63 protein-coding genes, 3 pseudogenes, 1 riboswitch and 1 other annotated feature (2 of these 68 running past the window's edge) are annotated in these 56,458 nt (G+C 37.7%); of the genes and pseudogenes, 46 read left to right on the top strand and 20 right to left on the bottom strand.

Annotated elements, in window-relative coordinates; translation table 11 throughout:
• The 7 genes and pseudogenes from SAZ04_RS03575 to SAZ04_RS03605 all read left to right on the top strand — a co-directional run.
• Positions 1-1,697, top strand: the 3' portion of a protein-coding gene (locus tag SAZ04_RS03575; protein ID WP_332691128.1) for a PAS domain S-box protein. 112 nt of this gene lie to the left of the window's left edge; 1,697 of the gene's 1,809 nt are visible here — the last part of the coding sequence; its start codon lies off the left edge, out of view; the stop codon is at positions 1,695-1,697.
• Positions 1,698-2,073: 376 nt separating this feature from the next.
• A complete protein-coding gene (locus SAZ04_RS03580) occupies positions 2,074-2,223 on the top strand; it encodes a hypothetical protein (RefSeq protein ID WP_332691130.1) in 150 nt (49 codons plus the stop codon).
• Positions 2,224-2,318: 95 nt separating this feature from the next.
• Positions 2,319-2,570 (top strand): annotated as a pseudogene (locus SAZ04_RS03585) (peptide ABC transporter ATP-binding protein); the annotation flags it as partial.
• A gap of 193 nt (positions 2,571-2,763) precedes the next feature.
• On the top strand, positions 2,764-3,732 hold the full coding sequence (locus tag SAZ04_RS03590) for an aromatic acid exporter family protein (RefSeq protein ID WP_332691133.1): 969 nt from the start codon (positions 2,764-2,766) through the stop codon (positions 3,730-3,732).
• 119 nt (positions 3,733-3,851) lie between these two features.
• Positions 3,852-4,361, top strand: a complete 510-nt coding sequence (locus tag SAZ04_RS03595) for a L,D-transpeptidase (protein ID WP_332691400.1) — start codon at positions 3,852-3,854, stop codon at positions 4,359-4,361.
• A gap of 176 nt (positions 4,362-4,537) precedes the next feature.
• On the top strand, positions 4,538-4,753 hold the full coding sequence (locus tag SAZ04_RS03600) for a hypothetical protein (RefSeq protein WP_332691136.1): 216 nt from the start codon (positions 4,538-4,540) through the stop codon (positions 4,751-4,753).
• Between the two features lie 107 nt (positions 4,754-4,860).
• Positions 4,861-5,070 (top strand): hypothetical protein, encoded by a 210-nt coding sequence (locus SAZ04_RS03605; RefSeq protein WP_332691139.1) that lies wholly within the window; start codon positions 4,861-4,863, stop codon positions 5,068-5,070.
• Positions 5,071-5,416: 346 nt separating this feature from the next.
• On the opposite strand, the gene prli42 is transcribed toward SAZ04_RS03605, so the two are convergent.
• Complete coding sequence (gene prli42, locus SAZ04_RS03610) at positions 5,417-5,506, bottom strand: stressosome-associated protein Prli42 (RefSeq protein WP_152608134.1); 90 nt, start codon at positions 5,504-5,506, stop codon at positions 5,417-5,419.
• 147 nt (positions 5,507-5,653) lie between these two features.
• Here prli42 and mce point away from each other — a divergent pair, with 147 nt between their 5' ends.
• Both mce and SAZ04_RS03620 read left to right on the top strand, forming a co-directional pair.
• On the top strand, positions 5,654-6,067 hold the full coding sequence (mce, locus tag SAZ04_RS03615; RefSeq protein WP_332691144.1) for a methylmalonyl-CoA epimerase: 414 nt from the start codon (positions 5,654-5,656) through the stop codon (positions 6,065-6,067).
• 146 nt (positions 6,068-6,213) lie between these two features.
• Positions 6,214-7,335 (top strand): M20/M25/M40 family metallo-hydrolase, encoded by a 1,122-nt coding sequence (locus SAZ04_RS03620; protein ID WP_332691147.1) that lies wholly within the window; start codon positions 6,214-6,216, stop codon positions 7,333-7,335.
• Between the two features lie 236 nt (positions 7,336-7,571).
• Here the strand turns inward: SAZ04_RS03620 and SAZ04_RS03625 are convergent, their stop codons facing one another.
• Positions 7,572-7,772 carry a hypothetical protein gene (locus tag SAZ04_RS03625; protein ID WP_332691150.1) on the bottom strand — a complete coding sequence of 67 codons (201 nt, stop codon included), beginning with the start codon at positions 7,770-7,772 and terminating at the stop codon, positions 7,572-7,574.
• Between the two features lie 142 nt (positions 7,773-7,914).
• Here SAZ04_RS03625 and SAZ04_RS03630 point away from each other — a divergent pair, with 142 nt between their 5' ends.
• The 11 genes from SAZ04_RS03630 (at position 7,915) to SAZ04_RS03680 (ending at position 16,924) form a co-directional block, all read left to right on the top strand.
• Positions 7,915-9,096, top strand: a complete 1,182-nt coding sequence (locus SAZ04_RS03630) for a DNA polymerase IV (RefSeq protein WP_332691153.1) — start codon at positions 7,915-7,917, stop codon at positions 9,094-9,096.
• Positions 9,097-9,218: 122 nt separating this feature from the next.
• Positions 9,219-9,368 carry a hypothetical protein gene (locus SAZ04_RS03635; RefSeq protein WP_332691156.1) on the top strand — a complete coding sequence of 50 codons (150 nt, stop codon included), beginning with the start codon at positions 9,219-9,221 and terminating at the stop codon, positions 9,366-9,368.
• 422 nt (positions 9,369-9,790) lie between these two features.
• The gene (locus SAZ04_RS03640; RefSeq protein WP_332691159.1) at positions 9,791-10,036 is read left to right on the top strand and encodes a hypothetical protein; all 246 of its coding nucleotides are present in this window, start codon (positions 9,791-9,793) and stop codon (positions 10,034-10,036) included.
• A gap of 95 nt (positions 10,037-10,131) precedes the next feature.
• Complete coding sequence (locus SAZ04_RS03645; protein ID WP_332691161.1) at positions 10,132-10,902, top strand: DUF4097 family beta strand repeat-containing protein; 771 nt, start codon at positions 10,132-10,134, stop codon at positions 10,900-10,902.
• 230 nt (positions 10,903-11,132) lie between these two features.
• Positions 11,133-11,276, top strand: coding sequence for a YezD family protein (locus tag SAZ04_RS03650; RefSeq protein ID WP_332691164.1), 144 nt, complete (start codon positions 11,133-11,135; stop codon positions 11,274-11,276).
• A 95-nt stretch (positions 11,277-11,371) separates the two neighbouring features.
• A complete protein-coding gene (locus tag SAZ04_RS03655) occupies positions 11,372-12,100 on the top strand; it encodes a phosphoadenylyl-sulfate reductase (protein ID WP_332691166.1) in 729 nt (242 codons plus the stop codon).
• Between the two features lie 49 nt (positions 12,101-12,149).
• Positions 12,150-13,286, top strand: coding sequence for a sulfate adenylyltransferase (gene sat / locus SAZ04_RS03660; RefSeq protein ID WP_332691169.1), 1,137 nt, complete (start codon positions 12,150-12,152; stop codon positions 13,284-13,286).
• Positions 13,287-13,304: 18 nt separating this feature from the next.
• Entirely contained in the window at positions 13,305-14,381 is a 1,077-nt protein-coding gene (cysP, locus tag SAZ04_RS03665) for a sulfate permease (protein ID WP_332691172.1), read from the top strand.
• An 83-nt stretch (positions 14,382-14,464) separates the two neighbouring features.
• Positions 14,465-15,061, top strand: a complete 597-nt coding sequence (gene cysC, locus SAZ04_RS03670; RefSeq protein WP_332691175.1) for an adenylyl-sulfate kinase — start codon at positions 14,465-14,467, stop codon at positions 15,059-15,061.
• Between the two features lie 43 nt (positions 15,062-15,104).
• Entirely contained in the window at positions 15,105-16,727 is a 1,623-nt protein-coding gene (locus tag SAZ04_RS03675; RefSeq protein WP_332691178.1) for a nitrite/sulfite reductase, read from the top strand.
• A complete protein-coding gene (locus SAZ04_RS03680) occupies positions 16,727-16,924 on the top strand; it encodes a DUF3906 family protein (RefSeq protein WP_332691403.1) in 198 nt (65 codons plus the stop codon). Before SAZ04_RS03675 ends, SAZ04_RS03680 begins: the two co-directional genes overlap by 1 nt.
• A gap of 110 nt (positions 16,925-17,034) precedes the next feature.
• Here the strand turns inward: SAZ04_RS03680 and SAZ04_RS03685 are convergent, their stop codons facing one another.
• From SAZ04_RS03685 to SAZ04_RS03700, 4 genes are all read right to left on the bottom strand, one after another.
• Positions 17,035-18,885, bottom strand: coding sequence for a S8 family peptidase (locus tag SAZ04_RS03685; protein WP_332691180.1), 1,851 nt, complete (start codon positions 18,883-18,885; stop codon positions 17,035-17,037).
• A gap of 9 nt (positions 18,886-18,894) precedes the next feature.
• Complete coding sequence (locus SAZ04_RS03690) at positions 18,895-19,455, bottom strand: GNAT family N-acetyltransferase (protein ID WP_332691183.1); 561 nt, start codon at positions 19,453-19,455, stop codon at positions 18,895-18,897.
• 1 nt (position 19,456) lies between these two features.
• On the bottom strand, positions 19,457-20,275 hold the full coding sequence (locus tag SAZ04_RS03695; protein ID WP_332691186.1) for a divergent polysaccharide deacetylase family protein: 819 nt from the start codon (positions 20,273-20,275) through the stop codon (positions 19,457-19,459).
• Between the two features lie 417 nt (positions 20,276-20,692).
• Positions 20,693-20,998, bottom strand: a complete 306-nt coding sequence (locus SAZ04_RS03700) for a MerR family transcriptional regulator (RefSeq protein WP_035661684.1) — start codon at positions 20,996-20,998, stop codon at positions 20,693-20,695.
• A 293-nt stretch (positions 20,999-21,291) separates the two neighbouring features.
• Between SAZ04_RS03700 and cobA the strand changes: the two genes are divergently transcribed.
• The 3 genes from cobA to SAZ04_RS03715 are packed head-to-tail and all read left to right on the top strand — an operon-like array spanning position 21,292 to position 24,226.
• Complete coding sequence (cobA, locus tag SAZ04_RS03705) at positions 21,292-22,755, top strand: uroporphyrinogen-III C-methyltransferase (RefSeq protein WP_332691198.1); 1,464 nt, start codon at positions 21,292-21,294, stop codon at positions 22,753-22,755.
• A gap of 8 nt (positions 22,756-22,763) precedes the next feature.
• Positions 22,764-23,600, top strand: a complete 837-nt coding sequence (locus SAZ04_RS03710) for a sirohydrochlorin chelatase (RefSeq protein ID WP_332691201.1) — start codon at positions 22,764-22,766, stop codon at positions 23,598-23,600.
• A complete protein-coding gene (locus tag SAZ04_RS03715; RefSeq protein ID WP_332691204.1) occupies positions 23,597-24,226 on the top strand; it encodes a precorrin-2 dehydrogenase/sirohydrochlorin ferrochelatase family protein in 630 nt (209 codons plus the stop codon). Before SAZ04_RS03710 ends, SAZ04_RS03715 begins: the two co-directional genes overlap by 4 nt.
• Before the next feature lie 69 nt (positions 24,227-24,295).
• Here SAZ04_RS03715 and folE2 read toward each other — a convergent pair whose 3' ends face one another.
• Positions 24,296-25,180: a GTP cyclohydrolase FolE2 gene (gene folE2 / locus SAZ04_RS03720; protein ID WP_332691207.1), complete on the bottom strand. Its 885-nt coding sequence runs from the start codon at positions 25,178-25,180 to the stop codon at positions 24,296-24,298.
• A gap of 213 nt (positions 25,181-25,393) precedes the next feature.
• Here folE2 and SAZ04_RS03725 point away from each other — a divergent pair, with 213 nt between their 5' ends.
• The 3 genes from SAZ04_RS03725 (at position 25,394) to SAZ04_RS03735 (ending at position 27,988) form a co-directional block, all read left to right on the top strand.
• Positions 25,394-25,678 carry a hypothetical protein gene (locus tag SAZ04_RS03725; protein WP_332691210.1) on the top strand — a complete coding sequence of 95 codons (285 nt, stop codon included), beginning with the start codon at positions 25,394-25,396 and terminating at the stop codon, positions 25,676-25,678.
• 24 nt (positions 25,679-25,702) lie between these two features.
• Complete coding sequence (locus tag SAZ04_RS03730; protein WP_332691213.1) at positions 25,703-26,362, top strand: hypothetical protein; 660 nt, start codon at positions 25,703-25,705, stop codon at positions 26,360-26,362.
• Between the two features lie 255 nt (positions 26,363-26,617).
• On the top strand, positions 26,618-27,988 hold the full coding sequence (locus SAZ04_RS03735) for an aspartate kinase (RefSeq protein ID WP_332691216.1): 1,371 nt from the start codon (positions 26,618-26,620) through the stop codon (positions 27,986-27,988).
• Between the two features lie 187 nt (positions 27,989-28,175).
• On the opposite strand, the gene SAZ04_RS03740 is transcribed toward SAZ04_RS03735, so the two are convergent.
• The 4 genes from SAZ04_RS03740 to proB all read right to left on the bottom strand — a co-directional run bounded on the left by SAZ04_RS03740 (position 28,176) and on the right by proB (position 32,396).
• Positions 28,176-28,997, bottom strand: a complete 822-nt coding sequence (locus SAZ04_RS03740; protein ID WP_332691219.1) for an ion transporter — start codon at positions 28,995-28,997, stop codon at positions 28,176-28,178.
• A gap of 186 nt (positions 28,998-29,183) precedes the next feature.
• Positions 29,184-30,017 (bottom strand): pyrroline-5-carboxylate reductase, encoded by an 834-nt coding sequence (gene proC / locus SAZ04_RS03745; RefSeq protein WP_332691222.1) that lies wholly within the window; start codon positions 30,015-30,017, stop codon positions 29,184-29,186.
• A gap of 10 nt (positions 30,018-30,027) precedes the next feature.
• The gene (locus SAZ04_RS03750) at positions 30,028-31,275 is read right to left on the bottom strand and encodes a glutamate-5-semialdehyde dehydrogenase (RefSeq protein WP_332691225.1); all 1,248 of its coding nucleotides are present in this window, start codon (positions 31,273-31,275) and stop codon (positions 30,028-30,030) included.
• Entirely contained in the window at positions 31,272-32,396 is a 1,125-nt protein-coding gene (gene proB / locus SAZ04_RS03755) for a glutamate 5-kinase (RefSeq protein ID WP_332691228.1), read from the bottom strand. Before proB ends, SAZ04_RS03750 begins: the two co-directional genes overlap by 4 nt.
• Positions 32,397-32,455: 59 nt before the next feature.
• Positions 32,456-32,680: a binding site (T-box leader), on the bottom strand.
• Between the two features lie 148 nt (positions 32,681-32,828).
• On the opposite strand from proB, the gene SAZ04_RS03760 reads away from it, so the two are divergent.
• Together SAZ04_RS03760 and SAZ04_RS03765 are read left to right on the top strand one after the other, a co-directional pair.
• A complete protein-coding gene (locus SAZ04_RS03760; RefSeq protein ID WP_332691233.1) occupies positions 32,829-33,611 on the top strand; it encodes an SDR family NAD(P)-dependent oxidoreductase in 783 nt (260 codons plus the stop codon).
• Between the two features lie 11 nt (positions 33,612-33,622).
• On the top strand, positions 33,623-33,811 hold the full coding sequence (locus SAZ04_RS03765) for a hypothetical protein (protein ID WP_332691238.1): 189 nt from the start codon (positions 33,623-33,625) through the stop codon (positions 33,809-33,811).
• Here SAZ04_RS03765 and SAZ04_RS03770 read toward each other — a convergent pair.
• Both SAZ04_RS03770 and SAZ04_RS03775 read right to left on the bottom strand, forming a co-directional pair.
• Positions 33,796-34,002, bottom strand: a complete 207-nt coding sequence (locus SAZ04_RS03770; protein ID WP_332691241.1) for a YqzH family protein — start codon at positions 34,000-34,002, stop codon at positions 33,796-33,798. The two genes, SAZ04_RS03765 and SAZ04_RS03770, sit on opposite strands and share 16 nt — an antisense overlap.
• 192 nt (positions 34,003-34,194) lie before the next feature.
• Positions 34,195-34,917, bottom strand: a complete 723-nt coding sequence (locus SAZ04_RS03775; RefSeq protein ID WP_332691244.1) for a polyphosphate kinase 2 family protein — start codon at positions 34,915-34,917, stop codon at positions 34,195-34,197.
• Positions 34,918-35,339: 422 nt separating this feature from the next.
• Between SAZ04_RS03775 and asnB the strand changes: the two genes are divergently transcribed.
• Together asnB and SAZ04_RS03785 are read left to right on the top strand one after the other, a co-directional pair.
• The gene (asnB, locus tag SAZ04_RS03780; protein ID WP_332691247.1) at positions 35,340-37,187 is read left to right on the top strand and encodes an asparagine synthase (glutamine-hydrolyzing); all 1,848 of its coding nucleotides are present in this window, start codon (positions 35,340-35,342) and stop codon (positions 37,185-37,187) included.
• 670 nt (positions 37,188-37,857) lie between these two features.
• On the top strand, positions 37,858-37,974 hold the full coding sequence (locus SAZ04_RS03785) for a DUF4023 domain-containing protein (protein WP_332691252.1): 117 nt from the start codon (positions 37,858-37,860) through the stop codon (positions 37,972-37,974).
• 274 nt (positions 37,975-38,248) lie between these two features.
• On the opposite strand, the pseudogene SAZ04_RS03790 reads toward SAZ04_RS03785, so the two are convergent.
• From SAZ04_RS03790 to SAZ04_RS03795, 3 genes and pseudogenes are all read right to left on the bottom strand, one after another.
• Positions 38,249-38,482 (bottom strand): annotated as a pseudogene (locus SAZ04_RS03790) (type I phosphoribosyltransferase); the annotation flags it as partial.
• Positions 38,476-38,576, bottom strand: a riboswitch (purine riboswitch). Its footprint overlaps the pseudogene before it by 7 nt.
• A gap of 416 nt (positions 38,577-38,992) precedes the next feature.
• Positions 38,993-39,148, bottom strand: coding sequence for a sporulation histidine kinase inhibitor Sda (gene sda / locus SAZ04_RS23330; RefSeq protein WP_431308951.1), 156 nt, complete (start codon positions 39,146-39,148; stop codon positions 38,993-38,995).
• A 341-nt stretch (positions 39,149-39,489) separates the two neighbouring features.
• Positions 39,490-39,585 carry a YjcZ family sporulation protein gene (locus SAZ04_RS03795; protein WP_332691255.1) on the bottom strand — a complete coding sequence of 32 codons (96 nt, stop codon included), beginning with the start codon at positions 39,583-39,585 and terminating at the stop codon, positions 39,490-39,492.
• A gap of 324 nt (positions 39,586-39,909) precedes the next feature.
• Between SAZ04_RS03795 and SAZ04_RS03800 the strand changes: the two genes are divergently transcribed.
• Positions 39,910-40,422 carry a PTS sugar transporter subunit IIA gene (locus SAZ04_RS03800; RefSeq protein WP_332691258.1) on the top strand — a complete coding sequence of 171 codons (513 nt, stop codon included), beginning with the start codon at positions 39,910-39,912 and terminating at the stop codon, positions 40,420-40,422.
• 176 nt (positions 40,423-40,598) lie between these two features.
• On the opposite strand, the gene SAZ04_RS03805 is transcribed toward SAZ04_RS03800, so the two are convergent.
• Positions 40,599-41,558, bottom strand: coding sequence for a TIGR03943 family putative permease subunit (locus SAZ04_RS03805; RefSeq protein WP_332691261.1), 960 nt, complete (start codon positions 41,556-41,558; stop codon positions 40,599-40,601).
• A 43-nt stretch (positions 41,559-41,601) separates the two neighbouring features.
• Complete coding sequence (locus SAZ04_RS03810; protein ID WP_332691264.1) at positions 41,602-42,639, bottom strand: permease; 1,038 nt, start codon at positions 42,637-42,639, stop codon at positions 41,602-41,604.
• Positions 42,640-42,841: 202 nt separating this feature from the next.
• Here SAZ04_RS03810 and SAZ04_RS03815 point away from each other — a divergent pair, with 202 nt between their 5' ends.
• The 4 genes from SAZ04_RS03815 to SAZ04_RS03830 all read left to right on the top strand — a co-directional run bounded on the left by SAZ04_RS03815 (position 42,842) and on the right by SAZ04_RS03830 (position 46,355).
• Complete coding sequence (locus SAZ04_RS03815; protein ID WP_332691267.1) at positions 42,842-43,399, top strand: DUF2179 domain-containing protein; 558 nt, start codon at positions 42,842-42,844, stop codon at positions 43,397-43,399.
• Between the two features lie 179 nt (positions 43,400-43,578).
• Positions 43,579-44,535, top strand: a complete 957-nt coding sequence (locus SAZ04_RS03820; RefSeq protein ID WP_332691270.1) for a CobW family GTP-binding protein — start codon at positions 43,579-43,581, stop codon at positions 44,533-44,535.
• Positions 44,536-44,590: 55 nt separating this feature from the next.
• Entirely contained in the window at positions 44,591-45,229 is a 639-nt protein-coding gene (locus SAZ04_RS03825) for an SDR family oxidoreductase (RefSeq protein WP_332691273.1), read from the top strand.
• 190 nt (positions 45,230-45,419) lie between these two features.
• Entirely contained in the window at positions 45,420-46,355 is a 936-nt protein-coding gene (locus SAZ04_RS03830; protein WP_332691278.1) for an AEC family transporter, read from the top strand.
• 46 nt (positions 46,356-46,401) lie between these two features.
• Here SAZ04_RS03830 and SAZ04_RS03835 read toward each other — a convergent pair whose 3' ends face one another.
• Entirely contained in the window at positions 46,402-47,235 is an 834-nt protein-coding gene (locus tag SAZ04_RS03835; protein ID WP_332691281.1) for an undecaprenyl-diphosphate phosphatase, read from the bottom strand.
• Between the two features lie 191 nt (positions 47,236-47,426).
• Between SAZ04_RS03835 and SAZ04_RS03840 the strand changes: the two genes are divergently transcribed.
• Entirely contained in the window at positions 47,427-47,945 is a 519-nt protein-coding gene (locus SAZ04_RS03840; protein ID WP_332691284.1) for a TlpA disulfide reductase family protein, read from the top strand.
• A gap of 157 nt (positions 47,946-48,102) precedes the next feature.
• Positions 48,103-49,191, top strand: a complete 1,089-nt coding sequence (locus SAZ04_RS03845; protein WP_332691287.1) for a DUF3866 family protein — start codon at positions 48,103-48,105, stop codon at positions 49,189-49,191.
• Positions 49,192-49,193: 2 nt separating this feature from the next.
• On the opposite strand, the pseudogene mciZ reads toward SAZ04_RS03845, so the two are convergent.
• Positions 49,194-49,310 (bottom strand): annotated as a pseudogene (mciZ, locus tag SAZ04_RS23335) (Z-ring formation inhibitor MciZ); the annotation flags it as partial.
• Between the two features lie 122 nt (positions 49,311-49,432).
• Here mciZ and SAZ04_RS03855 point away from each other — a divergent pair.
• From SAZ04_RS03855 to SAZ04_RS03895, 9 genes are all read left to right on the top strand, one after another.
• On the top strand, positions 49,433-49,978 hold the full coding sequence (locus SAZ04_RS03855; protein WP_332691293.1) for an NUDIX hydrolase: 546 nt from the start codon (positions 49,433-49,435) through the stop codon (positions 49,976-49,978).
• Entirely contained in the window at positions 49,975-51,153 is a 1,179-nt protein-coding gene (locus SAZ04_RS03860) for an endonuclease Q family protein (protein ID WP_332691296.1), read from the top strand. Before SAZ04_RS03855 ends, SAZ04_RS03860 begins: the two co-directional genes overlap by 4 nt.
• Before the next feature lie 185 nt (positions 51,154-51,338).
• Positions 51,339-51,977, top strand: coding sequence for a stage II sporulation protein M (spoIIM, locus tag SAZ04_RS03865; protein WP_431308952.1), 639 nt, complete (start codon positions 51,339-51,341; stop codon positions 51,975-51,977).
• A gap of 184 nt (positions 51,978-52,161) precedes the next feature.
• Positions 52,162-52,620, top strand: a complete 459-nt coding sequence (gene fur / locus SAZ04_RS03870; RefSeq protein ID WP_332691302.1) for a ferric iron uptake transcriptional regulator — start codon at positions 52,162-52,164, stop codon at positions 52,618-52,620.
• A gap of 194 nt (positions 52,621-52,814) precedes the next feature.
• Positions 52,815-53,048 carry a YqzK family protein gene (locus SAZ04_RS03875; RefSeq protein ID WP_332691305.1) on the top strand — a complete coding sequence of 78 codons (234 nt, stop codon included), beginning with the start codon at positions 52,815-52,817 and terminating at the stop codon, positions 53,046-53,048.
• An 18-nt stretch (positions 53,049-53,066) separates the two neighbouring features.
• The gene (gene xerD / locus SAZ04_RS03880) at positions 53,067-53,957 is read left to right on the top strand and encodes a site-specific tyrosine recombinase XerD (RefSeq protein WP_332691308.1); all 891 of its coding nucleotides are present in this window, start codon (positions 53,067-53,069) and stop codon (positions 53,955-53,957) included.
• A 105-nt stretch (positions 53,958-54,062) separates the two neighbouring features.
• Positions 54,063-55,247, top strand: coding sequence for a phosphopentomutase (gene deoB / locus SAZ04_RS03885; RefSeq protein WP_332691311.1), 1,185 nt, complete (start codon positions 54,063-54,065; stop codon positions 55,245-55,247).
• 14 nt (positions 55,248-55,261) lie between these two features.
• Positions 55,262-56,080, top strand: a complete 819-nt coding sequence (locus SAZ04_RS03890; protein ID WP_332691314.1) for a purine-nucleoside phosphorylase — start codon at positions 55,262-55,264, stop codon at positions 56,078-56,080.
• Positions 56,081-56,167: 87 nt separating this feature from the next.
• Positions 56,168-56,458: the beginning of a pyrimidine-nucleoside phosphorylase gene (locus SAZ04_RS03895; RefSeq protein ID WP_332691317.1), read on the top strand. It continues 1,011 nt past the right edge of the window; the window shows 291 of its 1,302 coding nt (coding positions 1-291); its start codon is at positions 56,168-56,170; the stop codon falls past the right edge of the window.

Genomic DNA, 56,458 nt, shown 5'->3' on the forward strand with positions numbered 1-56,458 from the left:
GATATAGCAAAGAAGAAGTTCTTTTGTTATCGATTGAATCGTTCTTCATTAATGAAGAGCGTGGGGAGCCTATAGAAAAACAATTATTTAAAAGTGAAATGAACAAAGAGCAGATTGAAAAAATGATCTTACATGGAAAGGGGTATCTTCAGTCAACACTCCTTACTATAACGGATGTTTCAAGAAATGAGGATATTTTTTTCCATGTGCAACTTGATCGATTGATGACTTGTGGGATTGAGGGTGATTTTTCTCTTTTAAAAGCAAGCATTCACAATAGAGATGAAGTTCGACTACCGAAGAAAATATTAGATGGTATGAAGGATGCAATCATAGCTATTCGATTAGACGGTCAATTTCTCTATGTAAATGAAGAAGCAGAGAGAATGTTAAGTAAAAAGTGGGACGATTTACAAAATGACGATTTTTGGACCTATCTTAAGCAAGATCAAAGTAAAAAATTGATAAAGAAATTTTATCAGCTATTAGTGGGCGAGGACTCAACTCAACTAGAATATTATCATTCATCCAGCAATCAATGGTTTGATGTTAGAGCATATCGTTCGGATGATCAGGTGACAATGTATTTTATTAATATTACCGTTCGGAAACAAATGGAAAAAGACTTAAGAGAGAAAGAAGAGAATTATCGGAGCTTAGTTGAAAATACACCAGAAACGATAACGGTTCACGATGGTCATAAGCTTATTTATGTGAATCCGGCAGGAGAAACATTAGTTGGAGCTATAAATTATCGAAAATTATGTAACACAACCTTCGCAGAATTATTATCAAATCATGATTATGCAAGATTCAGAGAAAATGTTCACCTCCTTTTATCTGGAAAGAAACCTATTACTAATACCATTTATACGCTACTTTTAGAAGGTGAAGATAGGTTAGAAGTAGAAGCGACAACAACTGTTATTATTTTCAAGGGAAAGAGAGCTTTCCGAACTATATTAAAAGATATTTCAGAGCGTAAAAAAGTAGATGATTTAATTCGAAAGTCTGATAAATTATCAGTTGTTGCGCAGCTTGCTGCAGGGGTTGCGCATGAGATTCGAAATCCATTAACAACTGTCAAAGGTTTTCTACAATTGTTCCAAAAAGAGCAAGAGTATAACCCATTTTACGCAAATCTTGTTATGGAGGAGTTAGACCGAGTAGAATCGATTATTTATGAATACTTAACTTTGGCTAAACCTAATTTTGAAAGTAGTTTTCAAGAATTAGATGTAGTAACCCTTGTCAGCCAAATTTTAACATTAACAAAGACACAATCAAATATGAATAATATTTCGTTAGAGTATGAAAATGAAAACGTTCCACTGATTTACGGTCTAGAAAAACAATTAAAACAAGTATTTATTAATTTAATAAGAAATTCAATTGAAGCATTAGAGGGAAATGGAAACATTATCATTCGAGTCTTAAATCATCCTGACAATCATGTATGTATACAAGTCGAAGATGATGGTTGTGGCATTTCAAAAGAAAGAATCGAACGTTTAGGTGAACCTTTCTATTCAACGAAAGAAAAAGGAACAGGATTAGGTTTGATGGTATGCTATAAAATTATTGAACATCATAATGGGGTGTTAAATATTCATAGTGAAGAAGGAAAAGGAACAAAGATTGAAGTTATTCTCCCAGCTAATAGCGTGGGAGTAGTGAAAAACGAAGTGGTGATGTGAGAGGCTACTGAAAAATGTCGATTTCAGCTGTTTCACTAGTTTAAATTGCGCTACAATTGGAGTTTTAAAAGTATAACGGAACGCTTCCTTTCTTCTATAAGGCAACACTATAATCGCTCTCTTTCGTATGCATTAACTGCTCAGTATATCGAATACAACTAGTTTTTTCATTATAAATATTGTCTAGATATGTATGTGTGAATATAAAGATAATTTTAGAAAATAACAAGTAGTTTGAAAGAATATGGAATAAATTTGTGAAAAATTGTAAATGGTGAAAATGCCCTTCTAACGTCGCTGGTAGTTTAGTATGATAGTCACAGTTGGAAGCACATCTTAACAAATTCCAACTCCAACTACAAAGGAGGAATTTTCGATGAGCAAGAAACTACTTTATACAGTATTAGCAGGAGCACTTTCAATTAGTGTGTTAGCAGCGTGTGGGGAGCCAGTTGATGAAAATGCACCAGTGGACGATCCGGCAATAATTGATGAACCTGCTGATGAGGATGCAACTACAGAGTAACCATACTTACTTACCAGAATAAGAGTCACTTGAAAAAGAGCAGTCACATTTGTGATCGCTCTTTTATTTTTATTATTCTAATAAACAGATAGACCATGTTATTAGATGAACCGACGTCCGCTCTTGATCCTAAAATGATGAAAGAAGTTCTTGCTGTCATGAAAGATCTAGCGACATCAGGAATGACTATGGCAATTGTAACTCATGAAATGGGGTTTGCACGTGAAGTAGCGGATCAAGTTCTCTTTTTAGATCATGGAATCTTAATGGAGGATGCACCTCCAGCGGAGTTCTTTAGCGCGCCACGTTCTGATCGAGCAAGAGAGTTCTTAGAAAAAGTACTGTAGATTATAATAGACGGCTTACAGAAGACATCTGTAAGCCGTCTATTTGGTTACAAAACGTCAACTTGTAACCGAGACATATTTTGAATGTATCTTAACTATATATAATATTATTGAATAAGTGTATGTTTAAATCTGTTAATAAGACTTTCTTGTGATAAAATAAATTTAAAATTTTATTTTTGTGGGGGGAGTCATGTCATTTCGAATTGGTTATCGAACTTTAAAAACAGCAGTTGGTGCTGGACTTGCCGTGGCGATTGCTCAAGGTTTTAATCTAGACTTTTATGGGTCAGCTGCGATTATTACCGTTCTTTGTATTTCAGTGACAAGGCGGGACTCACTAAAGGTATCATGGGCACGTGTCGTGGCATGTATTATTGGAATGGCAATTAGTGGGCTACTGTTTGAATTGATTGGCTACCAACCGTGGACATTGGCTTTAATCATGATATTGTTTATTCCTGTTGTGGTTATGTTACAAATGAATGCGGGTATTGCTACAAGCTCTGTTATCATTCTTCACCTTTACACTGTTGGAGAAATGTCTTCGGCCATCATTATTAATGAGCTTTTGTTGGTCGTCATTGGTGTAGGTGTTGCTCTTGTAATGAACCTTTATATGCCGAGTAGTGATCAAGCATTAAGGACCTACCATAAAGATATCGAAGAACATTTTAAAACTATTCTTCATGAACTTTCAGTTTACTTACGAGATGGAGAAAGCAATTGGGATGGAAAAGAAATTTATGAGACGGTTGATTTATTACAGAAAGGCAAGAATCTTGCTTTGAAAAATATTCAGAACCACATTCTTCGTTATGAGGATCAATATTATTACTATTTTAAGATGCGTGAGAAGCAGTTTGACATTTTAGAACGCCTCATGCCTTACGTCTCAAGTATTCATCATACTGTCGAACAAAGCGAGACAGTTGCAAACTTTTTAGAAGAGTTGAGTAAATCAGTTAGTCCGGCAAACCGGGTTCCTTATTTTTTAGAGCGTATTCGCTTAATGAGGAAAGGATTTGAAGAAATGCCATTGCCACAAACGAGAGAAGAATTTGAGGTTCGTTCCTCTTTAGCTTATATCATGCATGAACTTGAAGAGTATTTACATATTAAGGATCGTTTGTGGAATCAGGCGGATAAAAAGAAATTATAAAGAGAAACTAACAAAAAGTGAATTCAAAGAGGGAAAGAGGACGTTCTCTTTAACTTCTACGTTTAGAAGCTCTTACTTAGGTTCAGCGTTATGCCAATTGGATAGAGGGAGGGATAATGATGAAACTCTCGCTTTCATTGTTAGCACTGTTAATTGCTTCCCCTATTTGGCCAATAGGGGATAATCCAACTGTAGGTGACCCATTTCTCATTGTCAATGTTGCTACAAATGAGCTTGCTTTTATAAATGAAGGTGAGGTAAAAGATGTATATAAAGTAGCAACTGGTAAGCTTGGGGATGAAACACCTGTAGGTACTTTTACGATTATCGTAAAAGCAAAAGATCCGTATTATCGCAAAAAAGATATTCCTGGAGGAGATCCAAATAATCCTCTTGGGTCCAGGTGGATCGGATTTAATGCAAATGATACGGATGGGAGAACGTTTGGCATTCATGGAACGAATCGCCCTGAATCAATTGGTTATTCGATTACAGCTGGATGTATTCGTTTGCCAAATGATGTTGTTGAAATCCTTTTTGAAGATATTCCCGTTGGAACAACCATTCATATTACTGATGCTGACAAACCATTTATAGAAATAGCACGTAATTTGGGTGCGATTGAATGAAGAGCACTTCACAAGATAAATCACGTGATTTTCACATTGTAATCTACATTGAAAAACGCTTAGAGAGAATCATTCCCTCTAAGCGTTTTTTCTATTATCACTTTTCAATACTTACTATGGCTTCAGGGCGAAATCTTGGGCATAATACAGTTTATATACATTAGAGGAGGGATAGTATGAGGTTAAGAAATGGAGATTTTTATACAAATATTTTTACCAATAAGTTATATAGGTTAAATGAAGATGACGATAGCAACTGGTATTTGAGTTTGCGTGATGAAGAAGGTTATCATGAAACAGAAAAGACATCAGGGCGTGATATGATTAGATTGGTCGAAGGTGATTATAAAAAAACTAATAAAATAAGCTATTCTCTGTCAGGACACCTGTAATAAGCTGGTTTTAGTGGAAAGTCGGTAAAATTTGAAACAATATAAGATATTCAAAGGAAAAAGTCGCCTTTATGTCGAATATATACAGATAAAGGGGAGTTGACCCAATGAATAAAGTTGAGTTATTAAAAAAATTGCTAAATGGTAGTCGAGGTAATTTCTTTTCATTAGAAATTCCTACTACAAAAGAAGATGAAAAAAAGATTCGAGAATTGGTTGGAGTATTAGAAACAGAAGAAAAAATTAAATTAAGAGAATATGTACAGAGAGAATACTCAGTTTATTTACATGGAATAATTAAGTATGCATCCGAATAATTGGGTGCTTTTTTTTATTGGGGTGAAGCACCATAAGAAACCCAGGTTCTTCAAGTTATCAAATAATCTAAGTTATCAATTACCTTTAAAATCACATAGCGATTCACATACGAAAGCGCGCCTAGTCACAGAGGTAGAAATATTTATTTCTACCTCTGTGACTAGGCGCGCGATTTACTATGGTTTTTTAATACTTAATTGAGTTAAATTTTAATATGCGAATAAAAAACGTATGAGATTTTCTTTATGAACTCGATGTCATTGGCTTGTTTGCACCTCTGAAGTAAACCTGTTATAAATTAATACTTGTTTTTTTCGTTGAACTATAATGAACATGGAGTTTCAATTAGAAGAAAGATACGCCCATTAAAAGGGTACCAAGAACCATAGTTACAATCATAATATAAATAATAGCTTTTTGAAATTTACGTGGCATGTGAAACCCTCCTCTTAAATACCTTGTTCTATTTTACTTCCTTATTCAAGTTTGGACAAGGGAAATCTAGAAATACCAGATATAAGCAGGAAAAGAAAGTTCTAAAAAGAATAAGTGTAGTAACTGTTGTATTAGGAGATGATGCGATTGGAGCGTAACGAAACGAAGAAAATCGATCATATTGGGATTGCGGTTTTATCTATTGATGAAACTCTGCCTTTTTATGTTGACCATTTACGCCTTAAGTTGCTCGGGATAGAAGAAGTTACATCTCAAGATGTAAAAGTAGCATTTTTAGAAATTGGACAATCAAAAATTGAATTACTCGAACCATTATCAGCAGAGAGCCCGATCGCTACTTTTATTCAGAAGCGAGGAGAAGGAATTCATCATATTGCCCTTGGGGTTACGGATATTGAATCAAGAATTGCTGAAATGAAGCAAAATGGTATTAGGATGATTCAAGATGAACCGGTAATTGGAGCTGGTGGGGCGAAGGTAGCGTTTCTTCATCCTAAATCAGCAAAAGGTGTTCTTTACGAATTCTGTGAGAAAAAATAACCAGCTCTCTTTCCTTCTTATTAGAAAACTTGCGCTTTTAATGAGAGAACGGTACCATTTACAGAGGTTGTTTAATTGACAACCTTTAATGATTGAAGTCATGGTAGCTCTTTTATATTGAGACAAAAACTGGAGGTAAAATATATATGGTGAACGAACAACGCATAGTAGATGAGTTTCTTGAACTTGTTCAAATTGATTCAGAGACCAAACATGAAGACATAATAGCACCTATTTTGAAAAAGAAATTTGAAAACTTAGGTGTTACGGTACTAGAAGATGATGCGGCAAGTAAGACTGAGCATGCAGCAGGAAATCTAATTTGTACCCTTGAAGGAACAAAAGAAGGGGTTGATCCCATTTATTTCACGTCTCATATGGATACAGTTGTACCTGGAGTTGGTGTGAAACCCTCTATTAAAGATGACTATGTTGTAACGGACGGGACGACCATTCTGGGCGCAGATGATAAGGCAGGAATCGCTGCCATGTTTGAAGCAATCCGTGTTCTAAAAGAGCAAAACATTGAACATGGAACGATACAATTTATTATTACGGTTGGTGAAGAATCTGGTCTAAACGGAGCGAAAGTACTAGATCCATCACAGTTAAAAGCAAAATATGGATTTGCTCTTGATAGTGATGGTCCTGTTGGCAATATTATTGTTGCTGCTCCCACTCAAGCAAAGGTAAAAGCAACGGTTCTTGGCAGAACAGCACATGCTGGGGTTGCTCCTGAAAAAGGTATTTCAGCTATTACCGTTGCAGCAAAAGCGATTTCAAAGATGCCACTTGGACGAATTGATGAAGAAACGACTGCCAACATTGGACGTTTTGAAGGCGGAACGCAAACGAATATCGTATGTGATCATGTTTCCATTTTAGCTGAAGCAAGGTCTTTGATTCCTGAGAAAATGGAAGCGCAAGTTGCGACAATGAAAAAAGCATTTGAATCAACAGCATCTGAAATGGGCACAACTGCAACAGTAGAAGTGGACATTATGTACCCTGGATTTAAACTAAGTGATGGAGATGAAGTGGTTGAGGTAGCTAAAAAAGCAATGACTTCCATTGGACGCACACCAGAACTATTGCAAAGTGGCGGTGGAAGTGATGCGAATATTTTTGCTGGTCATGGTGTGCCAACAGTCAATTTAGCGGTAGGATATGAAGAAATACATACGAAAAATGAACGTATGCCCATTTCCGAACTTGTGAAATTATCAGAGGCTGTTGTAGCCGTTATAAAAGAAGTATCATTAAAATAAGAACAAACAAAAAAGAGAAATTCAACGCTAGTAGATAACCGTTGAACTTCTCTTTTTCTGTTCGAATATTAAAAACGAACGTTGTGATGTTATTATTTTCCGTAGAGGTCCAGCAGGGAGTTTCACAGCTTTTGAAATATACAAACAACAACCAATTCGAGTAGTCGCTGTATCGTTTTAGTCTGCTATTAGTGGATTTGGAGCAACCGCGTTAGCTGAGAAAAGCTTCTCTATAACTAATGAAGAATATTAAAATCATTGGGTTTTCCGAGCTCCATACATTCTAATATATGTTCTTCTGAGTCACCTGTGATAGCTGAAATTTCAGCTATGGTTGGTGATTTTCTTTTTTCCTTTCGAGCGTTGTTTTCAAGAAGCAGTATGTGTTCGAATAAAGCGGAGTAGTTTGATTGATCATTTTGCTTTCTCGTTTTCATACATGGCTCACTCTCCTTTGAAAAGCCCTACTAAATGTAAAGCCCATTATAATCACTTTATCGAAAATGGAGGACATATGCAACTAGTGACCTTTTAAAAACGAACGCATTTTCGTATAATTAGGATAAGGAGGTCTGTAGCATGAATCGTGCCCGTTTGATCTTTCATTTAGATATGAATAGTTTTTTTGCATCTGTTGAAATAGCTCATGACCCAACATTAAAAGGAAAACCAGTAGCAATTGCTGGGAACCCTGAAGAACGACGAGGGATTATTGTGACAAGTAGTTATGAAGCAAGAGCAAAAGGTGTAAAAACAACGATGCCAATTTGGCAAGCGAAGAAACTATGCCCTAATTTACTCATTCTTAGACCGAACGGTGACCGGTATAGAGCCGCCTCAAAATCGTTATTTGATATTCTTTTTACATATACGCCGCTCGTACAACAAGTATCAATTGATGAAGGATACCTCGATCTTACTTCATACTTAAAAGAGCTTCATCCAGTGCAGCTTGCGAGGAATATTCAAGAAAGAATTTTAAAAGAATTAAAACTCCCATGCAGCATAGGGATTGCGCCAAATAAATTTTTAGCAAAGATGGCTAGCGATATGAAAAAGCCAAATGGAATAACAATTTTACGAAAACGTGATATAGAGAAAAAGCTTTGGACACTCGAAATAGAGGAGATGCATGGAATTGGCAAAAGGACCGTTGAAAAGTGGAGGAAACATGACATAAAAACGATAGGAGACTTAGCAAAAGCAGACAAAGAACTTCTTTTGAGAAAATTTGGAGATCGTGGACTTCAATTGAAGGAAAGAGCCAATGGACATGATTATAGACCAGTCAATCCTCATGCATATTCAGAATACAAATCGATTGGTCACTCGACGACGCTTCGTTCGGATACAAAAAACATGCCAATCATAACATCAACCTTAGATGACCTTGCTAGACGTGTCCATCAAAGGTTACGGAATAAAGAAATATTTGCAAGAGGTGTGCAGGTTACAATACGTTATCATAATTGGAAAATGGTTACACGTAGTCATAAATTAGTCAATCCAATTCAATCACCGGAAGATCTAACACGTGAGGCTAACATGCTATTTGAAAAGGCTTGGAATGGCGAGGCTGTTCGTCTTTTGGGGATTAGTACATATGATTTACTTGAAAGAAAATATGCGTATAAACAGTTAGATTTATTTTCTTATCGAGAAGAAATAAAGAGAGAGGAAATAGATAAGACCATGAACCAATTGCGTGAACGCTTTGGTGAGGATATTGTCCGAAAGGGATGGAAAAAACAAGAAGAATAAGGTAAACATCTACGTCAAGCAACCGATAATAGGAGTAGATAGAAGATGAACGGAGCGTAAATAGCATGCAAATTCAACACCCTGTACATACATCTAACAAGCAACCTGAGTGGGCGGTGCTGATGAAAGAAGGAGATGTATTTAGGGCAATAATAAAGGAAGGAAAGGGCCCTAATGAGGCACTATTATCAGTTAGAGGAAGGGAATTTGTTGCTAGTTTGAAGGCGAGGTTCCACCTGGCGACAAAGCTACAGTCCAAATTATCCGTTTAACTAGTGAAGGTATTCGCGTAACTGTATTGGGCACTGAACAACGAGGCGAATCTTACACTAAATTAGGTGAATCCATACATTAGACCGTACAATGAATAAGGTTAGTACATGGAGTCACCTTTTTAGATAAAGGATAGTTCCAAGTTTGATTAAAAAACCGATTTTATATAACATGTTTCGTGGCCGCGAATTTGCTATCGTGGAGGAGTTTGATGCAAGTAATGTGGACTTGCATCAACATGTTAGGAATCAACCACACTAATATGAATAGGTACAGATATCTACTTTATTGAGATAAATCTCACTAATGCATCTTTATAAGAATAGTTTATTATTCCATTCACTAATTCAACAAACCCTTGTTTTAGAGCTGTTTTAACTTCTTCTGTTCTGGGAAAGCTAAGAACAAAGGAGTGGCAAGTATGCATTCAAAACAAACCGTAAAATACATATGTGAATCGTATCCATCTGGCAATCATTATTATTATAAGAAAGAATTGATTACACATGACTCATGGGACAAAATCGAGTCAGTGAGTTGGTCAACTGCACGACCGATTTCAAAAGAAACTTTTATGAAACGAAGCAAAGAGGGGTATAAAGTAGAACACGTTAGAATAAAAAAAGAGCCTGCCGAAGTGATTCCGTTTTTAAAAGTGACCAAATAGTGAAATGATTTTGAGTATGTGTATATTCTGTTGGCTTCGCACTTAAGTTCAAGTACACTTAACAAAGGTATGCAGAGTAGACAGGAGAGAACTTAATGAACAAAATAAAAAGTGGTCTTATTTATTTATTAGTTATTGTGACTTTAGCAGGTTGCAATATTGTCTCGTATGAAAATGAAGAAACGTATACGTTAGACTCTACGGGGTTAACTTCTTTAACAATTAATCAAGATGAAGGTGATGTAACTATTACCGGTGTTGAAGAAGTAGACCAGATTACCGTGACAGCTACTTTTGCTGCGCTTAGTGATCAGGATATAGAACAGGCTAAAAAGTTTAGTGAACAAAATACAACGCTCAAGTTAACTGCTAATGGAGATACTGGCCAATTGACAACATCTGTAAAACGAGGAGCAGAGGTTGAGCAAGGTTTTGTACATTTAAATATTGAAGTTCCTAATAATCTCGATTTACAGTATCGGCAAAATGAAGGGCAGTTAAAAATCTCTGCCATGAAGTCCGATATCCGCTTGCAGCATGGAGCTAACCACTTATCATTAGTGGATATTGAAGGGAATGTTGAAATTACTGACGGTGCAGGAGATGTGACGTTAGAGAACATGAACGGGGAGGTGACCATTCATAACAATGCTGGTACGACTAATGTGTTTGAGTCATCGGGTGTGTTAAGGTTGGTTGCTGGATCTGGCAATATTGATTTCCATGATCACCAAGGTGATATCACGATTAGAAGTGGCGGAGGAAATATAAACGTCATCCATGTTGATGGTGATGTCACGATTCTAGAAAGTCGTGGTGGATCCATAATAGTTGAGGATATAACAGGAAACGTAACACAGCCTTAATTCATTTATAGAAAAAAGAAGTCGCAAAAGGTTAGTAACAGCCTTTTACGACTTCTTTTATATCGGTCAAAATTGTACGGGTCTTGAGTGCCTAATTTATCTTTTTAGTCTGAAATGATATTGACTTTTAGGGGAATCATGGATAGAATACTATTAAACTAATAATTCATATCAAATTACAAGGGATTAAATTTCCTCGTTGTACCTTAAGAAAATTGAGTGAGGTTCACATGTCGAATGAACAGGAATTCCAAAGAGTTAATAAGCAATTGCAAGGGCTACTAAAGGATTTAAAATATGGATCTGTAACTCTTGTTGTTCAAGATGGTGAAATTATCCAATTGGAAAAGAATGAAAAAGTACGAACGAAATAATAAGCAAGCTGACTAGATAAACTAGAGGTGATGATTAGATTGACATTCGAAATCTACATCGTCTTTTTGGCTGAATTGTGTAAAGGGGTGAGGATATGAATCTTCAATACAAAACGTTATTAAAGCAAGATTACGAACAATTAAATAGCAAATTAGAACGTAACGATGCTCTTGATGTATTAAAGTGGGCGTATAGTGAATTTGGTGATAGTCTGGTGTATTCCTGTAGCTTTGGTGCTGAGGGAATGGTTCTAATTGATTTAATTAGCAAAGTGAAAAAAAATGCAACAATAGTCTTTCTTGACACCGATTTTCATTTTAAAGAAACGTATGAGTTGATTGATAAAGTGAAAAAGCGTTATCCAACTTTAAATATTGAATTAGCAAAAACGGAATTGACTCCAAAAGAACAAGCTGATTTACATGGAGATCGCCTGTGGGAACGTGAACCAGATATGTGTTGTAACATTCGTAAAATGGTGCCGCTAGAACGAGAGCTAAGTCGCTATGATGCATGGATTTCTGGTTTGCGTCGCGAACAATCACCAACGCGTGCGAATACGCAATATGTCAATCAAGATCATCGCTTTAAGTCGATTAAAATTTGTCCATTAATACATTGGACTGAAGAAGAAGTTTGGATGTATATAAACTTGCATAAACTTGATTATAACGAATTACATGATAAGAATTTCCCAAGCATTGGCTGTGAATACTGTACAAAGCCAGTTGCAAAAGGAGAGGACCCACGTAGTGGACGTTGGGCTAATAAAGAGAAAACAGAGTGTGGGTTACATGTTTTTAATCAGGGAAGTGGCATTTAAATACTTTAAAACCAACTAATCGCATCAGCGATACGAAAGGGAGATAATAATGATACAAGCACATGGAGGAACACTTATTCAACGTTTTGAACCAACTTATGACGTGACAGCTATTACGAAAGAGATTGAACTTGATTCTTTTTCATTATCTGATTTAGAGCTAATTGGAATTGGGGCGTTTAGTCCGTTAACCGGTTTTCTTGGAAAAGAAGATTACGAATCCGTTGTAGAAAGAATGCGTCTGGCAAATGGGACAGTTTGGAGCATTCCAATCACTCTACCTGTAACAGAAGAAAAAGCTGCCTCTCTTTTAATCGGTGAACGTGCCAAATTAACGTTTAAAGGGGACGTTTATGGTGTCATTGAGATAGCTGATGTTTTCACACCCAATAAAATAGTCGAAGCAGAAAAGGTATATCGTGCAAATGATGATGCACATCCTGGTGTTAAGAAAATGTTTGAACGTCCTAACGTCTATGTAGGTGGAGACATTACGTTGACAAAACGAGTGAAACATGATCGTTTTGAGACCTACTATCTAGACCCAACGGAAACAAGAGCCAAATTTGAACAGCTAGGTTGGAAGCGAATTGTAGGCTTCCAAACACGTAACCCTGTTCATCGTGCTCATGAATACATTCAGAAGTCAGCTCTTGAAATCGTAGATGGATTATTTTTAAATCCACTTGTCGGGGAGACAAAATCAGATGATATTCCAGCGGATGTGAGAATGGAAAGCTATGAAGTGTTACTTGAAAAATATTATCCGAAAGATCGTGTGTTTTTAGCCGTATTCCCAGCTGCAATGCGTTATGCTGGTCCACGTGAGGCCGTATTCCATGCGATTGTTCGCCAAAATTACGGATGTACACATTTTATCGTTGGTCGAGATCACGCTGGTGTCGGTGATTATTATGGAACATATGATGCCCAACTGATTTTTAAAGAATTTGAGCAAGGTGAGTTAGCCATTAATCCATTGTTCTTTGAGCATAGTTTTTACTGCAAGGCTTGCGGAAATATGGCTTCAACGAAAACATGTCCACATGGAAAGGAAGATCGTGTTGTTCTTTCTGGAACGAAGGTTCGTCAAATGTTATCAGAGGGAGTTGTACCACCACCAGAATTCAGTCGCCGTGAAGTAGTGGAAGTATTAATTCGTGGCATGAATACGGTTCATGCGTAATAGGAAGGAAGCGAAAGTATGATAACCATTGTCGCAATCATGATTGCATGTTTTTTTGCAATGAATATAGGAGCGAGCGGTACAGCGGCGGCAATGGGGCCTGCTTATGGAAGTGGGGCTATTCCGAAAAAGCGTAATGCGATGCTTCTAGTTGGAATCTTTGCTTTTCTCGGTGCGCTAGCAGGTGGCGAAGTTGTTCGGACGATCGGTAGTGGGATTATCCCATCTACGATCGTCGATGTCGAACTAGTTATTATTATTCTTGGAGCCGCCTGCCTTTCCTTATTTATTGCGAATTTACTCGGTATTCCTTTATCAACAAGTGAAGTTGTTGTCGGAGCTATCGTAGGAGCAGGGATTGCCTATCAATCCCTTTTTTTTGATAAGTTAATTGTGATTGTATCTTTCTGGGTAATCATTCCGATTGTTGCGTTTGTTTTAGCTTATGGTTTTGGTCATATCGTTCGAAAAGTAGAAAAAAAGTATCCTAACTTAACAGGAAAAGGGAAATGGCGCAAACCACTTATTATTTTGCTTATTATTAGTGGGTGCATGGAAGCGTATGCCGCTGGAATGAACAATGTAGCTAATGCGGTTGGTCCACTTGTTGGAGCGGGTTTATTAGAAATTACGCCAGCCATCTTAATGGGCGGATTTTTCGTTGCGATAGGTGCTCTATTTCTTGGTGGACGAGTGCTTGAGACAAATGGAAAACGAATTACGAAGTTAAGCTTATTGCAGGGAAGTACAGTTTCACTAACAGGTGGTTCGCTAGTAATTACAGCGTCCCTTTTCGGCCTTCCTGTTCCCTTAACTCAAGTTACAACATCAGCGATCATAGGCATCGGTACTGTAGATGGTGGAATGCGTTTGTGGCAAAAAAGCATCTTAAAACAAATTATTAAAGTTTGGATTGTTTCACCGCTTTTTTCACTTGTTCTGTCATATGGATTAATTCTTCTTTTTAAGCAAGGTGATTATTATTCTCTCTTTGTTTTAGTGAGTGTACTTATTGCTACAGCAGGTGCTTATAGTATGTATCAAGCTGCTAAACGTGATAGAAGAACAACGTATGATGAAGGGGCAGGAATCTAACTTGGTGTATTGACAAAATTGGTGAAGAACCGTATTTTTAAATCAGAGTAAAATTATCAGAATTTTTTTAGGGGGGATTTTGCTTGACACAGCAAAATATTGTTTGGCATGATACGACGATAAAAAAAGAAGAGCGACAAGAAAGAAATGGTCATCGCAGTGCAATACTGTGGTTCACAGGTCTTTCTGGTGCAGGGAAATCGACGCTTGCAAATGCATTAGAACAGCAATTGTTTAAGCACGGAAAAAACAGCTATGTATTAGATGGAGATAATGTTCGTCATGGTTTAAATAAAGGACTCGGATTCAGCGATGAGGATCGAAAAGAGAATATTAGAAGAATTGGGGAAGTAGCAAAGCTTTTTGTCGATTCAGGTACACTCGTATGTACAGCATTTATTTCTCCTTTTAAAGAAGACCGCAATCGTGTACGTGAGCTAGTTGAAGATGATGAATTCATTGAAGTTTATGTACGCTGCTCGTTAGAAGCTTGTGAAGAACGTGATCCAAAAGGTTTATACAAAAAAGCTCGAACAGGTGAAATTCCAGAATTCACTGGAATTAGTTCTCCTTATGAGGAACCAGATGCTCCTGAAATTATTATTGATTCAGACAAGCAGACAGTTGAAGAATCAGTTAAATCAATTTTAGCGTATCTAACAGAGAAGAACATCTTATAAGAGTTTGTTCAAACGGGGCTACTATAAGGGGGAAATAATAGCAATGGGATATGAGAAAATATGGGCTGAGGAGCCAGATAATCTTAATAAAGATGAGCTTCGTAAGTTAGAAAAAGATGGTTTAGATATTTTAAATGATATTGATCAATATGCAAAAGAGGGCTTCGAGTCCATTCCGAAAGAAGATTGGAGCCTTTTTAAATGGGCAGGACTTTATTTGCAAAAGCCAAAGGAAGACGGCTATTTCATGATGCGTGTGAATATTCCATCTGGCTTAATTACAAATGAGCAAGCTGAAGTATTAGCAGGTATTGGTCGTGATTACGGACGTGATGTCATTGATATTACAACACGCCAGGCGATTCAGTACCACTGGTTAACAATTGAGAATTTACCTGATATTTTCAAGCGTTTGGAATCAGTTGGTTTGTCGTCTGTTGGAGCATGTGGAGATATTCCACGAACCATTATGGGCAACCCACTAGCGGGTGTTGATCCATTTGAATTATACGACACAAGAGAAATTGTTGAGGATGTGTACCGCTTCTTCCAGCGCAATCCTGATTTCTCCAATCTACCACGTAAGTTTAAAATGTCGATTTCAGGAAATGTTCATAACGCTGGTCATGATCGTATTAACTGTTTGTCCTTTACTCCTGCAGTAAAGGAGATTGATGGTGAAGAGGTGATTGGCTTTCATGTAAAGGTCGGGGGAGGACTTTCTGCGAAACCATACCTAGCTGAAGAGCTTGATGTATTTGTTCGTCCTGAAAAAGTAAAAGATGTGGCCATTGCTATCACATCAATTTACCGTGATTACGGTTACCGGGAGAAGCGCCATCGTGCACGCTTGAAGTTTTTGGTCGCTGATTGGGGAGTTGAGAAATTTAAAGAGAAATTACTTGAGTATACAGGCGAACTTCCATTAAAAGGAGCCTGTAAATTAGAAAAGTGGAATGGTGGTTATTTCTACGGAGCCCATCCACAAAAGCAAGAAGGACTAAGCTATGTTGGTTTTAACGTACCTGTAGGGCGAATGAACTCAGACGAGTGGTTTAATCTTGCTCGTATTGCTAGGGATTATGGAAACGGTGAAATCCGTACATGTAACTCTCAAAACCTTGTAATTCCAAATGTTCCTAATGAAAAAGTAGAAGCACTTCTTACAGAACCGTTATTTGACCATATTAAACTTGAGCCAAAGAATTTTATCGGATATTCTGTTTCCTGTACGGGAATCGAGTACTGTAACTTAGCACTTGTTGAAACAAAAGAACGTATGAGACGAGTGGCTGAGTATTTGGACGAGCATATAGCGCTTGATGTTCCTGTTCGTATTCACATGATTGGGTGTCCGAATGCATGTGGTCAACGTCAAATTGCTGATATTGGTCTTCAAGGCGTGAAAATGAAGAACAAAGATAAGAAAATGGTTGAAGCGTTCGAATTATATGTTGGCGGTACGCTTGAAAAAGAAGTGGCTCAGTTTAACAATAAGCTTAAAGGAAAAGTAGAAGCTGATGAGTTAGCCCCTGCATTAACAGCATTTTTACGCTATTTTGAAGAGAACAAAGAACCGAATGAATTCTTCTTTGATTTCTATCATCGCGTAGGGCATGATGCATTGCAATCTGCATTAGATGACATTCTTGAAACTGCATCGTGATGCAATTGTTTCGATTTGAAATAGAAACAAATGAGCGCTCCGTACATGTAGTGGTCGTTGCGGAAGATGAAGAATCTGCATTTGCTACCGCTGAACTAGAAGTCGAAAAGAACTTTCTTAAGCTACCGACGATTTCTTCTATCACATTACTGGAAAAAAAGCCAGTCCGAAAATCGGCAGGCTTTGTAGTGGAATAATTTTGGGTTAGGCCCCTCTGTATATCTTCACCGTATGAAAGTGGTGTAATGCAGATGGGGCCTTTTTTCCCTTGGATGATTAACTAGAGAGGGAGCAGTCGCCCCTCTGATTAGTTTGCGATCGATTTCAAAGCTGCTGCTATATCAATTTCTCCGAATCCGTAGTAGGGATCATGCCCTTCTGTTCCTAAATCTTTTGCAGTTGATGTCATCACTTCATATACCTGTTCATTTGTTAAATCAGGTCGAAGAGAACGAATAAGACCTGCTAATCCTGTAACGTGTGGAGCGGCCATTGATGTACCAGACATGACTACATAGTTGTTATCAGGAAATAAACTAGGTATATGCTCACCAGGTGCTGTTACATCGACATGTTCACCGTAGTTCGAGAAGAAAGCGCGATTTCTAGCATCATCTACGGCAGCCACTGTAAATACTTCTTCATACAGTGCTGGATACATCGGATCAGCTACATTGTCATTTCCAGATGCTGCAATGAGCACGACATCTTGCTCGTGAGCATGTTGAATAGCATCGTATAATACGTCTGAAGGATAATAGTCCCCAAGACTCATATTAATGACATCAGCACCCTGTTCAACGGCCCAATAAATTCCTTTAGCTACTTCATAGGATGAACCTTCCCCGTCGTCATTTAAAACCTTTACTGGTAAGATTGTGCTGTCCCAAGAAACACCAGCAATCCCTGTCACGTTGTTTGTTAAAGCCGCAGCAACACCAGCTACGTGTGTTCCATGTCCGTGTGCATCAGAAAAATCAGATGAATCATCAAAAGCATTATAGCCTGGTCCAAGTTTTTCTTTGAGATCTAGGTGTTCTTGATCAACCCCTGTATCCAAAATGGCTATTTTTACTCCTTGTCCACCGGATAAGTTCCAACCTTCATCTATTTCAATTTGCTCAAGATTCCATTGATAAGGCTTAAAAAATTCATCATTTGGGTCAGTCGTTAATACTTTTTTTTGTTGTGGTTGTTGACCTTGCTGCGATGTAGAGGGTCTCGTTTCGTTTGGATCAGTTGAGAAAAGGATTACTTGTTTTGAAATGATATAATTTGGTTCAGCAATTGCTAGATCATACTCTCGTTTTAAACGACGAATAAGCTGTTCGGTTGATTCCGTCTCTGATTTCACAACAAACAAAGGGTTATTATTTCTAAGCACTTCTAAATCCTCATTTTCTTCAAGCCACGCGCTTGCCACTTCAGGGTGTTTAAATTTAATGACCGCTTGTTGCTTGTAGTACGTTTTTTGAAGGCGTTCAGGTTTATGTTCATCCGAATGAACGACAATTTGCCATCCGAGTTCAGGAACCGTTTCTGCTTTTAAGTTTTCAGGTATATCTTCTGTCGTTTCCCATTCAATTTCAGGGTCAGCTCCAGATACAAAAAATGTACCGTTGGCATCCGCAACAGATGCCATATCCTTGATGAAGGATTTAACAAACGATAAATCAACTTCACCTAATACAGTACGACCATCCTCAAGTTCTTCTCCCATTAGCATCAGTTGTTTCCCATCAACGGTATAAGGATCTGAGAATTTGCTCTTCATATGGTAATGCGTTAATTTTGAATCATCGAATCTTTCAACTTGTCCAACGTGTTCAACGACTTCATCATTATGTTTAATTACAAACCCATGAAAGTGAGGGTGTTCAAGGACCTCTTCTTCAAATTTACTTCGTAATTGCTGTGTGCTTAAATCATTATTAGCCCATCTTTGTAATTGAGCAGAAAGTTGTTTTAAGAACATGGATGTTGTCAATGATAAATCTTCTGCCATTAATTTGTCCATTGCAGATACTTCTAAATCTTGGGGGATATCTTTCGTTTGAAATGAGTATTCATTATCGTCAATAAGGGCTCGTCCAATGATTGCAAGACCGAGTCCGATTAGGCTAATAATGATTACAGTTTTTGCTATTCTGGTTAACATGAAGTAATCTCATCCTTTCTGCTCGTTAAAAAAATAGGCCATGAAAATTTCGTCATCATATGATTTGTTAATATATACTTGGTCTTTTTGGATTCCTTCTATAACAAATCCAGCTTTTTCATACAAGCCTTTTGCTACACGATTCGAAGCAAAAACCGTCAAACATAATTTATGGAGTTTATGGCGCAGACACCATTTAAGTGTATACTCCATCACTTTTTTTCCTATTCCCTTTCCTTGGGCCTCTTCATGTAACCATGTTCGAAAAAGACCGATATGACGTTTCATTTCAAGGTCTTCACGAATCACTCTTGCAATCCCGCGAGCAATCCCATTCACTTCCACAACAATATACATGTTGTCTTTTGCTTTCATCTCTTCTATAAAAGCATGCTCTTCTTCGATTGATCGAACACGCTCTTTTTGAATATAAGAGCCTTGTTGGATAATCGAGTTCGCTGAGTTAATGATGTCCTTGGCATCAAAATATTGAACAGGTCGAAGTACAATGTGTGAATGGTCCTTTGCTGTAAATGATTCTTGATTGTCTTCGGAAGTAGGTGTCTTCATTTTATTCACTCTCCTTTTCGCGTGGTTGCCAGAAACGGGAGTGATCTGAGTCAATTTCTGTATCAAGCATGTGTGAAATTGGAACAATGTCAACTTGTTTATCTTTAAACAATGGGAGTGCATTCGAAATACCTGTGAATGTCTCGTGCCCCTTGATTCCAACATGGCCAATCCCAATAGCCTTTTTATTCTTTTGTGCCATTTTTAATAGTGCAGACATTTGTTTATTTACATGTTGGCTAGAAGAGTGGGTATCATCAAGGAAAATATTTCTAGATGCAAATGGAATATTTAATTCATTGGCTAATTCAGGTATGACAGAGTTTGAACTAGTTCCGCTATCGATTACATATAGACCATGACTAGCTGCAACTTCAAGGATTACCCTCATAATTCGTTCATCCTCAACAATCTTTGAACCCATGTGGTTATTGATTCCTTTTGCATGTGGGACATTCTCGATCGCTGCTAGAACTCGTTTTCGTACTTCTTCATTAGATAAACTGCTTGTAATGGCATTTGGTCCAAGCCAAGAAGATTTTCCTTTTTTGGGTTCCATCGGTAAATGTATCATGACTTCAAGTCCTGCATGATGCGCTCGTTCTGCTTGCTCTGTGGACTTTTCCATAAAAGGCATGATAGCAACTGTAATCGGAATGTATCCAGATAAAAATGAATTAACCCCTTTAACATTCCCACCAAAATCATCAATGATAACAGCTACTTGAGGTTTTTTATTCGCTAAAGCAGTTGAAGAAAAAGAGTTTAAAGGGGAAAAGACAATAGACAGTGTTACTATAATTACGAAACATAGACGCATAGGAAACCACCTTTTCATAACGTGCTGTTTCTTTATAGTTTGTCAAATTCACGAAGTTCTATGAGGAAAAAAGAAATTATGGGTTACAGAGTTATTGAAAAGGGTCGGTTTTAGAGGCCACTGAAAAAGGTTGCTTTTTAACTTTTTCAGTGGCCTCCGGTTTTACCCTTTCCTTTCCTCATAACCTCGAAGTAAGAGCGGACCTGCTGTCATTGGTGTGAATAGTGACTCACACCTTAAGCTTGTTCTATGTGCGGTTTTGTCAATCCGCAGGTTTGCTAGCTGAGTATTGCCATTGCTCACCCTTTTTTGAACACGCCCTGATATAGTGTTTTAAATTTAACAACCTCTTTTGTAAACTCAATTATGAAAGCAAACAAAAAACACATGCGCAACGAGGTAATCGTTACACATGTGTTATTTGCGAATGTTAAATGCCGCGTTAAGCTGCCCGCGAAGCATTCGATCGCGTACTTCTTGTTTTTGCATTTGTTTCTGTTCCATTTTTCGGATTTCAAACGTCTGCATTCCGTCTTCCATTTTGTTTGCAATATCTAGTAATCGTTCAACATCAAGAAAAGAATATTTTCTTGTTCCACCTTTTGAACGTTCTGGATAAATTAATTTTCTTTCCTCATAATAGCGAATTTTTCGTTCAGAAAGTCCAGTGAGCTCACTAACAATCCCAATCGTTATCACTTTTTTATCTTTATATGATGACACCCATTCCACCCCTTATTAAGTTAGAATGTTCAGATCTTTGATTTATCATAGCATAGATTAAGCTGATAAGGGTCTGGTGATGTTAGATAATCTAACAATAATTATTGTGGTATTAACAAAAATATGTAAATGTAGAATGGGAAGAAAGATCTAATGAATTTTTGAACATTCTAATTGAGATAGTTCATTTCTTATATTATAATTTATAAATCATATAAAAAAAGTCGGAAATGTATTTTCTGTAGATTTGAGGAAAAGAGAACATTCAAGTTAACATCAAAGGAGCGGAATAGATGAATAAAGGATATGTATATTTAGTTGGAGCAGGTCCAGGTGATATTCGTTTAATGACAGTAAAAGGGCAGCAATGTCTTGAAAAGGCAGATGTTGTTTTGTATGATCGTCTTGTAAACCCACTGCTACTTGAAACAACTAAGCCGGGAGCTGAACTTGTCTATTGTGGAAAGCTTCCTGATCGTCACTTGCTTAGACAAGAAGCGATTAATGATCTACTTGTTACATATGGACTGGCAGGGAAAAAGGTTGTTAGGTTAAAAGGAGGGGACCCGAGCGTCTTTGGCCGTGTTGGAGAAGAGGCTGAAGCTCTTGAACAAGAAGGGATACCTTATGAGATTATACCAGGAATTACGGCAGGAATAGGAGCGACTACGTATGCTGGAGTACCTGTAACTCACCGAGATCACGGTGCGTCATTTGCCATGGTTACAGGTCATGATAAGTCTCCTAATGGACAACCTTTAATAGATTGGAGTGGGCTCGCTACAGGCATTGATACAATTGCTTTTTATATGGGGGTAAAAAATTTACCATACATATGTGAACAATTGATTGCTCATGGACGTGATCCAAAGACGCCTGTGCTCCTCGTACGATGGGGTACTGTAGGAAAGCAAAAAACATTAAATGGAACGCTTGAAACAATTGCAGATATAGTAATCAAAGAAAAATTTTCAAATCCTGCTATTACTTTAGTTGGTGAAGTTGCTAAACTTCGTACGAAAGAAAGCTGGTTTGAACGTCAACTTCTTTTTGGAAAACATATTTTATTTGGACGAACGACAGAAGGCGCTAGTGAAATAGCAAATGAGCTTACAAGCCTAGGAGCTGATGTATTTGAGTATCCACGCTTTTACACTCACCAACAAGAAAAAGCTCAGATTCATTTCAATGACTATGAACAAATCATCTTCCGCTCACCGAAGGCCGTCTTTTGGTTTTTTGATCAATTAAAGCAACAACGAATAGACATACGTACTTTACAAGCTCAATTATATGGAGCGTCTAGTAAATCAATACGCGCAATTGAGTCGTTTGCTTGTCTTGGATTTCCTGTCGACAAAATGATCCATTCAGAAAAAAGGCTAGTTATTGGATCGAATGCTTGGCAACATAGAGAACAGCAGCGGTTTGAATCTTATGGAAGCCATGATTTCTGTGTATCTCATTATGATGAGATCATTGAGCAGTCAAATTTCACTTGTCAACGAATCCTTGATGAGGATAGAGTCGATACGATTGTCTTTCCAAGTGCTGAATCTGTTAAGGTAGTTACAGAGCAAATTGTAGCTTGTAATGAAACACCGGAAACATTATCAAAACGGGCTACGGTTATTTGTTTTGGAAAGTCATCGTACAAGGCAGCTATTGATTTTGGATACCAGGTTGAAGTTACGTTACAAGAACCAACGAAAGAAGCATTGATTGAGGTGTTAAAACATACAGCAAATGAAAAGTAGGTGAGTGTATGCAAGCTATTTTGTATATTGGTCACGGAAGTCGTGTACGTGCTGGTAAAGAGGAGTTGTTATCTTTTATCGAGAAAGCAAAAGGTGAACTTCCTCAAGTGACAATTCAAGAATGCTGTTTTTTAGAACTAACAGAACCAACGATCGAAGAAGGTGTACAAGCTTGTGTTGATCAAGGAGCAACATCAATTGCGGTCATTCCTGTTCTTTTGTTAACCGCTATGCATGCGAAAGTTGATATCCCAGAGGAAATTAATGAAATGAAAAGGAAATATCCTGACGTCACATTTTCATATGGACGACCAATTGGAATTGATTCGACAGTTATTAAGATTGTTAAAGATCGTTTGCGGGCGTCAGGCATGAACATTTCCAATAAACGACCAAAGTATGAGGAACGCGAGCCAATCTCGATCCTTCTTGTCGGAAGAGGAAGCAGTGATCCTGATCAAACGAGTGATTTAATGAAAATTGCAAGACTTGTTTGGGAATACACGCCCGTGAATGAAGTCGATGTCTGTTTTTTAGCGGCAACAAGACCAAATGTTGATGAAGGGATAGCTAGAATGAACCGATTGCCAAATGATAAAGTGTATGTCGTTCCTTATTTGTTGTTTACAGGCATCTTAATGAAGGGGTTACAAAAGCAATTAGACGAGTGGTCTAAACAGACAAAAAAGGATTTTGTCCTTTGTGATTACTTAGGTTTTGATGATCAGTTAATTTCAGTTTTAATTAAACGTGTTCAAGAAGTATTGGAAAATGATGTTCAAGTGAATTGTGATACCTGTTCTTTTCGTTATAGCGATACTGAAAAAGCAGGAGAAAATGCATGAGTCTCCTTCCTCTAATGCTAAAGCTTGGTGGGAAAAGGGCTGCCGTTGTTGGTGCAGGAGCAGTTGCAGCACGACATATTCCGAAGCTGATCGAAGAAGGGATAAAAGAAATTGTTGTCTACGCACCAACCCTTCATCCAAGTCTAGAAGTTTATGTAAGTGAAGAGCGATTTAGATGGGAAAAAGGAAACGTTCAGCCTACAACATCATTTGATACAGATCTCTTGTTCCTGACAACAAATGACTCATTACTACATAAAACGCTCTATCAATACAAGAAACCTTATCAGCTCGTTTATGTTGCTGATAATCCTGCACTCAGCGATTTTTATTTTCCTATGACCGTTAAGAAGGGTTCATTAACAATTGCCCTTTCAACGGGGGGATCAAGCCCGACATACGCAAAAAAAGTAATGAAACAAATAGAATATAATTTATCAGAAACGATTGAAGAAGATTTGCTTTTTCTAAATAAAGCAAGAAAGCGAGTACTTGAAAGTGAATTAAATGGATCAGTACGAAAGAAGATATTACAACAATGTGCTTCTCCTTCAGTTCTACAAAACCCAAAACGAGAACAGGTATTAGAACAGATTATAAACAAGTCAACAAATCAACCAACATAATGGAGTCTAATTGTTTATCATATGTAAGAAGAGAGGGGTAAGCTTATATGTGAGCCACCCCTCTCTTTTTTATTTTGAAAAAGATAGTTTTGCAATTGCATCGTGTTGATGAATTGATTCCTCATTACGGCATTGTACTTCGAAAGAGCGTACTGCTTCATTTTCATATAAGTCGGCAGCGACAAGGCGGACCAAGTCTTCTACGAAGCGTGGGTTTTCATAAGCGCGTTCTGTTACTGACTTTTCATCTGGGCGTTTTAGAACGGGATAGAGAATCGAACTTGCATTACTCTCAGCCGCTTCAAGAAGAATGGCTTTCCAATCAGCCTCATACCTTTCATCAACCGTAACAGTCATCGTAACAAAGCTGCGTTGGTTATGGGCACTGTACTCACTTATTTCCTTTGAGCAAGGGCAAAGAGTAGTGACAGCTCCTGTTAACGTAATAACAGACGTATAGCCTTTATCTTCATCAAACGTGACATCATACGTGATATTAGCATGTGCCATTCCTTCTTTTTGCATAGCTGGGCTTGTTTTTGTAAAAAACCATGGAAATGTAACTCGAACATGTGCGGCTTTCTGTTTCATCTCTCGTGCAAGGATCGCTGTAAATTCACGTAATGTTTGATCTGTTAACAAGTGAGATTGGAAAAACAAATGAAGTTGCTCCGTTAAGCGACTCATATTTATCCCTTTGAAATCTTGGTCTAAACTAGTTGTTAAAGCAAACGTTGCAGTTGTCGTTTGTGTAGTTGGTGCTAATTCTGATTCAATCATGACAGGGTACTTAACATCTGAAATTCCAACTTGTTGAATTGGAAAGTAAAAGTCAGCTGGTTTATTTTGAAGGTCAGGCATCTTTTCTTTGTCAGTTGGCTTCGTTCCAATAATTGGATCAACCGTACCGAAATGACGATGACGCTCAGCCTTTGGTGGTAAAGAACGTTTCATTTTATTAATCACTCCTGAAAGTTAATTCTAATAGGGTCCTAGCATAACTTCAACTTCTAATAATCATAAATAAAAGCATCTAATAATGAAGTAGTTGCGATAATGCTTACTCCATATTACACTACAAAGGGAAAAGGAAACAAGAAAATAGACAGTTTTCTTATATAGAAGTTGTTCAAAAAATGAGTTAAGGAAAAAGGTGGAAAGAAGCGAATGAAAAAAGGAACTTTGATATGGATCGTTTTAGCAGGTGTACTTTTATTAGTAGGGTTGACCGTACCGATTTCAGTGACTTCTCCAGACAATACAAGAGTGATTATTGATCATACCTACAAAGTATATAGTGCACCAGGGTGTTATGATCAAGCAGAATTAACAAATAATTTAGAGGAAACAACTTTTGATCATGCAAAAGACCTTGCGTATGTTAGTGAATCAAGCTGCACTGACAATGAACTCCTAGAACAAAAACCATTTCTAATTGGGATCTTTCGTTAACTATTGTAGTGAGGGGGAAATGACATGAAAAAATGGGGTTTGGTGTTCTTATGTCTTTTTATCTTATCTGCTTGTGATTCGTTAACAAAAGCTAGTTTTTTGAATCAAAAACCTCTGAATGAAATTTCGCTCTCTGAAAATGAGGAGATTATTTTTTCAATATTAGCGGAGCGAATTTTTTATTTGGATTTTAAAGATAGCAATAAGGAGTTTCGTTCAGTAGAAGTTGGCGTTGACTATTATCAAAATGGTGAGATAGTTGAAAAAAATGGTGGTTTGATGATTAACGCTAACGATCTAGAACTTGAACAAAAAGATGAGCGAGCAAGGATTCTCTTTACAATGGACAGGGAGGAAAATGAAGGAAATCTCTCTGTTTATGGCGATTTAAAAATCATGTATGACAGTGGAAGCTCTGGATCTTCTAGCTATTCTCTTGAACGAAAAGGTACTGAGCGTGGGAGCTCATCATGGGGGTATTTAGTAGACGAGATTGAGGATGTTACTTATGATAAGAAGAACTATGTTGCTTACTATGTCGAGAATGTTGAATCAAATGTAATGAGGTCATTTGACTTAGAAGTGGCTACTAAACCGAATCAAGATTATGAACATGTGTATATGTTTTATGTAATTATTAGTGATGAGCCTTTTTGTAGAAGTTGTTTGAACAGGACGTTCTGAAAATAGACTAGAAAGCAGAGATAGAATCAATTTTTCTGCTCTTTCCTTATTTAGAATCTTGAGCCATTTCCATGAAATGGCGAGGATTGTATGGATGAAAGTGGTGAGTATACCTGAAGCAGACTAAGTAGTATATGATCGCTCAAAACGTTAGAGAATCGTTTTGCAGATCTTGTTTAATTATGCTATATTGAGAATGTTCAAAAAACTTGTAAATAAGAGAGAAATGAAGAATAAGGGAGCTGGAGACAAAAGATGAAAGTAGCAAAATTTGGGGGAACATCAGTCGCAAGCGCGGAGCAAATTAAAAAGGTGGCTTCCATTGTAGCAGAAGATAAAGAAAGAAAAATTATCGTTGTATCAGCACCAGGAAAGAGAAGTAGTGATGACACAAAAGTCACTGACCTACTCATTAAACTCGGTGAAACGTATTTAAATAATGAAGATACAGAAAATGAATTACAAGATGTCCTACAACGTTATGAAGATATCGCGGATGGCTTAGGTCTTGGAAAAGAAATCATTGCCACAATTGAAGCTGATTTACGAGAACGACTTCAGTTTGATCGAAGTCGTCCTGGGGCATGCATGGATTTAATTAAGGCAAGTGGCGAAGACAACAATGCGAAGTTAATTGCTTCTTACTTTCAAAGTATCGGCTTGAATGCTACATACTTAAATCCACAAGAGGCAGGTTTGTTTGTCAGTGATGAGCCGGGCAACGCACAAGTTTTGCCTGAAGCATATGATCACTTAAAATCATTGCCTGAACGTGAAGAAATTATTGTCTTTCCTGGTTTCTTTGGCTATTCAAAGGAAGGTACGCTTGTAACGTTTTCACGAGGAGGATCAGATATTACTGGGTCTATTTTAGCCGCAGGAATTAAGGCAGATCTTTATGAGAACTTCACGGATGTTGATTCTGTTTTTGCAGCGAACCCAAATGTCATTGAGAATCCTGTGAAAATCAAGCGGATGACGTACAGAGAAATGCGCGAATTATCCTATGCTGGATTTTCTGTTTTTCATGATGAAGCTCTATTCCCAGCATTTCGAAATGGAATTCCTGTCTGTGTGAAAAATACAAACAATCCATCTTCTTCTGGCACGATGATTATTGCAGAACGAGAATATTTCTTGAATCCTGTCATTGGGATTGCAGCTGATGAAGGGTTTGCAACGATCTATGTGCGTAAATATTTGATGAACCGAGAAGTAGGTTTCGGTCGTAAGTTATTGCAAATATTAGAGGATGAAGGACTATCCTACGAGCATATGCCGTCTGGAATCGATGATACATCTGTAATTCTACGTCAAGAGCAATTAACTCAAGAAATTGAAGAACGTGTTGTGGCCAAAATTCAAGAAGAACTTTGCGTAGACGACGTCTATATTGAACGAGATTTTGCGATGGTTATGATTGTCGGAGAAGGTATGCATAATACAATCGGAATTTCTTCACGAGCGACAGCGGCTTTAACAAGAGCGAATGTCAATATTGAAATGATTAACCAAGGTTCTTCAGAAGTAAGTTTAATTTTAGGGATACATGCATCAGATGCAGATCGTACCGTTATTGAACTATACAATGAATTTTTCAGTGGAGCAGACGATTCAGTTCAATAGAGAGGAGCCGCTGCTATTTTTTAAGCGAACTATGAGTGGGTTTCTCATAGTTTGCGTGCAGCGAGAGAAGCGATTGCAACATCAGGCTATCAAAAGGTTGTTTTTTACTTGCGATTTGGCTATGTGAGTGGAGGTCTCGTTGCCATTTTGAACGGAAATAAAAGAACGAGGGTGCTCCCTCGTTCTTTTATTTCCGTTCAGTTAGTGTTTGAATCATTGCTTTCATTTCAGCTACTTCTTGTCGCAATTCCTTTAATTCAGAATTTGCTTCTTCCTCTTCCTCTTCGGCATTGGCCTTTTCCACATTATTAACGATAACCCCAATAAAAAGGTTAAACACGATAAATGTACCAACAAGGATGAAGACTACGAAATAAATCCATGACCAGGAAACTTCATTAAAAATTGGTCGCATGACCCCACTTGCCCATGATTCCAAAGTTACAACTTGGAATAACGTTAAAAGAGAAAGTTGGAGATTGCCAAAGTATTCAGGGGCAACGCCAGCAAATAACATTGTACCCATAACGGCAAATATGTAGAATATGATGCTCATTAAAATCATAATGTTCCCAAGTGCAGGAATGGTCATCAATAATGCATCGACAAGACGACGCAGTGAAGGAATGACGGAAATAGCTCGAAGAACACGAAGGACACGCAGGATACGAAGAACTGTAACAAAATGGGCTCCTACAAATATATGTCCTGATGTTACGATAAGAAAATCAAACCAGTTCCAACTGCTTTTAAAAAAATCTTTCGTAGGGCGAGTAGCAATAAAGCGCATTGCGATCTCAACTGTAAAAATCCAAAGAAGAAGATAGTCAGTAAAATAGAACCAATCATTATATGCACTATATAAGCTTGGATATGTTTCAAGTCCAACGATAATCGCATTAATAAGAATAAGACAGATAATAGTCGAAGTAAATGCACGGTGAAAAACAATCCTCTGGATCGTGCGGATAAAAGGGGACTTAGATAATTCAGTATGTCTATTTTCCATGATCACAATCGAGCTCCTTTAAGTAAACAATCTAGTTACTATTTTACTAGATTGACCGCATTTTGTCGTTGCAATTTTCAAAAAGAAAAACATCTTATTCCGTTACGGAATAAGATGTTTTTTTTAAAGAGGGTAACTTTCAAGGTCAAAAGGAAATCTTCTGTCTCCCTCTATCCTATTATTGAATTATTTTGATTTTGTGAATACTTCTCCTAATTCTTTCGACCGTAAAATAGCTCGTGTAACAGCATCTGTCATGGCTTCTTGGCTTTTTCTCTCTCGTAATACATTGATTCCGGCTTCTGTTGTTCCATTAGGACTCATTACTTCTTCATATAATTCTCTAGATGATTTACTAGTAGATTGAAGACGTTTGCCAACGCCAACAATTGTTTGAGTAATGAGAGCAGATGCTTCTTTTTCTGTAAGTCCAGCCGCCTCAGCTGCTTTTTCCATAGCCTCTATAAGAAAGTAAAAGTAGGCAGGACCACTGCCAGCAAGACCAGTAACTGCATCTAGTTTTTGTTCATCTACGATGGTTACACTTCCGACCGCAGAAAAGAGCTCTTTTACTTCTTTTAACTGACTATCTGTTGCATGGGTACCTTTGCTTATTGCAGTAGCAGACTGACCAACCTTGGCTGAGGTGTTTGGCATCGTTCGAATGACACTAGCGTTCATGCCTAGTAAATCTTCAATATAGGTAGTAGGAATTCCGGCAAGGACCGAGACGAATAATTGCTGCGCACTCGTCATTTGTTGAATATCTTCAATTGCTTCTTTTACATGTTTAGGCTTCATCGCGAGTATCACAATGTCTCCATTTTTCACAGCTGCATTGCGATCACTATTCGTTTGTATGCCATACGTTGTTTCCAGATAAGTAAGCTTTTCTTTATTACTAAGGTTGGTAGCAATAATTTGCTCAGGTTTTACGACTTGGTGTCGGACGAGGCCAGTAATGATGGCTTCGGCCATAGCACCAGCTCCTAAAAAGGTAATCGTTTTATTTTCTAGCAATTCTACGCACCTATCCTTTCACTTGCCCAGTACCTTGGACGGTGTATTTAGTTGATGTTAATGCTTCAAGTCCCATTGGTCCTCTTGCATGGAGCTTTTGTGTACTAATGCCGATTTCAGCTCCGAACCCAAATTCAAATCCATCTGTAAATCGTGTTGAAGCATTGTGATAAACAGCGGCTGCATCGACTGTATTTAAGAAAGTTGCAATGTTTTCTGCGTCCTCGCTAATAATTGATTCTGAGTGCTTTGTGCCGTATACATGAATATGGTGAATGGCTTCATCGACTGAGTCAATGACTTTTAGTGCTACCTTCAAATCAAGGAATTCGTTAGCCCAGTCAGATTCATTAGCTGTCATGATCCGTTGATCATAGCATCGGGTTTTTTCATCTCCTACAAAGGTTACACTTTTTTCATCAAGTGCATGGATAAGGTCTTGGAAATGTGTATCTGCCCACTGGCGGTCAATTAAAATCGTTTCAACTGCATTGCAGACAGAGGGACGCTGTGTTTTTGCATTTACAGCAATGGAAATAGCCATCTCAGCATTGGCACTACGATCTATAAATAAATGGCAATTGCCCACTCCTGTTTCCAGAACTGGTACCGATGCATTTTTGACAACGGACTGGATAAGGGAAGCCCCGCCACGCGGGATAAGCACATCTAAATATTCATTTAATGTAAACATTTCTGTTGCTGTTTCACGACTAGTATCTTCAATTAATTGAATCGCTTCTACTGGAATTGACGTCTTTTCTAATGCTCGTTGCACAACTGCAACGAGTGCTGTGTTAGAGTGAATAGCAGAAGAACTTCCACGTAATAAAACAGCATTTCCTGCTTTTAAACATAGGCTAGAGGCATCAATTGTTACATTAGGTCTTGCTTCATAAATCATTCCAATCACACCTAGTGGTACGCGGACTTTCTTAATCTCTAATCCATTTGGACGAATGGTAGTCGATAAGGTCTCTCCAACTGGGTCGGTCAAGGCAGCGACTTGTCGTAAGCCTTCAGCCATATCTTGTAATCTTCCAGTTGTTAATGTTAAGCGGTCAATAATCCCTTCATTTGTTCCATTTTTACGAGCTACTTGAACGTCTTTGTTGTTTTCTGACACTAAAAACGCTTCTTCTTCAAGAAGTTCAACGGCTATTAACTCAAGTGCGGCATTTTTTTCTTTTGTCGTTTTGGTTGCTAGTTCACGTGCGCATTCTTTCGCTTTTTTTGCTTTTGTTCGTAATTCACTCATCGTTTCATCGTCTCCTTTAAAGATGGGACCCATTCGTTACGATGGACCACAACAGGTTGTTTATGTTTTGATGCTGTAGTATGGCTCGTTTGTTGGTCACGGTAATGAGCAAGGTCATCTGAGGTCATATTGGCTTTCCCTTTTCCAATAAGAAGGCTAGATTCATTGCAAACTTCAATCACATCACCTCTAGAAAAGGTCCCTTCAATTGATATTATGCCAACTGGTAATAGGCTTTTTCCACGATGAAGAAGTGCCTGCTCAGCTCCTGCATCGATAATCAGTCGTGCTGCAATTTTTGAGTGAAGTGCAATCCACTGTTTAGTGGTTGGCATGACAGTCTCATGCTGAAAGGAGCCGATGTAGGTACCGTCTCCTTTTCCAGTTAAAATATCAATAAACACGTCAGGATGCTCTCCTTTTCCAATAAAGACATTAACACCAAGAGTAAGGGCCGTCTTTGCAGCACTTACCTTTGATTTCATTCCTCCTGTCCCAACTTTTGAAGAGGAATCTCCTGCAAGAGCAAGCAAATCCTCTGTTACATAAGGCAAGTAGTTAATTTTTTTTGCATCTGGATTTGTATGAGGGTTATCGTCATATAGTCCATTTACATCAGTCATAATACAGAGTGTATTCGCGTGAATTAACCCACTTACAAGAGCAGATAACATATCATTGTCGCCAAATGTCAACTCTTCAATTGAAGTAGAATCGTTTTCATTAATGATTGGAATGGCGCCTCTTTTTAATAATTCAGATAATGTTGAATAAGCATTTCCATACCTCGTTTCATCTGAGAAATCTTGTCTTGTCAAGAGCAATTGTGCAGGAATTAAATTGTGAGTTCCAAATTGTTCAATATACGCTTGCATGAGCATCGCTTGCCCCACAGCCGCAGCCGCTTGTTTGCCGGCAATCGTTACTGGTCTTGTAGGATACCCAATTGCTTTAAATCCAGCGGCAACTGCTCCAGAAGAGATCACGATGACTTCATGACCAGCCTGTTTTAAGTTAGCAATTGCGTTGACAAACATGGTGACCTTTTCCATACTCAAAGCACCTTGTTTTGATGTCAATGAGCTACTTCCAATTTTAACAACCAGACGTTGTCGACTCATGTATCTCTCCTCTTTTCATTTTAAATAGAATAAAAAATAAAAAAGCTCTCCTGTCCTCAAATAAGGACGGAAGAACTTCATCCGCGGTACCACCTTTGTTGGCATTACAAATGCCCACTCTTACCCGTATCGTGGGGGACGGTCAGCTATATAATTAACTAATTATATAGCTGACTAGCTCCAGGGCAGGTTCAATGCTATTAGCGGTGATGACCCTTTCAGCCAGCGAGGTCACTCTCTTTGCACATAATGAATCATTTACTAATCCCTATCTACACCATTTCATATTGTTTTTACTATTATATGAAGAGAAAAGCAAGTCGTCAACTATCAGTTTAAAAAGCGCTGGTTGTTCTTTCGATTTTCCTTTAAACTGAACAAGTAAAATACATTTCCCTTCATGCAAGATGATGGATTGTAAGGAGAGTCAGTATGGCAACGGATAAGATCATTTGGATTACGGGTGCCTCAAGTGGGCTAGGGAAGGACTTGGCTCTAGAAGCTGGTAAAAGAGGAAATACTGTCGTTCTTTTAGCTCGTAATGTCGAAAAGCTACATGCATTAAAACAAATAATAGAAGGGCAGGGTGCTAAGGCATTTGTGTATCGATTAGATATGAGTGACACGAATATGATTGCTCAAGTAACAGAACAAATTGTTACTGAAGTTGGCCAAGTTGATGTGCTAATTAATAATGCGGGGTTTGGTGTGTTTGAGAAAGTCGAACATGCAGATGTGAAAAATGTACAGGAAATGTTTGATGTTAATGTAGTCGGCTTAATTGCATTAACCAAATCGGTGCTCCCCCATATGCTTCAACATAATAAAGGTCATATTATTAACATTGCGTCACAAGCTGGCAAGCTATCAACACCAAAATCTAGTGTTTACGCTGCGACGAAGCACGCGGTTCTTGGTTTTACAAATGGACTTCGAATGGAATTGCTAGATACGAATATCCATATTTCTGCTGTAAACCCTGGTCCAATCAAAACACCTTTTTTTGACCGAGCTGACCAAGAAGGAACCTATGTGAAAAATATTGAACGCTGGATGCTAGAATCACAAGAGGTGGCAAGGGCAACCATTAACCTTATTGATCGTCCAAAGCGTGAGTTGAATCTACCTAAATGGATGAATGTAGGTTCAACTTTTTATCAACTAATGCCAAGTTTATTTGAGCGTTTAGCAGGAAGGAAATTGAATAAAAAATAAGGAGGATGATTATGATCAGGCGTTTCCATTGCTGTGCGACGTGTCGTCATTTTACAGCAAAAAAAAAGGATGGCGGAGGGATGCGGTACTACTGTGTTCGCCTAGGCTATGAAACAAAGTCCACGTATCAATTTTCATGTTGGGACCCAAAAGATCAAGTGAAAGAGCTTATGGGGAAAGAAAGTCAATCATCCTCTTGATCAGTAAAAAACGTATAAATCACATCATGGACAATGTCTCGAAAGTGGTCTAAGCCTCTTTCATCTACTTTAGGAATAATATTATCCAAGAGCTTTTGTTCTTCTGCTTTTGTCAACGGTAAGCCTAGTTGTTGATCTGTATATGTTTTAATAACGTTTTGCATTTGCTTGAGAATAAACGTAGTTTCCATATAGTATCTCCATTACTGTTAGATTCTTAAGTTGTTTCTTTTCTTACTAGTATATATTTGACTTGTACAATTAATCAATCTATAAAGAACATCAGAAACTCCAAAAATCCACCATGACGAAAACTAACGGTGGATTTTTGAATGAGGATAGCCTTCTACCTGAGACCATTTAAAGATTCCAGGTTAACCCTATTACTCTTCAAGTTCTCCTACTCTTTTTTCAAATTCTGCTATTAAAGTTTCAATCACCGTAACTCGAGCGGTGTTCTTATCGTGTCCATCAATTACATACCACTTGGCAAACCCCGTGTCTGTCTTATCAATCATTTCTTCAATTGCTTCTTCATATTGGTCCCACATCTTTCGATTCCGCCAGTCTTCATCGGTTAGTTTCCAGCTTTTAAAAGGATTCGCTTCTCTTTCTTTGAATCTAAGTAGCTGCTCTTCTTTCGAAATGTCTATCCAAAATTTCATAATGATATGCCCGGCTGCAGCTAGCATTTGTTCGGTATGATTGATTTCATCATAGCCACGTGCCCATTCTTCTTTAGTCGCGAATCCTTCGACTCGTTCAACAAGGACACGTCCATACCAAGATCGGTCAAAAATACTCATCTCCCCTTTTTTAGGGAGGAGTTTCCAAAAACGTCTCATATAATGATAGGTTAATTCGTGGTCGTCAGGTGCTGCAATTGGATGCACTGTATAACCCCGAGGGTCAAGACGCTCGGTTGCGCGTTTAATTGCACCGCCTTTTCCGGCAGCATCCCAGCCTTCAAAAATAAGGATGACAGGAATATTTTGTTCATGTAGTGCACGTTGCAATCGTAGTAATCTTAATTGCTTCTTTTTTAAAGTCTTTTTGTAATGTTTTTTCGTTTTAAACCGAGGCTTTTTGTTCACAAAATTCTTCATAAAATTACTCCTTCCTAACTATAAAGTTTGCTGACAAAGTTGAGTGCAATCATTCCGTATGCTGCGCGCCTGCTAGCTGTACCACTCATTGCTTCGTGGTTGTTCAAAAAGGGAAAAATCGCCTCTTTATAAGCAACTTCTTTAAAAAAGTTAACCCCTTATTCATACACATCACCATTCGTTTATTATCCATCTTAGTCAGTTTATTTAAAAGGGAAACACTCTGTTGAAAATCAATAATGAACATCATAAAAGCCATCACATCTGCCTAAGTTTTGAATAGGATAGCTTAGAGATAAGGCCTAGTGTAGGCAATGAGTAGAGTAGAAGGCTCGATGACTAAGTGAGTTAGTATACGAAATATTAAAAAACTCACATCACTTGGGCTAAACAGAATACTTCCCAAAAGGGGCTGATGATACATGTGTGGTATTACAGGGTGGATTGATTGGCGTGAAGACTTAAGAAAAGAAGAAAAGCAAGTACGAAAGATGGCAGAGACGTTAAACAGACGTGGTCCGGATGATATGAATGTATGGACGTCACCCAATGCAGCTTTTGGCCATGCAAGGTTAGTGGTCGTTGATCCTGAGAATGGAATCCAACCAATGAGCCGTACTTATAATAATAAAACCTATACGATTGTTTACAACGGAGAGCTTTATAACACCGAGGATATTCGCAAAGAACTTCTTGCACGTGGGCATGATTTTAAAGGTCACTCAGATACGGAAGTACTATTAAAATCCTACATTGAGTGGGGATATCAATGTCTTGAGAAGTTTAATGGAATCTTTGCTTTTGCGGTATGGAATGACAAGGATGAAAGTTTATTTATGGCGCGAGATCGTTTAGGAGTAAAACCATTGTTCTACACGGTACGAAAAGGTTTCTTACTTTTTGGATCTGAGTTAAAAGCATTGCTGGCTCACCGTGACATTGAGCCAGTTGTTAAAACAGAAGGCCTGGCTGAAATTATGGGCTTGGCACCTTCACGAACACCCGGGCACGGCATTTATGATGATATTCAAGAATTGCGCCCTGCGCATATGCTAATCTATGACCGGAACGGGGCAACAATTAGTCGCTACTGGACATTAAAGAGCAAGAAGCATGAACATACTACTTACGAAACTGCAGAGCATATTCGTGATTTAATGGAGGATATCGTTGAGCGTCAATTGTTTGCAGATGTTCCTGTTGGCATGTTTCTCTCAGGTGGAGTTGATTCAAGTGCATTAACGGCACTAGCAGCAAAAGTATATGAAAAACAAGGGAAAGGTCCAATTCGAAGTTACTCCATTGATTATGATGAGAATGATAAATATTTTAAAGCAAATGATTTTCAACCCAACTCTGATGCACCTTGGGTGAAAGTTGTATCCGAGGCACTTGGGACAGAGCATTATAATAAAGTTATCTCAAATGACGAACTTGCTAATCGTTTAAAAGAAGCGGTTGATGTCAGAGATTTACCAGGAATGGCAGATATCGATTCTTCATTAATTTGGTTTTGTCATGAAATTAAACAGGATGTAACAGTTGGTTTATCTGGAGAGTGTGCTGATGAGATTTTCGGAGGCTATCCTTGGTTTCATAAACCCGAAATAATGAATATCGATGGTTTTCCGTGGATGCGTTCCATTGATGAGCGTGAAAATCTCTTGAATGATAAATGGAAAAAGAAATTGAACTTAAAGCAGTATGTGTACGATCGTTACAAAGAAACGATACAAGAGACGCCACGTTTTGAAGGCGATACACCGGAAGAAGCAAGACGGCGTGAAATATCGTATTTAAACATTATCTGGTTCATGACAAATCTTCTTGATCGAAAAGATCGTATGAGTATGGGAGCAAGTTTAGAAGTTCGAGTTCCATTCTCTGATCATCGACTTGTGGAATATGTCTGGAATATCCCATGGGAAATGAAGCAGTTAGATGGTCGTGAAAAAGGAATTCTTAGAAAGTCTCTGGAAGGTTTATTGCCCCATGATGTTCTTTATCGTAAGAAGAGTCCGTATCCGAAAACACATCATCCGCAGTATACGGCTGCTGTCCAAAAGGGAATGCAAAATGTGCTTGCTCAAAAGGACGCGCCTATTTTTGAGTTTATTAATAAGGACGCACTTAAAGAAATTGCGCAATCAGGTGGATTTCCTACTGGTCAACCATACTTTGGTCAACTAATGGCAGGACCACAGCTTCTTGCCCATTTTATACAAATGGACTACTGGATGAGCGCCTATAATGTTAAGATTAAAGAATAGGTCATGGATAAGTACATTAGCAAAGAGCTTAAAAGGTTCCGAGCTCTTTTTGAATCATAACTGTTAAAAGGTGCAACGAACAAGATTCATTTGCATAACTTATAGAAGGGATTGGGATATGGCCGTATCTTAATTTCTACCCTAGGGCTAAAAAGCGACTCACCTATTGGTTAGAACAGGTGAGTCGCTTTATATACATAATGATATATGCATAAAATAGAGGTAAACATCAGAAGGGAAAGAGGAGTTTACCATGAACAACAAACGTGTCATTATCGTTACAGGTGCAGGACAAGGTATAGGTGCAGCGATTGCTTCTGATTACGGAGCATGGCAATATCGTGATTGTGACGGATAAAGATGAAACAAAAGCAAATGAAACCGCGTCATTGATTATAAAAAACGGTGGAAAAGCGCATTCTGTATTGTGTGATGTGAGAAAAGAAGATCATATAAAAGAGGTAGTTTCCCATCAGAAGTGACCTCTCCTTGTATGTTGCTTTCAATTCATGAGACGAAACATTAGAGATAATTTCATGAATTTGATTAGAAGAGGTCTTCAATAAATAAGGGAAAACAAACGAAACACTTATTTTCCCGTTCAATGTATGTTTGTTTGATCATGTGGTTAAAGTAACAACGAGCTTTCTTAAAAAAGGAGGACTTTGATATGGATACACATGAGTTTGTTGAAAAGCTGCATGAAAAACAGGGAAAAGCAGAGAAAAATAAAAAGCGTCAAGGCAATGGGAATCCAAGTAAAAAGTTACCAAACAAACAACATTAAAAGCAAAAGCATAACCGACATGTATGGACGGTTGTACTTTTGTTATGTGAGCGTTAGAACATCTAAAAGAAACGGGGATAAATCATTTCACTAATGATTTATCCCCGTTTTACGTTCATTTATTATCACGATTTTCTATTACTATTTTTTGATTCTAAAGGAGTTACTAGACCTTGTGAACGGTGCTTAAATGCAGCATATCAAAAAATGCATCTGTATCTTCTTTTTTATACAAGGGATAATGAATAGATTTTGTGCTCATGATGTATTCTCCTTAGTTGTTTGTAACAAACTCATCAACAAATGTAACGCGACCATTTTCCAATGAATGAATTCTAGCTAAAGACTCAACACGGTATCCTTTTTCTTCTAATTGTTTTCTACCGTTTTGGAATGATTTTTCAATAACAATTCCTAGACCAGCTACTTTTGCACCTGCTTGATTTACAATATCAATTTAACCAAGTGCCGCTTGCCCATTAGCTAGGAAATCATCAATAATTAAAACAGGTTATCACTCGTAGTTAAGTCATTTATGGTAGCTCAGTAGAAACTTTCGGGCCAAATTTCAATATTATACGAGTTTTCTATTTGATTGTTTGTTTATGGGGTAAGTATAGTTGATTAGGACGAATATTTAAAGGTTTTTTTTAAATGAATACGAATAAATAAGTTGTATTCAGAAAAAATCATTCGTTTATTAAAGAGGGTTAAGCACAAATAGCCAAATTTTTGAAAGGAAGTTAGTAGGTTTTTTCTAAAAAACCTGATGGTTGATGAGTAGACTAAAATGGGGTTGGTCACTAAAAACAGATACTATCATTTATAGAAGACACATCATTCGGCATATTCAATACACTTTTCACAAACGTAAACTAATTCGGCTTGGTCGGACTTGTTTTTTTCATATACGAAGTTGTTGGTTTACAGATAAAACATCGTTTCTTTTGAAAGAGACTAAATAGTTTGTAAACCATAGAATAAACACCTCTTACTTGATTATAGAGACTGTTGGTATTTATATGATAAGATCTTGCTCTATTTGGTCAAATATTCCCCTTTCAACTATTTCATCCTTTAGAAGTCCAATGAATTCAAGATCTAGATTTAATTCTATGGATTGGTGATACGCTTCTAAAATAAGGTGATCATCTAACCGTTTTAGAATTAAAATCTTCCTTTCTTATACATTTTTTTAATTTTTTTTAATTTTACCGTAAATTAATGGTTTTGAATAGTCATATTGTCCGACTTTTTTGTAATTAAACTTACATTTTTTTAATTTAATAATAACATTTGATAATATTGTTTATAGGTACTTTATCTTATTTTAAATTGAGAAAGGTGACTCACCTGTCCACACGTTTTCGTGCAGAATGTTTTTGTGAGTCACCTTGTTGATAGACATACACTCAGTGTGAGTCTTATAGATTGGTAGATAGTGGCAAATTGCATCTTAGAACCTACTGTAGCCGATTTATCTTAAGTCGTGATGAAGAGGGAGGAAATCACTAATTAGCAAACGTAAGCAGAACCAACGATTACTAAAAGAATGAATAAAACAACGATTAAAGTGAAACCACTTTGATATCCGTAACTCATCTTCTTCATCTCCTTTCATCCTATTCCTTATATAATATGAAATAATGAATAAGACGATTGGGCATGAGTGGAATGGGTAAATACATTTTTTAAGCCGCTTTTTTAAAAAAAGTTGTTTGATTATATGAAAGGCAGGGGATAGTAAAGTAGAACTCCTCCAATGAATTTGTTTGACAATCGTTTTTTCGCATAATAAACTATTTTAGACAACGAAAAAATTATCGGATTGTGACTGAGTGAAATCAGGCAAGACTTAGAAATGGTAGGGGTGTTTTAAGGCATCTCGCTGCTTTTAAGTCTTTTTTCGATAGGAATAGGAAAAGGAGAATGAATATGTTTAAAAAATTATTTGGTCTAGGTAAGAAAGAAGCATCCCCCGTTCAACCACAACAAGAGGTAGTACATGCACCACTGACAGGGAAGCTCGTGGCAGTTGAAGATGTTCCAGACCCAACGTTTGGGCAAAAAATGATGGGAGACGGAGTAGCGATTGAGCCAACAGAAGGAAAGGTAGTATCACCAGTAGCTGGTGAAATTATGCAAGTATTTCCTACAAAGCATGCGATCGGGATAAAAACGCTAGGCGGAGTGGAACTCTTAATACACATTGGTCTTGAAACTGTAAACATGAAGGGTGAAGGTTTCACAACTCATGTGAAAGAAGGAGACAAAGTTCAAGTGGGCGATGCTCTCGTTGATTTTGACTTACCTCTTATAAAAGAAAAGGCCGCAAGTACGATTACGCCTATCATCATCACAAACATGGATCATATTGACAGTTTGATTAAGGAATCAGCAACAGATGTAGTTAGCGGTGAAACTCCGTTATTTACAATTAAATTGTAGTTGGGGAATATAAACAGAGTTGTAGTATTACAATAGGGATTGATTAAACGTCTTTTTATGAGAATTTTTGAAGTTTTAATATACCGTGACCTTTTAATTTTCAACATTAATAGGCATGAAATAACAACCAAAAACACATGCGATATTCATTGCATGTGTTTTTGGTTGTTATTAGATTAAAAGCTAAAGCGAGGGAAAACATAAGGGCTCTCTGGTTGCTCAACAATTTCAATTTCACGAAGTTGAATCAGTGGAATGCGAAAGTCATTGAACTCAGTTTGATCTAGTATTCCGGTAACTCGTACCCATGTATCATTTTCAAATTGACTTGCTTCATCAGTCGTTACCATCGTTCCGTAGACTGAAGCATCAGCAACACAGCAAGTCATTCCAAAACGGGCAACAACAAGTTGGTCATCTTCAAATTCTGGTTCACGATACACAAAGCCAACAATTTCAATTGGCTTGCCAATAAATCGTTCAAGTTGTAAATCGAGCATGGTCATCATATCTAGATAATTTTCTTCGGTGACAACAATACGATCTTCTGTTAGAATTTCTTCAGCTAGTTCTTCATAATACTGATTGAAACCCTCTTCCGTGTAATATTCATCAACTGTTATATGTTCCTCGTCATTTGCCTTTGATCCCGTTTCTAGTTGCTCATAATAAGCATCTGGGTCATTAAGAAATGCCTCGGCTCTTGAGCTTGCTTCTTCTTTCGTTGATTCATTTCTAGTTTGCTCTGCTAAAATCCCAGATCCATACTGAATCCCACGATTAGCAGCAACTGAGCTATCCAATAATTTATCAGGTAGGACGAAGCCTAGGATAATTGGCGTTACGAAAATCGAATAGATGAGCAACTTCGTAATAGGAGAGCCGGATACATTATGATCAGTCCCGCAATCGCAAAGTTGTTCTTCTTCCTGCCCCTTGACCGTACTTCGAATAATTTGAATAACACCAAGTAATAGAAACACCCCTGTTGCAAAATAAATAAAAGGCATCATGGTGGGAGCAATGTAATAAGTGATATTGCCGGTAATAATAAAAGCAAGCATTAGCAGGGCAAAGCCAATTAAAATGATTCCACGAATATAGGCGTGGAATCCGAGATCGGATTGTTTCTCCATACTGATTACTCCTTTCATATAGTAATAGACATGCATCCTTTCATTAAATTAATGAAAGGATTTGTAATAAGACGACTGAGATAAAGACAATAGCAGTAACAACTCCAATAAAGATCAAAACAAATCGAGCTTTAAAGAATGCAAATAACATGATCGTATTCTTTAAATCAATCATCGGACCGTACACTAAAAACGCAATAAGAGATCCTGTTGTAAATGTGTTGCCGAATGATGCAGCCACAAATGCGTCAGCTTCAGAACAAAGTGAAAGCAAATACGCAAAAGCCATCATGACTGCCGTTGAGCTCCACTCATTGCTACCGATTGCTTGAAGGACACTTCTATCAAGGAAAGTCTGAAATAAAGCAGCAATGAATGCACCTAAAATAAGGTATTTTCCCATTAAAAAGAATTCATCTGCAGCGTGATAAAATGTTTGTTTCAGACGGTTCATTTTCCTAGGTGCAGTGTCTGTTGCTAACACGACTTGTCTGCCTACTAACTCTTCTTTTGTCCATTTTAGTTGATCGCGATTTTTAAAGACAAGGTATAATATACCTCCAATGATGATTGACAGTACAAACGCTAGTCCCATTCGTGCATATAATACAGTTAAGTCTGTTCGAAAGGCAAAGAACGTTGATGCAGCTACAACTGGATTTAATATAGGTGCAGCAACTAAAAAGACAACACCAACGTGAAGTGGCATTCCTTTTTTTACGAGCCGCCTGACAATTGGTACGATCGCGCATTCACATATGGGGAAAATGGCCCCTAGCACAGCCGCGGGCAAAAGCGCAGCATATGCGTTTTTAGGTAAAAAACGATGGATAACCTCTTCTCTTACATAAATCTGAATCAAAGCTGATACAAATACACCTAGTAGAATAAAAGGAACAGCTTCGATGACAATACCTAAGAAAATCGTGTTTACATTTAGCCACGAATCGGGAACAGTAAATCCAGCACGTTCATTTTTAAAAGACTCAATATTAAAAAACAGAATTAAAAATAACAAAAGTAATACAAAACCTAAAAAGTCTTTTCCAAAAGAAAGGAAAAATTGTTTACGCTTATTCATTCAAAATCTCCTTACTAAGCTCTATGAAAGTTCTTTCGTTATTTTACCATAGATTCAGTGATTTAAGTATGTATATTCAATTTGTAAAAGGTAAGAAATGTTTGGGAAAAATACAAAAAAACGTTTTTGAAATAGGCTAGCTTCCAAGTATTTTTCCTGTTACACTACGGTAGTTATATTAGATTGAAAGTAGGTGTTTGATATGCTTCAAGCTTTAATTATTTTTGTTGCACAACTTCTATATGTGCCAGTGCTTACACTCAGGACTATAACAATGGTTAAAGGAATGAAAGAAAAGGCAGCTGTATTAGGAATACTTGAAGGTTTTATATACGTTATAGCACTAGGAATTGTGTTTAGTGATTTAACAAATTATTTGAACATGGTATCATACGCGATGGGGTTTGGTGTTGGTTTATATATTGGGCAAATTATCGAACAGAAACTGGCAATTGGCTATGTGTCAATTGAAGTAAATATAATGAATAAAAATGAACAGTTAACGTATAGACTTCGTGAAGTCGGTTTTAGTGTATCAACAGCAGAAGTGGAAGGAATGAATGAGGAAAGACGGTATCGTTTAGATTGTACGGCAAGACGTGATCGGGAACAGGAGTTTATCAAAATTGTTAGTTCGTATGAACCTAGTGCATTCATTGTTTCCTATGAACCTCGTAACTTTAAAGGTGGTTACATTACAAAGGCAATGAAAAAGAGAAAAGAAAAATTCCTAAAAAGCAAAGAAAATGCGCCTATATAGAACAGAACAAGAAAAGCTATAAAAGAGATCATGCTCTTTTGTAGCTTTTTGTGTAAGACGTGCTGAGCCGGAAACGGGATTGGCTAAGTTGCTGTTTCATAAGCTTGATAAATAAGAATCGTTCCTGTTTGTAAGAGGGCTGTTGTATACTACTTGTAACTAGAAAAGGAGTGGTCGATGTGTTAAAGCGAATTCCTGTATATATTTTGACTGGTTTTCTTGGTAGTGGAAAAACAACTTTATTAAAGAGGATGTTGAATTATGTGAAAACGAGCGGAGAAAAGCCAGCATTAATGTTAAATGAACTTGGGTCAGAGAATGTTGAAAAGGAATTGTTTGAAGATGAGGCCATGATTGAGCTTCTTAATGGTTGCATCTGTTGTACGATTCAAGATGATATGCGCGGAGAAATTGATGAATTGTTAAAAAGTAGAGAAGATATAGATGTTTTATTAATAGAGGGAACTGGGATTGCCAATCCAGCAGAAATTATCGAAGCGTTAACTCATCCAGACGTAATTGATAAAGTAGATATTCAATCTATAATTGGGGTTGTCGATGCTAGTCGATATCTTGAATATCAAAGTATTTTTCAAAGTTCAAAAGAAATTCGAACGATGCTAAAGCAACAAATTACATCAAGTACGCTTTTAGTAGTTAATAAAACGGACTTATTAGATGAAAAGAATAGAGTGAAAGTGGCATCTAAATTAGAAGTTCTAAAAATGGAAAATACCCCGATGGTTTACGCACAGTACGGAGATGTCAAGAGTGAGTTGTTGTTTGAAAGTCGTTTTTTTACGAATGCATTAAACATGAAAGACGATTTAGGGGGGCATCACCACCATCATCATTCGCACCCGTTCCAAGCAATCAAAATCGATGGGATAGAAGAGGTTGACAAAGGTAGCTTTGAAAAATGGTTAAAAAAGCAAAGCAAATGGTTACTTCGTGCAAAAGGATACATTCATTTTAAGGGGAACCCACAACCTTTTTCCTTTCAATTTGCTTCGAATCAACTTAATATAACTACTATTGAATCAGATAAAGCGAATTGTATTATTTTGATTGGAGCTAGATTAGATCATGAACAAATTAAGCAGTCTTTTGATCAAGAAGTAAGGCAGATTGTTTGATTGTAGGTGATAATTCATTCAACATAGTAGTATCAGTTGTAAAGGAGTGGATGAAATGAGAGTTCTTATAATTGGTGCGAATGGTCAAGTTGCAAGGCATACAATAAGCAAGTTAACGGAGGCAGGTCATACTACGGTCGCCATGATTAGAGATCCTAAAAAAGCAGATGAACTAAAAGCTCTTGGAGCACAAGAAGTCGTTGTTGCCGATTTAGAAGGGGATTTTGAGTATGCTTATCATGGTGTAGAAGCAGTTATTTTTGCTGCTGGATCAGGTGGACATACAGGAGCGGATAAAACGATTTTAATTGATCTTTGGGGTGCTATGAAAGCAATTGACACAGCTGAGCGTTTAGGTGTGAAACGATTTGTCATGCTGAGTTCGATGGGAACGGTTGACCCGGATAAGAGCGACCGGATTCGTCATTATCTTGTTGCGAAAAAATTAGCTGATGATCATCTTAAGCGCTCTAGTCTTACTTACACGATCGTTCGTCCCGGTAGCTTAACAAATGAAAGTGCAAAACAACTGCTTAAGCTGGAGAGTGAGATTCAAGTTCGTGATAATACGATAACACGAGAAGATGTAGCAACCGTGCTTGCGAAAGTAGTTGATCGTGAGAATATGTATGGAAAAACATTTGAAATTTTAAATGGAAATGTGCAAATGGAGCAGGCTTTGGATATATTTTGATGACTAAACTGTGGTTACGCAGCAATCATGCTAGCGTAACCTTTTTTTAATTTAGTGCTTATATTAAATATGTTATAACTTAACAACTACTATTAAGTATAGAGAAATGCTTAGGAAATAGAAACGGATTGTTTATGGAATGATGTTCATTTTTAAAAGAGGAAATCATTCTTTTTAGGGGGAGAGAAAAATGAATGCAGCTTTTGGTTTAACTGGGGAAATGCTTGTTCTATTAGTGATTGCATTAATAGGTTTTATTATGAGAAAAGGAAATATTTTACCGAAGGAATCGAATCAAGTTCTCACGCAAGTCATTCTTTACATTACTCTACCTTGTCTCATCATTTATTCAATGGATATTTCGTTTTCAATGGAAATATTTGTAGATATATCTTGGTTATTAGGTCTTTCTCTTTTTGCTTTACTAGGTGCGACATTAATAGGTTACTGGATGAGGAGAAGCGCAAAATTGTCAGCAAATAGAGAGGGAGTTTATGAGGCTGCTATTATATTTGGCAATCAAGGCTTTATGGGGTATGCAATTGCGTTTTTACTTTTTGGTGAAGTAGGAGTGTTGTATACTGCCTTTTTTATGATCTTTTTCTTGTTTTATGTGTGGACATATGTCATCTATGTTGTTGCTCGTGTTGGTCAGAATATTTCATGGAAACAACTGTTTCTTAATCCAGGTGTCATTGCGACATCAGTTGGCTTTATCGTGATGGTTCTCCCTTTTACTTTGCCATCTTTCATCGGAAGTGTACTTGTCGACATTGGCACAATGACATTGCCTTTATCTATGATTCTTATTGGTAGTTTACTAGCCGGGATAAGTGCAGGAGAATGTAAACAATTAATAAAAAATCGATATATTTGGTATGCAACTGGTGCTAAGTTATTGCTCATACCAATGCTATTAGTACCATTTCTATGGTTGCCTGTTTCAACCGCTGTTATGGGGGTGGCCATTTTGGTCACGGCAACGCCTTCTGCACCAACTGTTCCTATGTTTGCACAAAAGTATGGAGGAGATGTCAGCTTTTCCTCTGTTATTGTGGCAACAACAACAATTTTATGTGTAATTACGATTCCATTGTTGTATGCGTTTATTTTGTTTGTCAGGTAATATGCAAAACTAAAGGGTCTGGGGGGGCAGACCCTTGAAGGTTAATTTATAATTCAATGATCAGACTGTTATCTAAGAAGAAATAAACAAAAATTGCTGCAGCAAAACAATAAATAGCGAAGTAAACAAGCTTGCTTTTCTTCAAGAAGTCAATCAACCATACAATTCCTAACCATGAGAAAATAAATGTTGCGATAAAGGAAACAACAAGCGCGGAAACGCCAATTTCTGCAACCATTGCACCGTCTGTAAAATCTCCAACTGCTAAAACACTAGACCCTAAAATAACTGGTATAGATAGCAAAAAGGAATAGCGAACAGACGTATCACGGCTTAAACCGGAGAATAAAGCTGTCACAAGTGTAGCACCTGAACGTGAAATTCCTGGGAAAACAGCTAACGTTTGCCCAAGACCTACTACAATAGAATCTTTAAATGTCATGTCTGTTTCTGTACGGTTGCCGTATTGAACAAAACGCTCAATAATGATCAGGAAAAGACCTGTTAATGCAAGGGCAATCGCAATAAAAGGAGGTGTTTTCATTGAGGCTCCAATATAGTCTTCAAGAACTAGACCGAGAACACCTGTAATCATTGTAGCCACAATGATGTAAATTCCAAAAAAGAATTGCGTGCGGTTTTCTCTTGAGCGGTTTGCAAAATAGCCAAAGAAACCGGTAATGACTTGTAGTAAGTCTTTGCGGAAATAAATCACAACAGCAAGAATGGAAGCTAGATGAAGGTAGATTTCGAATCCAAAACCCGGGAATTGGTAGCCTAAAAGAATTTGTGTAATGACAATATGTGCTGTACTTGAAATAGGTAAAAATTCAGTAATACCTTGTACAATTCCGAATATTAAAGCTTCAATAATTGACATGTAATAAATCCATCCTTTCTTATGGGGGTAGAGACTTCAATCAGTTGAGTCGCTAACTTTACCATTCTACCAAAATTATCTTTTTTCGGAAAGATACATTTATAGTCTGTTATCTACTTTAGAACTTGCTTTACCAAGAAGCTCCTCTCTATAATACAAAGTAAATAGTAAAAATAGAGGTGGGGAGAACAATGAAGCGAGGAGTCACCATTTTAATATTGGGCGTTGTTGCCGTCCTTTTCATAGGAATTGTCTTTTTTCAAGAACGAAAAGAAATTGGAAACGAACCTGGCATGATTGCTGAAAATTTCACATTGCCTATGCATACTCAAGAATCAGGTGAATTATGGGACTACAAAGGTGACGTCATTATTTTAAATATGTGGGCTTCATGGTGTGAGCCATGTCGTGATGAAATGCCTGATCTTATGGATTTGCAACGTGATTATTCTGAAGAAGGTTTGACAATTTTAACAGTAAATATGCAGACGTTTGAACGAACATTACACGACGCACCTAATTTTATAGAAGAGATCGGAATCACACTCCCAGTTTTTTTTGATGAAGATGGTGTTGTAGCAGATCGCTATAAAATCATTGGGATGCCAATAACCTATATTATAGGAAGAGATGGAACAATTGAACATTTTATACGGGGAGAAGTCCATTACGCCGGACTTGAATCCTTAATTGAACCAATGTTATATTAGTTGATTCAGCTTCATTTATTTCTTATGAAGTAATAGCTTTTTCTATTTTCTTTGACTAATTTTCCACAGTGTGGAAAGGCTAACTCTAAGTATTAATTGGTTACAAAGGTGACAGATGATCATCATTTAATAAAGCTCCTAGTTAAGGCGTGAGAGTATGTATAAACAACTGAAAACAATGGTTCTTGAAATTATCTATGAAGATTATGATATTCAAAAAGTCGTAACTGATAAAGGCGCTAAGCGTGCCATCTTGTATAAACAAATTACGCCATCTGCTAAAGTTGGAAATTATATCCTGGTCAATGCAACAGCGACAGAACTACAATTAGGAACGGGAGGATGGGATATTGTCTGCTCTTTATTGCAAGGTAATGACTGGATTTCGGAAGATTCTAAAGGTCATATTATAAAAGCACGGTACACCCCAATTCAGCATAGTGTGATGGCTGTAGAAGCACAAGAAAGTACATACCACGAGCATTTCACCAAACCATTTTCACTTTCAGGAAAGCCAATTTGGCTGGCGGAATTACATAGTATGGTTCCGCTTTTTTATTATGTGTCTCAAGAGATACAAGCCAAAAGTCGTTGTTGTATTATATTTGATGATCAGGCTTCTCTTCCTTTAAGACTGAGCGATCAACTTCGTGTACTTGAGAAGGAAGAAGGATTTTACTCCATTACGGTGGGACAAGCATTTGGTGGTCAGTTTGAGGCCATTACCGTTGCATCAGCCTTACAATTTGCTGAGAAGATATTACATGCAGATTTTATTTTAATTTCTGTTGGGCCTGGTGTAGTTGGTTCCGGCACGTGCTATGGTTTCTCAGGTATGGTTTTATCAAATTGGTCGCATGTAGTGAGTGCTCTCGAAGGGATACCGGTATGGATTCCAAGGCTTTCATTTGTTGAGTCAAGAACGCGACATTTTGGTATAAGTCATCATACAATGACACCGTTTAGCCAATTTACGTTTAGGCGGGCAATGTTACCTTTTCCATACTTAGTAGATCAACAACGTCAAAAGATTGAAGAACAACTAGATGCATATCGCCCATTCCAAACCGAACACAGTATCCATTTTGCAAGTGAAGATCGGGCGAGCAAGCTTATTGAACAAGCTCTAAAAAAGGCAACAATGCCCATTCAAACGATGGGGCGTAAATATGAAGCGGATCCGTTGTTTTTTTGTGCGGTTGCAGAAGCTGTAAAATTTGGTTTGGAGTGTGAAAAGTCTGAATGAACAGCTTCTATCCATTCGTCCAATGTATCAAAGGACGTTCGCATTTGCTTTAATTTAGCTTGGATCTCCCATGCTTTCCCAGACAGAATGACACCGTTCTGATGAATGTAGATTTTCATTGGCTGCTCGTCCTTTCAAATTAGGATATGCTACACTTCTATGAAGGGGTATGAAGAAAAAGTACAAAAACTTATTTTTCGGCCTGTTTTAGAATGTTAGAAATGAAAAACTGGAGGAGATTATGGACCATTTATATGAGAAAACATTAAAAACGACGGAAATATTTAAAGGTCGAGTGATTGACTTGCAGGTTGATGAAGTTGAGCTTCCTAATGGGAAAACGAGTACGAGGGAACTTGTGAAACATCCAGGAGCTGTAGCGATTTTGCCAATTACAAAAGAGGGAAAACTAGTCCTTGTTCGTCAATATCGGAAAGCTCTTAACAAGACAATTGTAGAAATTCCAGCTGGTAAGCTTGAAGCAGGTGAAAATCCTTTTGACTCGGCTAAGAGAGAACTTGAAGAAGAAACTGGCTACAAAACAGAAAAACTAGAGTTGCTTCTTTCCTTTTATACATCCCCAGGATTTGCTGATGAGCTAATATACATGTATTGGACCAACCAGTTAGAAAAAGGAAAAACGAACATGGATGACGATGAATTCCTTGATATTCTAGAGGTAACACTAGAAGAAGCTGAACAGATGATAAAAGATCAAATCATTCATGATGCAAAGACTGCTTACGCTGTTCAATTTTTAAAAATGAGAAAGTTGGAGAATTTGTGATTGAGTTCCGTTCTTATGTTGCAGACTTACATACTCATATAGGAAGAACACGTTTAGGAGCAGCAGTTAAGATAACAGCTGCTCCTTCTTTGACCTTACAATCTATTATACGCTATGCGGTAGAAATAAAGGGAATTGACATGGTGGGTGTGATTGATTGCCATGTGGAAGAAGTATTAAAGGAGTTAGATGAAGATATCGAAAATGGAGAAGCAGTGCCATTAATAGGTGGAGGAATTCGATACCCAGGGGTTACGTTACTTCTTGGAACAGAAATTGAACTTTTTGATGAAAATTGTCAGGGGCCAGTTCATGTCTTATGTTATTTGCCGACAATTGAATCGATGAAAGAATTTAGTCTTTGGCTAGCAAAAAGAATGAAAAATCCTTCTTTAAGTTCGCAAAGAATATATGAGAATGCGAAAATCCTTCAAATGAAGGTGAAAGAATTAAGCGGATTATTTATCCCAGCGCATGTGTTTACTCCATTTAAAAGCTTGTATGGAAAAGGCGTAACACGTAGCTTAACAGAGGTTTTTGACCCAGCCCTAATCGATGCAATTGAGCTTGGGTTAAGCAGTGACACGATAATGGCAGATCAATTAGAAGAATTACACCAATATTCATTTCTGACTAATTCAGACGCCCATTCACTAGAGAAAATGGCAAGAGAATATCAAATTGTGCGAATGAATTGTCCTTCATTTGAAGAGTTGAAACTGGCTTTATCCCAATTAAGAGGTCGAAACATTATCGGCAATTATGGCTTGAACCCATTGCTAGGTAAATATTATCGTACCATTTGTGCCAAGTGTTCCATGCAGATTGATGGGAAAAGATGTACTCAATGTGGATCTACGAAAGTTATTAAAGGTGTATTTGAACGATTGAGAGAATTGGCTTCTCGTAGGAGCGTGCAAATAGAACGCCCGCCTTACATTCATCAAGTCCCATTAGAATTCATACCGAAATTAGGGAAGAAGACAATTCAAAAGCTTAGAAAGTATTTTGGAACAGATATGTCGATTATCCACGATGTTTCTGAAGAGGAGTTAATAAAAGTAGTTCAACCATCTATAGCTAAAGCGATACTAGCTGCACGTGAAGGTACTATCTCTATTAAAGCAGGTGGCGGTGGAGTCTATGGGAAAATAGAACGCAATAATAATTCATGAGTCTTATTCGATAACCTGAGAAAAATACATCTGAATTTCATTCAATTACTTATAATGGAGGTATGCTAAGAATTCAAGCACCTTCTCTGTTCTCATTTATATGGAAATTAATAGACGATCATAGTCATAGATTTCGGACTTGTCTCATAGAGTGAAGTAAGAGCAAAAGAGGAGGTCTTGGCATGATGAAGTACGGTTTAAGAGAGACAGTAGCGATCCATTTGGAAGAGAACCGAACGATTTATGTATTTACGACAGTCCTATTTTTAATAGGCATTGTCTTTGGAGCAATCGTTGTTAATAGCTTAAGCTTAACGCAAAAGCATGATTTATATATGTACTTGAATCAATTTTTTGGACATGTTCAAGAAGGAGAACTTGCTCAATCGTCTGCCATTTTTAGCCAGAGTTTTGCTCATTATGCAAAATATTTTGGCCTAATGTGGATTTTGGGTTTATCGATTATCGGTTTGCCGGTTATACTCATCCTTCTCTTTTTAAAAGGTGTTGTTGTTGGTTTTACAGTTGGCTTTCTTGTCAATCAAATGGGGATGTCAGGGTTTTTCTTATCATTCGTATCGATCATGCCGCAAAACTTCATTTTAGTACCAGCTTTCATTATTGTGGGAACAGCTAGTATTTCGTTTTGTTTGAAAATGGTTCGCCAACAATTTATGAAGCGTACGAATATGCCAATTTTCCCTCAATTTCTTAAATATTCTCTTCTCATTTTATGTGTAGGCTCTGCACTCGCATTTGCATCTGCCTTTGAAGCGTATGTATCACCAGTTCTCATGCGATTAGTAATTGACTCTATGGTTTAAGAGATTTTGAACAATCTAGAGACCAATGAGCGGAGCCACTGCCAGGTTTTGTTGAAAAGTATTTATAATTATTATTAAAAAATAATTATTGTGTCCATATAAACAATAATCATTATCGATTGACACTGTTTTTTTGAATGATTATAATGAGAGGAGGTAAATCGCTTGAGGGGAGGAACGACGAATGGAGAAACGACTGGAACGTATAAAAAAACACCTGCACTCACAAAGCTACAAGCTTACGCCACAGCGAGAGGCTACAGTAAGAGTGTTGCTTGAACATGAAGAAGATCATTTAAGTGCAGAGGATGTTTACCTCCTCGTAAAAGAAAAATCACCTGAAATTGGACTAGCTACGGTTTATCGTACACTTGAATTGCTTGCGGAGTTGAAAATCGTTGATAAAATAAATTTCGGTGATGGTGTATCGCGTTTTGATTTGCGCCAAGAAGGTGCAGCTCATTTTCACCATCATCTCGTTTGTATTGAATGCGGAGCTGTTGATGAAATTCAAGAGGACTTATTAGGTGATGTTGAAGAGGTTGTTGAACGTGATTGGAATTTTAAAATTAAGGATCATCGTTTAACCTTTCATGGAGTATGTCATCGTTGTCATGATAAAGACAAGCGTTCAGAGGAATAAATCAGAATCATTGTATGACCACACTGAATGAGGCCAACTCTTTATTTGATAGAGATGGCTCTTTTTTATTTTTGATAGTAAAAAAACGGATCCAGATTGCTGTAGAAAACTTAAGGAAAGCCTCGTTAAATAGGTATATTCCGGGTAGTTTTTGGCATAGCTTGTTAAAAAGAGGTTAGAGTGAGGGATGTCCCATGAGATCTTGGTTTCGTTTAGCGATTCAAACAATAAAAGTGTTTCTCTTATTTATGGGATGCACACTTCTCTTCTATTATGGTATTCTATGGGTAAGCCAAGAATATGAAAGTTATCATCGCTATGATGAACCGCAAGGGAAAGCTATTAAAGTGTTTCAGATGGAGAAGAGTGGTACGAGTTCTTCTTCTTGGATTGATCGTTTAATGTTGTTCTATCAAGAAGGAGAATAATGGGTAGGGGCGATACAGGTGGAACATGAAATAAACGAATTTTTGCATTACATACAAGTAGAACGAGGCTTAGCTCAGAATACAATTCAGTCGTATCAACGTGATTTAAAACAGTATGATTTGTACGTTAAGAATGTTGAAAACAAAAATGAGATAAATGAGATTGATCGACAAACAATCGTACAGTACCTATATTTTTTGAAAGAACAGGGACGAGCAGAAACAACCATTGCTCGAACCATTGCTTCGATTCGAGCATTTCATCAATTTTCTCTTCGTGAAAAGTTAGCCGATCAGGATCCATCTGTCCATTTAGATATTCCCAAGCGTACAAAGCGGTTACCTAAAATCTTATCGATGCAAGAAGTAGAAGCATTGCTTGTTGCTCCATCTGGTAATGATTTATTCTCAATCCGGAATCGGGCGATGTTAGAAACGCTATATGCAACAGGAATGCGGGTATCAGAGTTAATCAATTTAACCGTAATCGATACTCATTTGACGATGGGGTTTGTCAGGTGTATTGGAAAGGGAAATAAAGAACGCATTATTCCACTCGGCGGTGAAGCGACGAAAGCGTTACAATCGTATTTAGAACATAGCAGGTTATCATTAATGAAAAAGAATCGTCACGATGTTTTATTTGTGAATCATCACGGCAAACCACTTTCAAGACAAGGATTTTGGAAGATTCTCAAAAAATTAGCGATAAAAGCAAAAATAGAGAAGCCCTTAACCCCCCATACGCTAAGACACTCATTTGCGACGCACTTGCTTGAAAATGGAGCTGATCTTAGAGCGGTACAAGAAATGTTGGGGCATGTGGATATATCTACAACTCAAATTTATACACATGTAACAAAAGCAAGAATGAAAGATGTCTATGCTCAATATCATCCAAGGGCATAGAATTTTCATGTCTCATAAAGAGGTCAGACTTCTGACAACTTAAGCTTTTTAATTGATGGGGAAAATTGGGCATAGTAATAAGTAGGAAAAAGGAGGAATTAAGCAGTGGGTAACTATCGTTATGATCGTATTTTTCTAATTGTAATGGACTCTGTTGGGATAGGAGAAGCTCCCGATGCGGCACAATTTGGTGATATAGGTTCTGATACACTAGGTCATATTGCAGAAAGGATGAAGGGCCTCAAGATGCCTAATTTGGCACAGCTAGGCTTAAGTCACATTCGCGAGATTCAGGGAGTCGAAAAAGTGGCAAACCCTCTTGCTGATTATGGAATAATGCAAGAGGCGTCAAGCGGGAAAGATACAATGACAGGTCATTGGGAAATTATGGGTCTTTATATTAAAGAACCTTTTCAAGTGTTCCCTGATGGATTTCAGAAAGAACTGGTCGAAGAATTAGAAAAGCAATGGGGCAGAAAGATGCTCGGCAATAAAGTCGCATCTGGAACAGAAATACTAGATGAGCTTGGAGCAGAACATGTAAAAACTGGTGATCTTATTGTGTACACATCTGCAGATTCTGTGTTGCAGATTGCTGCTCACGAAGATGTAGTGCCAATTGACGAGCTATATGATATATGTGAAAAGGCACGCAAGATTACGCTTGATCCGAAATATATGGTTGGCCGAATTATCGCGCGCCCGTTTGTAGGGGAAAACGGAAAGTGGAAGAGAACGGCGAACCGACACGATTATGCGTTAAAGCCATTTGACCGTACTGTAATGAACGAGCTTGCTGATAATGGCTTCGATTCAATTGCCCTTGGAAAGATTTCCGATATATATGACGGCGAAGGTATCACGGAAGCCATTCGGACCGTTTCAAATGATGATGGGATGGAAAAGCTTCTTGAAACCGTTCGTAGGTCATTTATAGGTCTCACTTTTTTAAATTTAGTTGATTTTGATGCCGTTTATGGTCACCGTCGTGATCCGATTGGGTATGGTAAAGCACTAGAGCAATTTGATCAACAGCTTAAGCAGGTAATTGATGAATTAGGAGAGAAAGACTTATTAATCATTACAGCTGATCATGGGAATGATCCAACTCATCATGGAACAGATCATACCCGTGAATTTGTCCCACTACTTGTTTATAACAAAAAACAGACAGAAGCGAAAAATCTCGGTATCCGACAAACATTTGCTGATGTTGGAGCTACGGTTGCGGAGAATTTTAATGTGAAACTGCCGAATAATGGAACTAGTTTTTTACATGAACTTTCATAAAGGAGGAATTTGTTTTGACTGATGTACAAACAATTGAAAAAACAGCTTCATATTTACGTGAGAAAATGGGAGAAGCACCGACGATTGGGTTAATTTTAGGTTCCGGCCTAGGTGTGCTTGCAGAAGAAATTGAAAATCCCATCAAGGTTCCGTATGGTGAGATTCCGAACTTTCCGGTATCAACCGTTGCAGGACATGATGGTCAACTTGTATTCGGTATGTTAGAAGGAAAACAAGTCATGGCAATGCAAGGACGTTTTCATTTCTACGAGGGATATAGCACGGATGTTGTAACATTTCCAGTTCGAGTTATGAAAGCATTAGGGGTTCGTCAAGTTGTCGTAACAAACGCAGCTGGTGGCGTTAATGAAGCATATGAGCCAGGCAATTTGATGGTCATTAAAGACCACATTAATAATATGGGACAAAATCCGTTGATTGGACCAAATAATGAAGAATTTGGTGTGCGTTTCCCAGATATGTCAAGCGCGTATTGTGAAGACCTCCGTGAGCTTGCTCGTAATCAAGCAGAAAAGTTAAAGATTAAGGTTCAAGAAGGTGTGTATGTTGGAAACACAGGTCCTACTTATGAAACTCCGGCTGAAATTCGAATGCTTCGCACGTTAGGTGCAGATGCAGTCGGTATGTCAACTGTTCCGGAAGTGATTGTTGCTCGTCATGCAGGGCTTAGCGTACTCGGAATTTCATGTATCTCAAATATGGCAGCTGGTATCTTACCTCAACCGCTTACACATGATGAAGTCATTGAAACAACTGAACGTGTAAAATTCGAATTTTTATCACTTGTTAAGGCTATCGTGAAAGAAATGTAAGAAGTGGCCTTCGTAAGCTAAAGCAAAAAAGAAATGATTTCAAAGGTGTAAGGAACGGTTTATTCCATTCGGAAAGGTTGTGGGAATATGCGTATGGTTGATTTAATTGAGAAAAAAAGAGATGGTCATGAGTTATCGAAAGAGGAAATTCGTTTTGCCATTGAAGGCTATACAAATGGAGATATTCCTGATTATCAAATCTCAGCGTTTGCAATGGCAATTTACTTTCAAGATATGACAACAGCTGAACGTGCAGAATTAACGATGGCGATGGTAGAATCAGGTGATCAAATTGATTTATCAGCGATTGAAGGGATAAAGGTTGATAAACACTCGACGGGGGGAGTCGGGGATAAAACGACGATCGCTCTTGCACCA

The sequence above is a fragment of the Halalkalibacter lacteus genome (genome assembly GCF_036663595.1).
Taxonomy (GTDB): Bacteria; Bacillota; Bacilli; order Bacillales; family Bacillaceae_D; genus Halalkalibacter; species Halalkalibacter lacteus.

Excerpts from the sequence above, each read along its gene's own strand:
- SAZ04_RS03580 (WP_332691130.1), top strand. The coding sequence starts at position 2,074 with ATGAGCAAGAAACTACTTTATACAGTATTAGCAGGAGCACTTTCAATT.
- SAZ04_RS03590 (WP_332691133.1), top strand. The coding sequence starts at position 2,764 with ATGTCATTTCGAATTGGTTATCGAACTTTAAAAACAGCAGTTGGTGCT.
- SAZ04_RS03595 (WP_332691400.1), top strand. The coding sequence starts at position 3,852 with ATGAAACTCTCGCTTTCATTGTTAGCACTGTTAATTGCTTCCCCTATT.
- SAZ04_RS03600 (WP_332691136.1), top strand. The coding sequence starts at position 4,538 with ATGAGGTTAAGAAATGGAGATTTTTATACAAATATTTTTACCAATAAG.
- SAZ04_RS03605 (WP_332691139.1), top strand. The coding sequence starts at position 4,861 with ATGAATAAAGTTGAGTTATTAAAAAAATTGCTAAATGGTAGTCGAGGT.
- prli42 (WP_152608134.1), bottom strand. The coding sequence starts at position 5,506 with ATGCCACGTAAATTTCAAAAAGCTATTATTTATATTATGATTGTAACT.
- SAZ04_RS03620 (WP_332691147.1), top strand. The coding sequence starts at position 6,214 with ATGGTGAACGAACAACGCATAGTAGATGAGTTTCTTGAACTTGTTCAA.
- SAZ04_RS03625 (WP_332691150.1), bottom strand. The coding sequence starts at position 7,772 with ATGAAAACGAGAAAGCAAAATGATCAATCAAACTACTCCGCTTTATTC.
- SAZ04_RS03630 (WP_332691153.1), top strand. The coding sequence starts at position 7,915 with ATGAATCGTGCCCGTTTGATCTTTCATTTAGATATGAATAGTTTTTTT.
- SAZ04_RS03635 (WP_332691156.1), top strand. The coding sequence starts at position 9,219 with ATGAAAGAAGGAGATGTATTTAGGGCAATAATAAAGGAAGGAAAGGGC.
- SAZ04_RS03640 (WP_332691159.1), top strand. The coding sequence starts at position 9,791 with ATGCATTCAAAACAAACCGTAAAATACATATGTGAATCGTATCCATCT.
- SAZ04_RS03645 (WP_332691161.1), top strand. The coding sequence starts at position 10,132 with ATGAACAAAATAAAAAGTGGTCTTATTTATTTATTAGTTATTGTGACT.
- SAZ04_RS03650 (WP_332691164.1), top strand. The coding sequence starts at position 11,133 with ATGTCGAATGAACAGGAATTCCAAAGAGTTAATAAGCAATTGCAAGGG.
- SAZ04_RS03655 (WP_332691166.1), top strand. The coding sequence starts at position 11,372 with ATGAATCTTCAATACAAAACGTTATTAAAGCAAGATTACGAACAATTA.
- sat (WP_332691169.1), top strand. The coding sequence starts at position 12,150 with ATGATACAAGCACATGGAGGAACACTTATTCAACGTTTTGAACCAACT.
- cysP (WP_332691172.1), top strand. The coding sequence starts at position 13,305 with ATGATAACCATTGTCGCAATCATGATTGCATGTTTTTTTGCAATGAAT.
- SAZ04_RS03675 (WP_332691178.1), top strand. The coding sequence starts at position 15,105 with ATGGGATATGAGAAAATATGGGCTGAGGAGCCAGATAATCTTAATAAA.
- SAZ04_RS03680 (WP_332691403.1), top strand. The coding sequence starts at position 16,727 with ATGCAATTGTTTCGATTTGAAATAGAAACAAATGAGCGCTCCGTACAT.
- SAZ04_RS03685 (WP_332691180.1), bottom strand. The coding sequence starts at position 18,885 with ATGTTAACCAGAATAGCAAAAACTGTAATCATTATTAGCCTAATCGGA.
- SAZ04_RS03690 (WP_332691183.1), bottom strand. The coding sequence starts at position 19,455 with ATGAAGACACCTACTTCCGAAGACAATCAAGAATCATTTACAGCAAAG.
- SAZ04_RS03695 (WP_332691186.1), bottom strand. The coding sequence starts at position 20,275 with ATGCGTCTATGTTTCGTAATTATAGTAACACTGTCTATTGTCTTTTCC.
- cobA (WP_332691198.1), top strand. The coding sequence starts at position 21,292 with ATGAATAAAGGATATGTATATTTAGTTGGAGCAGGTCCAGGTGATATT.
- SAZ04_RS03710 (WP_332691201.1), top strand. The coding sequence starts at position 22,764 with ATGCAAGCTATTTTGTATATTGGTCACGGAAGTCGTGTACGTGCTGGT.
- SAZ04_RS03715 (WP_332691204.1), top strand. The coding sequence starts at position 23,597 with ATGAGTCTCCTTCCTCTAATGCTAAAGCTTGGTGGGAAAAGGGCTGCC.
- folE2 (WP_332691207.1), bottom strand. The coding sequence starts at position 25,180 with ATGAAACGTTCTTTACCACCAAAGGCTGAGCGTCATCGTCATTTCGGT.
- SAZ04_RS03725 (WP_332691210.1), top strand. The coding sequence starts at position 25,394 with ATGAAAAAAGGAACTTTGATATGGATCGTTTTAGCAGGTGTACTTTTA.
- SAZ04_RS03730 (WP_332691213.1), top strand. The coding sequence starts at position 25,703 with ATGAAAAAATGGGGTTTGGTGTTCTTATGTCTTTTTATCTTATCTGCT.
- SAZ04_RS03735 (WP_332691216.1), top strand. The coding sequence starts at position 26,618 with ATGAAAGTAGCAAAATTTGGGGGAACATCAGTCGCAAGCGCGGAGCAA.
- SAZ04_RS03740 (WP_332691219.1), bottom strand. The coding sequence starts at position 28,997 with ATGGAAAATAGACATACTGAATTATCTAAGTCCCCTTTTATCCGCACG.
- SAZ04_RS03750 (WP_332691225.1), bottom strand. The coding sequence starts at position 31,275 with ATGAGTGAATTACGAACAAAAGCAAAAAAAGCGAAAGAATGCGCACGT.
- proB (WP_332691228.1), bottom strand. The coding sequence starts at position 32,396 with ATGAGTCGACAACGTCTGGTTGTTAAAATTGGAAGTAGCTCATTGACA.
- SAZ04_RS03760 (WP_332691233.1), top strand. The coding sequence starts at position 32,829 with ATGGCAACGGATAAGATCATTTGGATTACGGGTGCCTCAAGTGGGCTA.
- SAZ04_RS03765 (WP_332691238.1), top strand. The coding sequence starts at position 33,623 with ATGATCAGGCGTTTCCATTGCTGTGCGACGTGTCGTCATTTTACAGCA.
- SAZ04_RS03770 (WP_332691241.1), bottom strand. The coding sequence starts at position 34,002 with ATGGAAACTACGTTTATTCTCAAGCAAATGCAAAACGTTATTAAAACA.
- SAZ04_RS03775 (WP_332691244.1), bottom strand. The coding sequence starts at position 34,917 with ATGAAGAATTTTGTGAACAAAAAGCCTCGGTTTAAAACGAAAAAACAT.
- asnB (WP_332691247.1), top strand. The coding sequence starts at position 35,340 with ATGTGTGGTATTACAGGGTGGATTGATTGGCGTGAAGACTTAAGAAAA.
- SAZ04_RS03785 (WP_332691252.1), top strand. The coding sequence starts at position 37,858 with ATGGATACACATGAGTTTGTTGAAAAGCTGCATGAAAAACAGGGAAAA.
- SAZ04_RS03795 (WP_332691255.1), bottom strand. The coding sequence starts at position 39,585 with ATGAAGAAGATGAGTTACGGATATCAAAGTGGTTTCACTTTAATCGTT.
- SAZ04_RS03800 (WP_332691258.1), top strand. The coding sequence starts at position 39,910 with ATGTTTAAAAAATTATTTGGTCTAGGTAAGAAAGAAGCATCCCCCGTT.
- SAZ04_RS03805 (WP_332691261.1), bottom strand. The coding sequence starts at position 41,558 with ATGGAGAAACAATCCGATCTCGGATTCCACGCCTATATTCGTGGAATC.
- SAZ04_RS03810 (WP_332691264.1), bottom strand. The coding sequence starts at position 42,639 with ATGAATAAGCGTAAACAATTTTTCCTTTCTTTTGGAAAAGACTTTTTA.
- SAZ04_RS03815 (WP_332691267.1), top strand. The coding sequence starts at position 42,842 with ATGCTTCAAGCTTTAATTATTTTTGTTGCACAACTTCTATATGTGCCA.
- SAZ04_RS03825 (WP_332691273.1), top strand. The coding sequence starts at position 44,591 with ATGAGAGTTCTTATAATTGGTGCGAATGGTCAAGTTGCAAGGCATACA.
- SAZ04_RS03830 (WP_332691278.1), top strand. The coding sequence starts at position 45,420 with ATGAATGCAGCTTTTGGTTTAACTGGGGAAATGCTTGTTCTATTAGTG.
- SAZ04_RS03835 (WP_332691281.1), bottom strand. The coding sequence starts at position 47,235 with ATGTCAATTATTGAAGCTTTAATATTCGGAATTGTACAAGGTATTACT.
- SAZ04_RS03840 (WP_332691284.1), top strand. The coding sequence starts at position 47,427 with ATGAAGCGAGGAGTCACCATTTTAATATTGGGCGTTGTTGCCGTCCTT.
- SAZ04_RS03845 (WP_332691287.1), top strand. The coding sequence starts at position 48,103 with ATGTATAAACAACTGAAAACAATGGTTCTTGAAATTATCTATGAAGAT.
- SAZ04_RS03855 (WP_332691293.1), top strand. The coding sequence starts at position 49,433 with ATGGACCATTTATATGAGAAAACATTAAAAACGACGGAAATATTTAAA.
- spoIIM (WP_431308952.1), top strand. The coding sequence starts at position 51,339 with ATGAAGTACGGTTTAAGAGAGACAGTAGCGATCCATTTGGAAGAGAAC.
- fur (WP_332691302.1), top strand. The coding sequence starts at position 52,162 with ATGGAGAAACGACTGGAACGTATAAAAAAACACCTGCACTCACAAAGC.
- SAZ04_RS03875 (WP_332691305.1), top strand. The coding sequence starts at position 52,815 with ATGAGATCTTGGTTTCGTTTAGCGATTCAAACAATAAAAGTGTTTCTC.